The organism is Kurthia sp. Dielmo, from assembly GCF_000307285.2.
GTDB classification, from domain to species: Bacteria; Bacillota; Bacilli; order Bacillales_A; family Planococcaceae; genus Kurthia; species Kurthia populi.
In genome coordinates this window covers 798,730-853,153 of record NZ_HE578956.1, presented here as the reverse complement: position 1 = coordinate 853,153, position 54,424 = coordinate 798,730, and the positions used below count along the sequence as shown (strand labels likewise).

Sequence of the window (54,424 nt, the reverse complement as noted above, 5' to 3'; positions counted from 1 at the left end):
TTTAAAAACAATGTAGATAAGAAATGTTGCTCCTCCTCTAACACTTTATGAGAAGACATTTCTTTTGAAACGGCCAATACATATTGATCTTGCTCAATAAAAACTGGCCATACAGTTGTTTCATTCGTATGCTTTGTATCTGCAAATAAATAAAAATCCCGATAGATAATTTGGCGATTCTCTTTAATTGCTTTCTCATAATTTTCTACAATAACGTCACTTTTATTATGGTTCAACCCAGACATTTCTAGCTCACAACCGATTGGTGACTGTTTAAAAATTGCCACCCCTGCTGGATTCACATATCTATATTCATAGGTGAATGGTGCTGTTCGTTTCATAAAGAAAACAAGTTGTGTACAATGCTCATAAAGTGCCGCCATTTGCTGTTCAATCGACAGAACACCCATTTTCAATGTCTCCCTTTTTCTTTTGCCATTTTTAAGCGAGTGCTGACAACTTACTTGCCGTAAAATCTATTAATGCTTGATAAGCATGTTGCTCATTCGTTTCACGGTCTTTATTTAATGTCCATTTATCATTTACGTGTTCAAACGAATAATGTGCTATAAAGGTTGCATTCCCTATTAAACGCAAGTGATATTCCCCGTTGTTATTTTTCACTTCACACTTAACAAACCCACCAGGATTAAAGACTGTAATTGTGCCTTCTTCAACAAGATGTAATAATGTAGCGACAAGTGCAGAGGCTGTCATTGCTGTTCCACAAGCATTTGTAAATCCAACACCACGTTCAAATGTACGAACATAAATTTCTTGTTGACCGATTGGATACATATAGCTAACATTCACGCCATCTGGTGTATAATCATTTTCGCCATTTAACATCGATGCAAGTTGTTGTTGGTGGGCAGCAGATAAAATTTCTTCTTTTGATACAAGTCCGATTAAATGCGGATTAGGCACCGATACGGCTGTAAAACGGATATCCATTGAAAACGGCGGAATGCATTCATCAATTAATGTGTGCTGCGCATTATAATTCATCGGTAATGTAGCCAACTCAAATGAAACTGGTGCAATCTGCACTGCATATGTAGGTATGTCATTCATTAATGAAGGTTCCTCTGTTACGAGTAAATTCGCTTTCATCGTTTCAATAATGCATGATTTTTTATTTTCACGTTCTAAGACGTAGCGTGCTACACAGCGTAATCCATTCCCACACATCGATGCTTCCGAACCATCTGCATTAATCACCCGCATCTTTGCTGTTCCAACATTTGAAGGGGCAACTAATAGTAAACCATCTGCACCGCCATCATTACTTTTTCGGCATAACCATTCACCGAATTTAAACCAATCCATTGCCGTTTCATCTGCTGTTTCATATAAATAAAATGTATTGCCTGAACCGTGTACTTTTAATAAATTTTCTACCATTGTTTACCCCCTACTTTCCTTATGTCTAATGATAATAGGAAATGTAGTTTCATACAACTAACTTCTTTTTCATTAATGCCAGAAAAATACAATTTTCATATAATTGAATAGGTGTATTTAGGCGAAAAAAGCACTATTACTATGTTTATAGCCCTATTTCATGTTTGTTTTAAGGGTTTTTAAATTTTTTTCGAGGAATTGGTATACTTTTTGCTTGGCACGGGTATATAACTATGTGAGTGTTTACTGTAATACCTCACAGTAAAATAGAAATTCCTAATGTATAACACACACTTTTTTGTCACAAAATAGCATTTTTTGCTAATTTAATCTATTTTCTTATATTCAAATCAATATTTTTTTATTATAATCTAAATAGAAACATCATATAGCCAAATAAGCTATACGTGTTCAAGATTATCACTATAATTAAATAGAATTTTAGAAGGCAAATGGTGCGCCACTAACATTCGTTAGTTTTAGCGGGTTCGATTCCCGTCCTGAAATTTTTTGTTTTAAAATTTTCTGATGACTAGATCATCTTAAAGGAGGCGTTCTTCATGTTAAAAAAACGTGAACTGCACGAGTCTGCAGAACTATTTGAGCTTATGACACATCCTGAGGTATTCCCGTATGTACGGCAAAAAGCACATTCTGCTGAGGAATTTGCTTTTATGACTCGACAATTAATGGTAGAAGAGCACTTTGGTAAAACAGTCTCTCGTACAATTACAGATGATTGGGGCAAACCAATTGGTGTAATTGCTTTATTCGATGTTGCAGATGGTGCAGGATTCCTAGGAACTTGGATTGGTAAGCCTTATCAAGGTAAAGGCTACAACCAAAAAGCAAAAGTAGAATTTTTCAAAGAGTTATTCTTCGAATTAGGATTCCAAACAGTGTTTATGAAAGTTCGAAAAGTGAACAAGCAGTCACAGCGTGCTGTTGAAAAACTGGGATACGCAATTGACGCAAAAGAGTTACACCCAGCGCTATATGCACAAGTAAATAGCGGTGACATCCCATTTGAATTATTCAAAGTAGACAAAGATAACTTCTATCTATATCTTGCTACACAAACAAACGAGGAGGAACAAGCAATCTAATGGATACCACAAGCGAAATCACCCCGACCTAAAGGCAGCTCCCTAGCAATTATGCGACGCGAGCTGCCTTTTATAATGCAAAAAAAGAGGTTAGGATTCCCCTAACCTCTCACGTCATGCTAGATTATTTCTTTTTAGCATATTGCAAAATTAATTGCATCATATCATCTGGTAATTTTGGTTTTTCCGCCTCTTGCATCGCTTTCATTAACGCAGGCTCTTTATCGCGTAGCTCATGCACGGCTGTTAAGAACGTTTCTTTGTTAACAGATTCTTCTTCTAAAACTAAAGCCAAGCCTTGTGATTTAAATAATCGTGCATTTAAAATTTGGTCTCCGCGTGATTGTGCAGCTGATAATGGAATTAATAACATTGGTTTTTCTAATGCTAAAAATTCAAAGATTGAGTTAGAACCAGCACGTGAAATAATATAATCTGATGCATACAATAAGTTTGGTAACTCTGTTGTGACATAATCAAATTGTTTATAGCCTGCTAAAATGTCTAATTTCGGCTCTACATTTCCTTTACCACATAAATGAATAATGTTATACGTTTTAAGTAATTCTTCTAAATTTGCGCGTACAGCATCGTTAATAAATTTAGAACCTAGTGAACCACCCATAATCATAATCGTTGGTTTATTATTTGAGAAACCACAATATTGTAACCCTGATTCACGATTCCCTGAAAATAGAGCTGGTCGAATAACCGAACCCGTACAGGTTGATTTTTCAGCTGGGACATATTTTAACGTTTCTTTAAACACCGTAAAAATATGTGATGCAAATGGTAATGCTAATTTATTTGCTAAGCCTGGCGTCACATCTGATTCATGCGCCACAACAGGAATACCTGCCATTTTCGCAGCCATTACGACCGGTACCGATACGAAACCACCTTTTGAAAAAATAATTTGTGGTTTCACCTTGCGTAAAATAGCAGATGCTTGTGCAATACCTGCTAATACGCGGAACGGATCTGAAAAGTTTTTCGTTGAAAAATAACGACGTAATTTACCACTTGAAATCGCATGATATGCAATTTGTGGAAATGCCTGTGGAATAATTTCTTTTTCTATGCCTTCTTTTGAACCGATATAATGTACTTCATATCCTGCTTCTAAAAAGGATGGAATAATCGCTTGGTTAAGCGATACGTGGCCCGCTGTTCCGCCACCTGTAAAAACGATGGTTTTCTTCATAATCTATATAAACGCTCCTATCACTGTTAACGAATCAATTTAATAACCTCGTCATTATACACCTCTGACAACAAAATGCACTTATTCTGACAAAATTATTATCACAGCTTTCATTGTAGCATAGTAAAAGCACGAAAAAAAAGAGTCGCATGGCTCGCGACTCTTTTTTATTACATTGTTCGGCCTAATAACGGAATCTGATCAACGCCATCCCCAATAATTACGAGATTCGGCTCCATCTTCATATATTCAGGAAGCCATTGTGTTAATCCATATGCATATTGGAAGAGCATCGGATGACTATTGCCTTCAATCGGCACATAGCCTTTCATACGATAAATCGTTTCTGGCAGTGAACGTACCCAGTCCTCTACTTCTTCCATTGTATAGCTTTCTCCTTCGCCAAAGTGAAGTAAGCGCGAGCTTAAATGTAAATGATGACCAAGATCCGCTTTTTGCACATCACCAGTTGCTGTTGCACGCATTCTTTCAATATACGTAAATGGAACATTAGCATTCACTGTTTGTAAAATCGGTGCATGACTATTTAAGTTTTGCATTTCAAATGTTACTTGCGCTAATTCTTCTGATGTTAATAAATCAGATTTATTGGCTAAAATTAAATGTGCATGGCGAATTTGTTCAAGGAATAATGAGCGCGTTTGAGGCGTCATGTCATTGCGATGTAACCAGCGCTTGCTATCGGCTACTGTAATAATCCCTTTAATATTTAAGTCATTGGCAAAAAGAGGTGAATAGACAGCATCTAGTGCTTCTACTGGATGAGCTGCACCTGTTGTTTCAATTAATAATACATCCCAGTCCGATTCTGCTAATAGCGATTGCACTTGCGCTTCTGTTTTTTCAGCACCCGAGCAACAAATACAGCCATTTAACATTTCTTTTAATGGAACTCCTTCTTCAACAGCTTGCGAATCAAAGTTCAGTTCCCCTAGTTCGTTCATAATTACAGCTGGTTTTAATCCGTGTGCTTTCAATTTACCAATAAAATTCGCTAATAGCGTTGTTTTACCGCTTCCTAAAAAGCCACTTAATAAATAAACATCTTTCATTTGAATATCCTCCAATTATAAAAAGAGCTGCCGAAGCAGCTCTTTTTACGATTATTTTGCTTCTTTCACAACGATACTATGTGCTTTTTTCAACTGTGGATCATCTTTTTTAATTTTCTTACGGAGTTGATTCATTAGTTCTGTTGTTGTTTCACCTGTTAATGTCCCCGTCACGTTTAAATCATGCTCTTGTTGGAAAGCTTGAACAGCTAATAATGTATTATAGTCATATAAACCATCTACTGTTCCAACCGTATAACCAAGTGCTTCAAACATTTTTTCTGCTACCTTCACTGTATCTGATACATCACCTTGTTTTAGTGTTTTTGTCGTATCAATATACGGTAAATTTGCGTAAGAAGGGTACTTCACTTTTACATTTGGCTTAATACCTTTTTCATGAATCCAATTACCGTCAGGTGTTAGCCATTTAGCTGTTGTATATTTCAATGTAGCACCATCTGATAAATCTTCTACCGTCTGAACAGTTCCTTTACCAAATGTTTTTTCACCAATGATTTTAACATTTGCAGACTCGTTTACTGCACCCGCTAAAATTTCAGATGCAGAGGCACTACCACCATCCACTAAAATTGTCATCGGCACCGTTACTTTACGACCATCTTGTGCTGAAGCAACATTTTTCTCTCCATCACGATCCTCTACTTGAACTACTGGTTTTCCAGTCGCTACAAATAGACTAGCAATATTAATCGCGACATCAAGACGACCACCTGGATTTTGACGTACGTCTAATACTAACCCTTTCATCCCTTTCGCTTCCATCTCATCTAATTTTTCTAATAATTCTTTGTACGTATCTTCAGAAAAACTTGTAATTTGGATATGTGCTACTTTATTTTTCATCATTGAAGCGTAAACTGTTTCCACTGGGATTTCATCGCGAACGAGTGTAATCTTATGTAGATTTTTCGAATCGCCCCGTTGGAACTCAATTTTCACTTTTGTTCCTTTTTCACCACGAATTAATTTAACTGCTTGATCCGCTGTTTTTCCAACAATGGATTTTCCATCTACTGTTTTAATAATATCATTGGGTTTAATGCCCGCTTTTTCAGCTGGAGAGTTTTTGATTGGTGACACGACAACAATTTGACCGTCCTTTTCTTGAATCTCTGCACCAATCCCTTCAAAACTAGAAGAAATCTGCTCATTAAATTGCTTTGCTTCTTCTTTAGGCATATAAGTAGAATATGGATCGCCTAATGCGTTAATCATACCTTCCATTGCACCCTCAGCCAATTTTTCTTCATCTACTTCTTTAAAGTATTTTTTATCGAGTTCATCATACACATCTAATACTTTTTGAAATTGTGGATGTGTACTTGAATTTGTTCGCACCTCAACCATTTTTCCTTCACCAAAAGTTAACGCCAAAATTGTAATTCCTGATGTACTAATAATCAGTACAATAATTAGCATAATAAGTGTAAATGGCTTCATGCGAACATATTTTTTTGCAGGTTTTACTTCGTTTTCATGCTGTTCTTCGTTTTGCGATTTTTTTTCGTCCAATTTCTTTCACCACTTTCACTATTCAAACGTTTGCACACTACGTCTATTTTAGCAGTATTCGACGTATCCGAAAAGAAAAGTTATATGAAAAGTTTATACTCTTTCTATTTAAGATCCGTTCTCTTTTTATTTTATGCTTTTTAGATAGCAAAAGGTCAGCGCCGCCTAATAGACGTTGCTGACCTTTTATAAAAATGATTTACTTTATTATTCAGCGATTGCTGCTTCTAATGCTACAACCATCATCTCTTTAAACGTTGATTGGCGTTCTTCTGAAGAAGTCGCTTCACCAGTAATTAAATGATCTGAAATAGTTAATACAGATAATGCTTGTGCATCATATTTCGCTGCTAATGTATAAAGAGCAGCTGTTTCCATTTCTACTGCTAATACACCATAATCAGCTAATAATTCATTAGGATTTTTCTCACCATAGAATAAATCTGCTGTATAAACGTTACCAACACGTAGGTTTAAGCCTGCTTCTTTACCTGCATTATATGCTTTTAATAATAAATCAAAATCAGCAATTGGTGCGTAATCTAATCCACCAAACTGGATTTCATTCATTTTTGAGTCTGTTGTTGCACCTTGCGCTAATACTACGTCACGTACTTTTACGTCACGTTTTAAAGCACCTGCTGTCCCAACACGAATTAATTTTTTACAACCATAATCTTTTAGTAATTCAGTTGCATAAATACTAATAGATGGTACACCCATACCTGTGCCTTGTACCGACACTCGGTGGCCTTTATATGTACCTGTGTAACCAAACATATTTCGAACGTCATTGTATTGAACAGGATTTTCTAAAAATGTTTCTGCGATAAATTTAGCGCGTAAAGGATCTCCTGGTAATAGAACAATATCAGCGATTTCGCCGTCTTTTGCGTTAATATGAATACTCATATAAATTCCCTCATTTCATTTAATTATCGAAAGCCTTTTCATAACTATTTTGATTGTACTAAAAAGTCTGACCTCTGACAAACAATAATCAGTATTCCACTATATATTTCTCTTCATACATTGCCCATAAGTGATCAAATGTCGCTGCATTTAAGTCATCGTCGGCTAATTCTTCGATATACAAAGAAATTTTTTCAAAGTCCATTTCTTGTTTTGGAAAAGCATGATCGTTAAATGCAGCTTCTGCAAAAACGCCGTATTCATCGCTCGCGCCACGAAAAGTTAACACATATAAATAAAAACTTGGTTGCATGATTTCTCCTTCTTTCTTCATTTATTTGAAAATACAGATTTTACACTAATTCGACAGTGCTATATAATTGTACCTAGCTAACAAGGGGGTACGATTATGATAATAGACACAAAAGAAAATAAATCATCAGTTAAAAAAGAACTATTTAATACTACTTTTAAAAAAATGTGGCCTTTATTTCTTCTTCGCTGGAGAATTGTGATGACATTCGCAGCTTTATCTTTATTACTCGTTGCGATGCTTGTATTGAGTTACAATAATTTAGAAAAACTTAAGGATGAATTAAAACTATTTAATGGCGACACATTAAAAACACAGCTCGAGGTTAATAGCCTGTCTGGCAAATTAGCGGCAATTACTGCACTCGAAAAAACATATATCATTACTGGCAATACTAATGAACGTGCATTATACGATGAGCAAGCCGCCTCGTTTACAACACAAGTCGAAAAGCTACAGGAAAAGTTTAGCCGTTCTAACAATGAATTAAAACATCTCGAAACGATTTTAGCATATTACACAACATATACGAACACTGCAAACAGCGCAATGTCTATACGTGAAACAGAAGGCCTTTCAGCTGCTAAGGAATATGTATCGCGTGGTGCTGGACAAAAGGCGATGACAAATGTTAATACACAAATTAATTATATGAAAAATGCATTAAATGAAAAAAGCTCAAAAAAATTAGTCACACTCGAAAACTCCACAACGTTGTCAGAATTAATTTTCTTTATCTTAACGCTACTCGCAATCATTGTCTTATCAATTACTGGCTTTTTATTATTCCGTTCGATTAAGAGAAATACCGCTCGTATTCAAGCAGCAATTGATGACATGGCAAATAATGGTGGTGATTTGACACAGCGTATCCACATTTCTACACGAGATGAATTTGCGCAGATTGGTCAGAGCACTAATTCATTAATTGAGTCCATCGCAGACCTTGTTGGAAATATTGATACACTGGCACATGATGTCGCAGCAAATGGTGCACAATTAAAAACATCCGCTGCTCAAAGCGCTGACATTATTCAATCTATCGCACAATCTTCAAACGTCATTTCAGAAAGTAGTGAAAATACCATTATAAATATGAATGCTGCTGCGCAAAAAATGGAAATGCTCCATAGCGCCGCAACACATTTATCGAATGATACGAATGATATGAAGATTTCTGCAGATGCGATGATTCAAGCCGCCAATGAAGGCTACGCTTCTGTACAAAATGCGGCAAATATGATGATGGAAATTGAAGAAACAATCGCGAATATAACTGGCACCGTTCAAAAGCTTGGGGACCGTTCTTCACAAATCACATCGATTATTCAAGCAATTACAGAAATCGCAGATCAAACGAATTTATTAGCGCTTAATGCTTCAATTGAAGCAGCACGTGCAGGCGAAGCTGGCAAAGGCTTTTCAGTAGTAGCAGATGAAGTGCGAAATCTCGCTGAATCTTCACAGCAAGCGGCAAACGAAGTGGCATCCATTATTCATGCTATTCAGCGCGAGATCCATACCATTATTGAACAAAATGAAACCGGTGTTACGAAAGTCATTCAAGGTGTTAATTTAACAAATACAACGACGTCCTCTCTTGATATTATCGTGGCACAAACAAATGAAACACTTATGATTATTGATGATATGGCTCAAAAAATTGAAACGTTTGAAAATCATAGTGAACATGTAACCCAATCGTTTATTGAGGTAAATATAATCGCTGAGGAAAATGAGATGCAAGCTGAGGAGAATGCACAATCTGCTGAAGAAGGTGCCCGCTCTGTAGATGCAATTTATGATGCTGTTGAAAATTTATCTACGCAATCTAGTGCACTTCAAAAAATGATTGCAGCATTTAAAATTTCTTAGTTTTTTGAAACCTTCTCTTTCGAATCTCGTCCTGTTACAAGATTGCTCCACTAATGACAGGAAAGTATACACTTTCGCATATTTTAGTGGTATTATTGCCTAACAGGAGATGATTTAACATGAAATTAACAAAATACGTATTATCTTTAGGAGTACTAACTGCTTCTACATTAACAGTTGCAACACCATCTTTTGCTGCAACGACTACTGCAACAACAATGACGGGTACAGTTTTAAATCCTGTCACTGTTCGTGAAGCTGCTGATTTAAAAAGCGATTCACTTGGCGCACTTAAAAAAGGTGACAAAGTAATCGTTTATTCAACTGACAAAAATGGTTGGGTTCAAATCAAATTTAATGCTAAAAAAGCATATATTTATAAAGACTACGTTAAAGTATCAACAACTACAGATGATAAAACACCAGCTACGACAACAAAATCATCAACGAAATATATTCAACAACCTGGTGCAAACGTTCGCCAAAAAGGCAATGTATCATCGAAAATTCTTGGTAAATTAACACCTGGAACAAAAGTAACTGCTTATGGTACAACAAAAGATGGTTGGGTAAAAATCAAATATAATAACAGCACAGCTTATGTGTATAAAGATTATATTGGTGCAAAAAAACCTGCTACGACAACAAAGCCATCAACACCTGCAAACACAACGAAAAAAGGCTACAACTTACAAACAGCTAAAACGTATAAATACGCTCATAATGGCTCTAATGTAACCCTTTCTAGCAAAGGTAAAAAAACATCTTCAGGCTATACGGTATGGACAATGCACGATAGCAAAACAAACAAAACATCAACAGTTTATTTAAAAGAAGTAGCTAATAAAGGTCTTTACTATAAAAAAGCTGGCGAAAAAGCAGTGAAATTATTAAACTATCCTTTCGCAGTTGGTGACACGTATAAGAACGGCTCCACGACTTATAAAGTAACAGGCGTGAACAAAACAGTGACAACAAAAGCTGGTAAATTCACTAACACAATTACAGTTAAAGTTGGCAATGAAACGTATTATATTGCGCCAACAACAGGCGTTGTGAAAATCACAAAAGGCACAAAAACAGTATTCCAATTAAAAAGCGTTAAGTAATCTGCGCTACGCTATTTAAAAGAATCGCTTTTGCGGTTCTTTTTTTATGTAATTTTTAAACTAATAATCATATAATCGTTTTCTTTTTCTGATTTTTGTAATTTTTCAGATTTTATATTGTCACAATTGTCAATTAGTGTTAGAATTCCATTAATTGATTATATCTTATTAACTTAATAGATTTTCTTATCGAGAGAGATTGAGGGACGTGGCCCATTGACATCTCAGCAACCCCCATTGGAAGGTGCTACATCCGCGAAGACATAGTCTTACAGATAAGAAAGGACGTATTTTCAAGTGCCCCTTTCTACTGTGTAGATCGGGGTGTTTTTATTTTATTCATAAAGGATGATGACATATGACAACAATCGAAACAAAATTAGCACAGCTTGGTAATAATTCAGATGAACGCACCGGTGCAATTAATACACCCATTTATTTATCAACGGCCTATCGTCACCCAGGCCTTGGTCAATCAACAGGTTATGACTATACACGTACGAAAAACCCTACACGCGATGTTTTAGAAAGTGGCATTGCTGATTTAGAAGGTGGGACAGCTGGATTTGCCTGTAGTAGCGGTATGGCTGCTGTAGGACTTGTCTTCTCTTTATTTAAAGCGGGAGATGAAATAATCTATCCCGATGACTTATATGGAGGTACATATCGTTTAGCTAAGCAATATGAACAACAATACGATATAAAAGCGCATTTTAATCCATTCAAAGATATCAATGAAGTCGCAGCACTAATCAATGATAAAACAAAAGCAATTTTTATTGAAACACCTACAAACCCATTAATGCAAGAAATTTCAATTGAAGATTATGCAGTGCTTGCACATGAACATAATCTATTGTTGATTGTCGATAATACATTTTTAACACCCTACTATCAACGTCCTATCGAGCTTGGTGCTGACATCGTTTTACATAGTGCCACGAAGTATATTGGCGGACACAATGATGTTCTAGCGGGCCTTGTTGTTGCAAAAGGTGAAGAATTAAGTGAACAACTATTTTTACTACATAATGCAAGTGGCGCAACACTTGGTGCCTTTGACTGTTGGTTATTAATTCGCGGTTTAAAAACACTTCATTTACGTATGAAACAGCATACGAAAAATGCCACTGCACTCGTAGAATTTTTAACTGCACAGCCAGAAGTGAAAGATGTCCTTTATGCTGGTCTTGGTGGCATGATTTCATTCCGCCTACAAAAAGCTGAGTGGGTACCAACATTTTTAGAAGGAATTGACCTCATTGCGTTCGCTGAGAGCCTTGGTGGCGTTGAAAGTTTTATCACCTACCCAACAACACAAACACACGCAGATATCCCTGAAGAAGAGCGTAATGCGCGAGGTGTAGATGCTTCACTCTTACGCTTCTCTGTTGGCTTAGAAGATGTCGACGATTTAACAGCAGACCTACAACGCGTTTTCGCAACATTAGAAGGAGTGACAACACATGACTAATCATAATGAAAACTTTGAAACAACATTAATTACCGCTTCTACACGTGGCGACTATGAGGCTAAAACAGGTGCAGTCAACGTACCAATCTACTTATCCTCTACATTCGACCAAGAGCATTTTGATAGCTTTGGGCCATTTGACTATAGCCGTTCAGGCAACCCTACTCGTCAAGCACTTGAAAATACAATTGCTGAATTAGAACATGGTACACGTGGCTTCGCGTTTTCATCAGGCATCGCCGCAATCGCTTCTGCCCTGTTAACACTAAATGCAGGCGATCATATTGTTATTACTTCAGAGGTATATGGTGGTACATATCGCTTCGTCACGAAAGTATTACCAAAATACAATATTACACATACATTTGCAGACTTCTCTAACTTAAATGAAGTGGAAGCAGCCATTCAAGACAACACAAAAGTATTATACGCAGAAACACCTGCTAATCCTTTATTAGGCATTACAGATTTATCAGGGGTTATCGCCCTTGCTAAAAAACATCAGTTAAAAACATTTGTTGATAATACATTTATGACGCCACTTTATCAAAAGCCGCTTGATTTAGGTGCAGATGTTATTCTTCATAGCGCCACAAAATTCCTTGGTGGACATAGTGATATCATCGCAGGTCTTGCTGTGACAAAAGATGAAGAAATCGGCAATGATATTTATTTCATGCAAAATTCAATGGGTGCCATTTTAGGTGCACAGGATTCCTTTTCACTTATTCAAGGCATCAAGACATTGAATGCTCGCCTAACGCTAGAAAGCGCCTCTGCTGAGAAAATCGCGCATTTCCTTGAGAAAAGTGACTATGTTACAGCGGTTCACTACCCTGGTCTTACGTCACATCCAGGGCATACTACACACTTCAAGCAAGCCACAAGTGCAGGTGCAGTTCTTTCTTTTGAATTACCCTCAAAAGAATTTACAAAAGTATTTGTTGAAAATGTACAAATCCCTATTTTCGCCGTAAGTTTAGGTGGCGTAGAATCCATTCTTTCTTATCCTGTCACAATGAGTCATGCAGCAATACCAAAAGAAGAGCGCGATAAGCGTGGTATTACAGAAGGCTTATTACGCCTCTCTGTCGGCTTAGAAAATGTGGATGATTTAATCCAAGACTTTGAACAAGCATTTGCAAAAGCAGTAGAAGCAACAGCCGTAAAATAAAAATTCATACAAAAAACAGGAACCGCCAAAGCGATTCCTGTTTTTTTATGGAGACAATAGTTATTCAAAATGAGACAAATATTCGCCATATCCTTGTTGTTCTAATTCTGCTTTCGGCACAAAACGTAGTGCTGCTGAATTAATACAATAACGTAAGCCGCCTGATTCTACAGGACCATCCGGAAACACATGTCCTAAATGTGAATCGGCTTCTTTACTACGTACTTCCGTGCGCAGCATACCAAAGCGTGTATCTGTATTTTCAGTTAATGCATCGATTGGTTTTGTAAATGCCGGCCAACCACAACCCGAGTTGAATTTCTCTTTTGATGTAAATAAAGGTTCTCCTGATACAATATCAACATACAAACCTTCCTCAAAATGCTCATCAAATTCATTGCTGTACGGTGGCTCTGTACCTTCTTCTTGTGTTACATGATATTGCATATCTGTTAACTCTTTTAAACGTTGTTCTTTATTTTTCATAAATATTCCCCCAATGTTGTTGTTGAAATGCGACGCGTCCTGAGCCATGTGAATAACGCTCGTAATGCATCGGATTTTTTTTATAATACTGTTGATGATACGCTTCTGCCACATAAAAAGGCTTTGCAGGTAAAATCTTTACAACAATTGGCTGCTGAAATTTTCCAGAAGCTTGTAATGCATCTCTTGAGGCTTCTGCAATTTCTTTTTGTTTATCATCGTGGTAAAAAATAGCCGTTTGATAACTGCCGCCGCGGTCATAAAACTGTCCTCCTGCATCCGTTGGGTCTATTAGCTTCCAATAAAGTTCTACTAATTTTTCATATGGATAAATAGCATCATCAAAAATTATTTGAACTGCTTCATAATGCCCTGTTGTCTCCGAACAAACTTGTTCATACGTTGGATTTTCAACTGTGCCACCTGTATACCCTGAAATAACAGCTTCAATTCCTGGTTGTTCATCAAATGGCTTCACCATACACCAAAAACAACCACCAGCAAATGTTGCAACTTGTTTTGTCATCGCTCTCTACTCCTTCGATGGAATAATTACTTTCAATTCAATCTCATCATTATTTAAATCAAATTTTGTGGCACGAACATAGGCATCCGTCCCTTTTGAAACAGGCACTTCAATAGCATTCAAATTAATATATGCTTGATTCTCGCTCGGTTGAATCGTAATAAAATCCGGTAGTTTCCCTGAGTCTTTTACTAGTTTCAATGCCGTCTGTGTAGGAATATCTAGACGTCCGATAGCAATACTTGTCTGCTTTAAAATTAAATTACCTTTGTCATCAATTGACGGGTCAAAATCCATTGTCACTGGTAAGGTTGCCCCAAGAACACTCACCTTGCTCGTCAATGTAATATCTTTGTCTACAAACATTTTCATCGGCATTTGTGTATCTGCCGTTGCATCACTAATAAAATGATTCGCTAAGGTTTCAAAATCATCTGCTGTCGCTTTGACTGTCACTTCACTACCATTAATTTGGTTTAAATTCGTTGGAATAGCTTGGTCTTCACTTGAAGATGTCACCATGACAAATAATACAACAAGCGCAATGATAATAAGTGCTAGTAGTGTAAAGAAAGCCAATTTCCATTTATTTTTTATCATCGCTATTTCCCCCCATGTCCAAGTTTCCACTTGATAAACTATATAAATCTTCCTGTTCGAGTGTCGTTAAAATACGATGTTCCATTAAACGATATCCTTTTGCATTCGGATGGAAGTAATCATTATGATAAACACTATCATCATCCGAGACAAATAAATCATTAATTGGTACAAAAATCGCATAATGATTTTCCTGTTCGATAATCGTACGCATGACATCGTTATATTCCTTCATAATGATATCTGTTTGCCCTACATCATTTGTGTAAACCGTAAATGGATTATACACACCTATTGCAATAATGGGCACTTTCTTATTTTGTTCACGAATTGCTTGGAATATTTTCTCATAGCGCTTTTCGTACGAAGGTAACTCACGGTCAAAGTCTCCTTTATCAAGACTGCTCATATGAGATTTTACAATTTTCATAATATCATTGCCGCCAATTGTAAATGTAATAATATCAGCATTCTTTAATGTATCATCTAATTCGCCACTCTCAAGTTGCGCTAATAATTGATCGCTACGACGCCCTTTCTTTGCAGCATTCGTTACAGTAACACTTTTTACTCCATCCCATGTTTGCATTTCTTTTGCAAGACGTCCTACATACCCACCTTGATTTTTCTCATCGCCAACACCCTCAGTCAAGGAATCTCCTAAGGACACATAATGAATTGGCTTATCTTTGATATTCTTTTTATCGCTAAACGGCACCCAGCCACTGTCTTCTAATTGTGATGTAATATCACATGCACTAAGCACGCTAATTGATAGCACCATCACACATACTGCCCAAACCTTTCTCATACCCATCTCCCACTAAAAAAAGTTGCCCCTATGGACAACTTTAATGTTACTACTAATTGCAGTGTTTTTAAACTAATGTGATGTGATTATTCTGCATAATAGCTTAAACCAATCGCACCGACACCTGTATGCGTACTAATGATTGGAGACGTCACATTAAATCGAACATCCTCAAACCCAATTTCATTTTTAAAGAACTCTAATAATGGCTCTGTTAACGCTGGACTATCTGCGTGTTCTAAACCAATTCCTTTAATTGTTTTACCCGCTGTATCTTCTAAAAATTGCTTTTTCAACAACTTTAATACTTGTTTATGGCTGCGCACTTTTGCGAAGTTTTTTAATGCACCATCTTCTACTATTGCAACCGGCTTAATGTTTAGCAACGCACCAACCATACCCATTCCCTTACCGATACGGCCACCTTTAATTAAATTTTCGAGCGTATCAACGACAAGGTAGAGTTTCGTATTGTCACGAACCGTTTCAACACGAGCAACAATTTCATCTAATGATTTACCTTGTTGAGCCATTTTAGCAGCTTCTAACACTTGGAAACCTAAACCCCAGGATGTAAATTGCGAATCGATTACTTTCACATTAGCGATAGACGATTCACTAGCTGATTCAGCTGAACGTACGGTACCGCTTAATGTATGTGTAAGCGTTAATACCAGAACATCATCTCCATCTTTTCCTAGTTCATTAAATAATTCTTCAAACACACCCATTGGCGGCTGTGAGCTTTTTGGCAATGCTTTTGATTGCGACATTTTATCTAAAAATTGTGTAGGTGTTAAGTTTTCACCGTCTTGAAATGATTCTCCATCGATAAAAACTGTTAAAGGTACGACATGAATATCGTATTTTGCAATGTCTTGTTGTGTGATTCCACTTGTGGAATCCGTTACGACATGTACACGTTTCATAATTATTGACACATCCATTTCTACTGCTTGTGAAGCATTTCTGCTCGTCTTCTTTCTGTTATATCGTATTTTACTCGTTTTTGTCATGTGATACATGTGACAAACGTCAATATTTGGATAACAAAATTAGCGTCATAATAGATTTATAAAGAAAAAACAAAAGTAAATTTAACTTTTATAGATAGGAGTGTCATTTAATGGAAACAATTACGACGTTAGATAACCGCAAGAACAATGAGGAAACATGGAATGTCATCACCCACGGTTTAGGATTCATTCTTGCAATACCTGCGCTTATCTTCTTAATTATGCGCTCCGCTTCTACCGGTTCTGCATTATATGTCACAAGCTTCACTATTTTTGGTATTTCAACAATGATCCTCTTTTTAGCTTCAACCGTTTATCATGCATCACCATTATCGAAAAGACGTCAATTCCGCATCATCGACCACTGCTCTATTTACATTCTAATCGCTGGCACGTACACACCGTTCGCATTAATTGCGATTGGCGGTGGACTAGGCTGGACAATTTTCGGTATTGAATGGGGCCTTGCACTATGTGGTATCGTCTTTAAATTTTTCTTTATCGAACGTTTTAAAGCCGTATCACTTATTTGTTACTTAGGAATGGGCTGGCTTATCATTATCGCCTTTAAAACCGTTGTTACACATATTACAATGACCGGATTTTCATACTTATTAGCAGGTGGTTTAATGTATACCATCGGTGCTTTCTTCTTCGCCAATCATAAAATCCCTTATAATCATGCGATCTGGCATGTATTCGTATTAGCAGGCAGTGCCTTTATGCTTGTGACGGTTTTATTTTATGTCTAATCATTAACCGAGCTTGAAATTTCAAGCTCGGTTTTTCTATTTAAGACAATTTTAGTAGCTAGTGCCTTCTATTTCCGTTATCATTAAACACAGAATTTCAGGAGGGATGTTGAGATGAAACAATATTTAGATCTTTGCCGTCATATTTTAGCGGAAGGTCATGATAAAGGTGACCGAACAGGCACAGGTACATACAGTGTTTTCGGTTATCAAATGCGCTTTAACTTACAGGAGGGCTTTCCTCTATTAACAACTAAAAAAACAGCATTTCGTCTGATCGCAACCGAGCTTTTATGGTTTTTAAAAGGCGATACAAATGTCCGTACCTTAATCGCGCAAAACAATCATATTTGGGATGAATGGGCTTTTGAAAAGTGGGTCACTTCTACCGAATATACGGGTCCTGATATGACAGATTTTGGCCATCGTTCTTTAACAGATAACGAATTTAAAGCAGCTTATGATGAACAAATGGCTTTGTTCCAACAACGTATCTTAAACGATGATGCCTTCGCAAAAGCCTATGGAGATTTAGGTCCCGTTTACGGAAAACAATGGCGCTCATGGCCTGATGCAACGGGTGGAACAATTGACCAATTGCATAATGTCATCGAATCGATTAAACATAATCCAAATTCACGCCGCCATATTGTTAGTGCTTGGAATCCTGCAGAAGTGGAAGATATGGCTCTACCACCTTGTCACACGCTATTCCAATTTTATGTAGCGGACGGCAAGTTATCTTGTCAGCTCTATCAGCGCTCAGCAGATGTGTTTTTAGGTGTCCCATTTAATATCGCAAGCTATGCCCTATTAACTCATTTAATCGCGAAAGAATGTGGCCTTGAAGTAGGCGATTTTGTACACACACTGGGCGATGCTCACTTATATAAAAACCATTTAAATCAAGTAAATGAACAGTTAATTCGTGAACCTCGTACATTACCACAGCTACGAATCATTACAGATAAACAATCGATTTTTGATTATGAGATGAGTGATTTAGTCATCGATGGCTATGATCCTTATCCACGAATAAAAGCACCTATTTCTGTTTAAAAAGGAGCCCTAAAAATGATTTCATTAATTGTTGCACACGATGAAAATCGCGTCATCGGATACAAAAACGACATGCCTTGGCATTTACCTGGTGATTTAGCTTATTTCAAACGCACAACTATGGGAAAACCAATTATCATGGGCCGTAAAACATTTGAATCAATCGGTCGTGCACTTCCTGGTCGTCTTAATATTGTTATTACTAGAAATGAGCACTATACTGCAGATGGTATTACGACCGTTAGTAGCTTACAACAAGCATTAGAACTTGCAGCAACGCAGCATGAGGAAGTAATGGTCATTGGTGGCGGTAAAATTTTTGCTGATGCCTTACCACTTGCAGATCGCCTCTATATTACAGAAATCCACCATCAGTTCCCAGGTGATACGTACTTCCCTGCTTATCCAGGTTGGAATGAAGTTTCTACTTCTGAACCTCAACAAGCAGATGGCTATACTTTTGAATATAAAGTATTTGAAAAATAAACTTTGTTAGCTGACACTAAAAAAGACCTGTTCAAGATATAATCTTTGAACAGGTCTTTTTTTTAGTTAATCGTTATTGTAGCTCACTATTAGATTCATTCGCTGAAGATTTAGACTGCATATATTCTTTTTGTGTCATCACATCATCCACATGCATATTAACTTCTACAACTTCTAGTCCCGTCATATGATAAATTTGTGATTTCACACTCTCTGCTGCTTGTTTGAAAATAACAGGTGCACTTTGACCATATTCTAAAATAACCTTCAAATCAACGGCTACTTGCTTTTCTCCTACTTCCACACTAACACCATTCGTAAGACCACCTTTTGCGCCTAGTCGGTTTGTTAAGCCAGCAGCAAAGCCACCTTTCATATCTAAAATGCCTTGCACTTCACGAGCTGAAATAGCTGCAATTTTTTCAACAACACTGTTATCAAATGTAAGTGAGTGGTGAAATGTACGTTCATTTTCTGTAGCTTGACGATTAATTTCTACTTGCTTATTATATGAATTTGTCATCCGATTGTCCCCCTAACGTAATTTATCAAAAAATGTTAAAAACTGTGCCGTACGGTCTTTCGCGTATCCTATACCAACACCAATTGCACATAACAAAATAATTAATAATGTTTTCCAGAAACCAAGTGTTAAAAATAAAATGCCTACTAGTAACATCGTGATAAATCCAATAATACGCCATTTATATTCTTTTAAAAATTGCGTATAAGAGTGCGCTTCATTCATGACACGACCTCCTTACTAAATAACTCGTTTATTTAATAGCTTTTGATCTAATACATTCACCTTTACATCTCGTACTGGCAATTCTGAAAAATGTTCAGTTGTATCTTTCACATCTTGACGCATTGTTTTTACAAGCGTTTGGATACTATTCGTTTGTGCGATAAAAACGTCTAATACAATGTCGATATAAGCTGCTTTTTTCTTTTCGTACAAATAAACAGCAATGCTTGGTTGACGAACATCTTGATATTTTCCAACTGTATGTTGAATGTTTTTCTCAATAGCTCGCTTATTAAACGACATATTCCCGTCTGCGTATTTTGATGTCAAATTACGTTTTTTATGCGAGGGTGACAAACCTAAAATAATCATTACAATCGCAACCACAAGTACAACTCCCACTAAAATATATAATGTGGTCTGAAACCAATTATACGAGCGTAATTCTTGTTGATACAACATCCAAGAAGGTATATCAACATATAAAAATAGTAAAATGGCTGTTGTAACAAGCAACACAAGTGCAAATAAAAAACTTAAAAGTCGCTTCATACACAATTCCTCCTAATAATTGTCAACATTAAACTTTTCCCGCCTAATGCGTGTTATAATCATTTTTTAATAAAAATCAACTATCCTATGCGTAAAATATAAAAAAGCTAGTGTTGTGTAAATACACAGCACTAGCTTTTCACTAAAAAATACTCGATTTTATTTTCTTTGAAACAAATAAATTGGAGCAGAAGTTACGTCTATATCTGCTACAAATAGGCTTCCTGCATTTGGCTGTTCTGTACGTTGTTGCTCACTTAACCCTTCAGAAGCTGTTGTAATATACAATCGAGTACTTCCTGGTTCAAAGGCACAGCTCGTAACATTTGCAGCTGGCACATCAATTGCATCGATAATTTGTTGTGTTTCAGGATCAATACAAACGACACGCGAACCGCCCCATAAAGCTACCCACAATTGATTGGTTGCATCAATCGTCATACCGTCTGGACTCCCTATTTCATTACTAAAATCATAAATAACACGACCATTTGAAAGTGTTGTTGTTTGTTCATCGAATGGATACGCCATAATTTTTTGCGTCGGTGTATCGATTGCATACATCGTATCCCCCGTATTATTCCAAGCAAGTCCATTTGAAATCGTCAAGCCTGTTAGCGCAACATTTATATCGCCGCTCTTATCAACAACATATAATTTTGCATTAGGTGTCTCCTCATCTTCATTCATTGTTCCAATCCATAGTCGCCCATAAGGATCAATACCACCATCATTAAAACGCATCGTTTCACTTAAATCCTCAAACTGAACAAATATTTCTTTTTCACCTGTTTTTGTATCAACAAACCAAATCGTATCTCGGGTTGCAACAAGTAGTGACGATGTATCCGTATTCGCGACAAAGGTCACATCCTCTTTAAATGGCAATTTCGAACTTTCCTGTGTTGCAGGTGTATAACGGTACAAATAATTATTTTTAATATCAACAAAACGTAAACACATCTCTGACGCATCCCAAACAGGGCCTTCTAATAATCGTCCTTTATATGGTTCAACAAGTCGTGCATTCATCATATACAGTCCCTCCAACATCCATTTTTTGTTATTATAGCGGATTTCATACAGTAAAAGAAATTGTTATGTGCCACAATATGTTACATATGGGTTTTGCATAGTAGGAGGTGTACGGAAATGTTGATGCGTTTCTTTGACTTCATAGGGATTTTGCAATGCCTCAACTAGCATTTCAACGGCATCCATATTGCCAGCTTCAGCGTCTTGAATGGCCGCTTCCACATAATAATTACGTGCAATAATCGCTGGATTAACACGTCGCATGCATTGCTGCGCCGCTTCTACTGTTGTTCCTTCTATTTCTAATCGTTTCTCCCATTGCTTTTGCCACTCTGCTAATCCTGTAATGGCTTTTCCTTCCGATAAAGCGCGGAATGTCTCTGTAAAATCCGCTTGGTTCGCTTCCATCCAACTTAATAATTGTTCTGCCAAATTACGATCCTCCATGCGAGCAGTAGCCAAGCCCAACTTGTCACGCATACCTGCTAGCCAGGCATCTCCAAATACTTGTGGGTACGTCCTTAATACTTCTTCTAACGCTGCAATTGCTACCTCTTCATTGTCATCAATCAACGGTAATAACGTCTCAGCAAAACGTGTTAAATTCCATCCACCAATTGCCGGTTGCTGACTGTAACGATAACGCCCCTGTTGATCAATTGAACTGAAAAATTGATCCGCATGAAACACATCTAAAAATGCACATGGTCCATAATCAATTGTCTCACCACTAATCGTCATATTATCTGTATTCATAACGCCATGTACAAATCCGACAAGTTGCCACTGCGCAATTAATTGTGCTTGTCGACGCATCACTGCACGAAAGAACCCAATATAGTCTCCTTTTTCAAGAGAAGCATAATGACGTGCCATCGCATAATCTGCTAACTCACGTACAGCATGCTCATCAACCATATGACGTGCATATTGAAAAGTCCCAACACGTAAATGGCTCGCAGCGATACGCGTTAACACCGCACCTTGCTGTACTTCTTCACGATAAACCGGTAGTCCCGTCGTCGTCACGGCTAAACTACGCGTTGTAGGAATGCGCAATCCATTCATGGCTTCTGAAATAATATATTCTCGTACCATAGGACCAATCCCCGCACGGCCGTCACCGCCACGAGAATAGGGCGTACGACCGCTTCCTTTTAATTGCACATCAACACGTTTATTTTGATGAACATGCTCCCCTATTAACATAGCACGCCCATCACCAAGCATTGTAAAATTACCAAACTGATGCCCTGCATATGCTTGAGTAATATAATCACGTGGCTGTGCACCTGCAAATAGCGCTGTATTCGCATATTCATCTTCTACATCCAATTCCTCTGCTAAGCGTTTATTCCATAATATAATCTGTGACTCTTTTACTCGATTTTCACTTACCTCACGAAAAAAAGTCGGCGGTAATGCCGTATATGTTGTTTCAAAGTTGAATGACATCTTATCATTCCTTTCTACCTGATTACTCCTACCATAGCATAAAAAAGCAATATAACCTCTTAGAAGGCATTACAAAGATATTCACTATCTATTGAATTGATTGAATACACGCTACATTTGAATGTTAAATTATATTTATTGATAAAAATCCAATAAAGCATCAAATTTCTAGTTAGTATATTTTCTAGTTAGTATATAATTAAATAAATAATAAAAAGAGGTGATGAAATGTTCTATTTTTTCATTGGTATTGTCATTTTTATTATGCTACTTAGTATAATCGTCCATTCATCAAAAACGGCATCGCAAAAACGGAAAAATGAGCGTTTTGAAAAAATTATCACAACGACACACTATACATCTGACCTCGATTTACTTACACATGCTACGGCTCAAAATACATTTTTCATCGAAAGAATGATGCAAGTCCAACACGCTTACGCTCAACAACTTCATCAGCCCTCCAAAGCTCGATTTATAAGCGAAGATAGCGCGCGTTTACCTAGCCAGAAACTTCTTAAATCAAATGATAAAAATCAAGAATTCTCACTATTAGAAGCTGAATTTCAGCGTTTCCTCTTTTTAAGTACTTTATTTAAAAATGTGCCTATGTTCAGTCAACACGTAGACGAACTATGGCATACAACAATTATGTTCACCAATCAATACCAAACATTTAGCGAAACATTATTAGGGCCACATCAATTAATTCATCACGCACCTAATATAGAGCCAACAAATAATCCAAAAGAACGCGCTTTTTTTGACCTCATTTACAGTTCTTTTTTTGCCATTAATGATTACAGTCATCTAACATGGGGCAGTTTCTTCAGCTATACAATTGACAAACAAGTATTAATCGACTTCGGACAGCAGCGCGCATTTTCTACTGAAGAATTACTTCGTCTACAACAACAGTATTTACGTGATGAATTATCATTAGAACAAGTACGTTATGTAGCAGAACGTTTACAACAAATTATTTATCCTGCTTGGAATGAAGCTTCTTCTGACATAAAAAATCATCAAAAAATCGTTGATACGGCTTTTTCATATAATCCTCTAACTGCTAAAAATAGTAATAGTTATAATATGAATGGTGTGTTATTTTTCGTATTACTCGCATCATTGCTAACAGAAGAAGAGCTTGTGCAAACTGCCTTGCAATCACTTGGCTTAATGAAAGTAACTGCAACAGCTAGCGGAACCGATAGTTCTTATATTGCACCTACTGATTATTACGATAATGATACTAATCACCATGATACAATTCACCATTCAAATCACGACAGTAATCATCATTCATGTGGTTCTAGTTGTGGTAGTGACGGTGGCTCTAGCTGTGGGTCGGGCTGTAGCTCTTCATAATGTTTACGAAAAAACGCCTCCAAATAAAACATCTTATTTGGAGGCGTTTTTCTATACTATTCTAGTATTAATAAATATTAAAATATCCATAACCTCTTTTTCTTTGCATGAAGCCGATATACACGCTTGTATGTACGCATAAGCTCATCTTTTCGTTCATCTACTTTATAATAGCTACCTTTAAAATCTGCAAGCTTTTTTACGATTGAGTCCATCGCTGGTGCAAGGTCTGGATTACTTATGCAAATTGCTCGCACACCAGCATCCCAATTTGTAACATTTCGACCAACCATATTTTCAATTAATGCTAAACGTTGATCTTCTTGAAGATCAGAAGGTAATTGCTCCATTACGGCAACAAGTCGCTCCGCATTTTCTTTTTGTGGTGCTGTACTTTCTAACATTTTCCGAATAATATCTCGATGGTTTTTCCAAATAAGCAAGTCATCATCAAAAAAATGATTAAATCGTTCTTCAATCAATTGTTGTCGCCATTCTTCAATAATTGTTGAACTAATTGCGAGACGTTGAAAAGCTGCGTAATCAAGAACTGCTTCTCGTCCCATTACTAATTCATCGCCACCATAAGCCATATAAAATTTTTTTGCTTCTTCTATTGTCATGAAAATACCTCCCCTTACAGTAACTATTTACAACAATTCCCCTTCTAAAACATTTCTACTCGTAAATAGTTAACAAGTTAGCGTGACAAACTGAACTTTATACCTAGAAATAGAAAAAAATGCAACGCAAGTCCAAAAAGAGAGCGCTAATCAAGTTGATTAGCGCCCTCTTTTTTATTATGATAACCATTTTGGCGGTGTATTTTTACTCCAATAAATTTCTCCTAACTCATAATGCGATACAAAATTATCCTCGTATGTATGGTAGTGAAAATTGTAGTAAAACCCTTCAAATGGTCTATTTTCTGTTCTTACATGGAATCGAATCATATCCTCACGTGTCTCACGATTGTAAATATTGAAAATTTTCTCAGAATAATTACCACTTGGGTTTTCAGTAATAGCTAAGTTTGATAGTTCTTGCTCACCAACGCGCGCGACTGTGAAATCAATTGCTTCTTGCATTTTCGGAAAAATTAATTCATCAAAATCCTGTTGAATTTTAGGACCAACCTTTGCACCAAATTTTGTATAGGCTTGCTCTTTTGCCTCTTTCATAAAATCAATTGGTTCATATATTTGTTCCACTATTGGCTGCTCATCTGCATAAGCAACGAGTGTCGTAGTCGTTTCATTTTGATGTTCTATTAATGTTTTGTGTTGCGAATTTCCATCAAATACATTTTCCCAGAATGCGTGCGATGGTGTAATTAAGCCCAGTGTAACGACTGCTACAGCCGAGACCATGGCTTTTTGAAACCATTTTTTCATACTTAATTCACCTGCTTTGAAAAGAGTCTTAATTATCTTACGTTTTATTTAACTAGAAAGTTTCACATAAAACAAAAAAAGTAATAGCTATTTTGAGCTACTACTTTTTTATTCACTAAAAATAATTTTTTAAAACGTTGTTCACTTAAAAATAAATTATTTTTCAAAGATACCATAATGAAATTTTGTATTAGGTCTCTTCAACTGCTTAAAATGATATTTTTCAAATAATGGTGAACGAAAATGCGCTTTTAATACAACGCGTTTCTTGGCTACACGTAGCGCCTCATACATCCATTCATCATCTAATGAAATATGAATACCCGCTTCACGCAGAGGTGTGAAATTTTTTGATTCTTCAATGGTTTTTTCAAACATAGGATCTAAATATACGACATCCATTGTGTTAGATGGCAATTGACGTAAATAATCTACAGCTATAGAAGATATGACTTCAATTTGCCGCATGCTTGCTAATTCTAATAGCTTTTCCTCTACATAATTATACTCCTGTAACCCTTGTTGCATCATAAATGCAATCACCGGATTTCCTTCACAGCCAATAATACGGCCTTGTTCCCCCACTTGGATACTCGCCAACATACTATCTGTTGCCATGCCTAATGTACAATCTAATAACGTATCGCCTTTTTCTAACTGTACCGCTTCTAAAAACGTATCTTTTTCTCCACGCGCGAGACGTTTTGCACGGAATGCAGCCGATGATGGATGAAAGAAAAAAGGCTCTTTTTGACCAAAAGCATAATATTCATAGCGCATTTTCCCTGCAACTAAAATATTCGCTTGTTCTTGCTCCATTATTTTTTGCATCGAGCGCTTACGACGATCTACAAATGGAATTGCCAATGTAGATGATGCAAAAAGAGCGCGCTGACGAGAAAGATCGTCAGGGCGCCCGCCAGTTGTTACAACTGTTTTCACTAATTATTCAACGATTTTCTCTAATACGTCCATTACATGGTCACGTACAGATTCCATCATTTGTCCTTCAATTTGTTCGCGTGGGATAAAGTATGCAAGATTCCCATCTTTCCAGAAAGCAATCGATGGTGATGAAGGGGGTACTTCTTCAAAGAATGAACGCATTTGTGCTGTTGCTTCTTTATCTTGTCCTGCAAAAACTGTCACTAAATGTTGTGGTTTCTTTTCTACAGTTTGTACCGCTTCAATAACTGCTGGACGAGCAAGACCTGCTGCACAGCCGCATACTGAATTAATCACAATGACAGAAGTCCCTTTTGATTCCTGCATATGTTCTGCTACATCGCCTGCATTCATTAATTGTGTAAATCCTGCATTCACTAGTTCTTCGCGCATTGGTTGTACAATACCGCGCATATATTCATCATAAGCATTCATAATTCTAGCCTCTTTCATATTGGGTCGTAACCCTTGTATTTATTGACTTTCTACTTTCTCATTGTAGCGTTCATTGCGTGAGATTTCATCCTTTTTTACTCCGAATGTTAGATTTATGTTAGATAGATGTTAGATTGCTACAATTAGAAACGTTGTTAAATCAACGTTTTATGGAGTCGTTTGAAATTTATACTTAAAAATGTGATATTTTTTGACTGAATATCGAGTTTTAATGAAATAAAACATGATGGATATTTTCTTTTTTCTAATTTTCTTACATATGAAATAATTCTTTATTATCATATATTCGATAAAAATAAAGGAACTTTGTTATATATTTACCTTTTGTTTTTTGATATATTTATACCATGAAATCAATTAAATATATGAAGGAGAAATATAATGAAAAAACTATTATTAGCTAGTACTATTATTTTCACTACTACTTTAACTCCGCTGTCTTTTAACGAAACTAAAATAGAGGCAAAAGCCAAATCGGAAATCTATCCACTTTCAAATTCATTTGTAACATCTTTAAAAAATGGGCAACTAAGAAATTCTAAAGTTGCAATTGGTATGTCTGCAAAAAAAATGAAAAAAGTTGCTGCATTAAAATCAGATTCAGATGGTTTAACGTATAGTTTGAAAAAACCAGTAGCATCAGGTGCAGCTGCTGATGTAATTTCGGTCACATCAAAAACAAAAAGAGTTGCTACCATAAGTAGAGTTTATAATTATACAATTGGTAAGAGTACTGTAGATAAAAAATTAGGGAAACCTTATAAAGTAAAAAAATAAAATTTGATGCTGAAAGTAAACCTACTTACTATTATTTTTACAAAGTAAACAGTAAATATAATGTTGTTTTTGGATACAATACTGATGATAACTATAAAACTGAAGTTATAATTGGTGGTAAAAAGTATCTAAAAAATGACATTCCTACTGGTATAACATTCTAATTCCATAAAATTTATTATATTAAAATAATAATTTAAAATCCTGTACTTCTTATTTTGATATAAAGTACAGGATTTTAATATTTATTAAACTTTTTCGAGATACACACGTTTAGCAGATACATATTCGCCATTTTTCAACTTAAACCGATATTTATTACCGAATTTAACGATGTCCGTCACTGTAAATGCTGTACCAACTTTAAGCGACTGTAGCTTATCAGCTTGCGTAAAGTCTACACCGCTGTAAGTGCTGCAGGGTTTAATTACACGATATAGTCCAAGTTGCGCACCTTTTTTATAAAACGTTTCAGTGTTGCCTGCCGTCGCTACAGTTGTGGAAGATTTCTTTTTGGTGTAGCCAAGATAATCAGCAACAAAATCTGCAATGCTATGACATAGCTTATCAAAATTACGTTTATATGCATCTGCATCTTTTTTTGATGACACGAAACATACCTCTAATAGAAGTGCTGGACGATTTGTGTTTTTAAGCACATATAAATCTTTGCGCACTTTTTGGCCACGATTCGTAATTCCAAGTGCTTTGGCCATCGCCTTAGATAATTTAGACGCAATACCTGTATGGCCACCATAGTGCAATACTTCCACGCCAGTAGCAGAAGATGACGCTGACGCATTAAAATGTACACTTAAATCTAAACGACGGTTTTTGCTATTGTGGAAGTTTGTAAGCGTACGTAAGTTTTGCGACTGGCTAGTTGACGTATTGTCATGAAATACATAGCCATCGCCGTTATATTCCGTTTTTAAAATCTTATCCACTTCATTTACTACGCGTCTTGCTTCATTTACTTCATCGATAAAACCGTGCGCCCCGCGTACTTTTAGTGCGTGACCACTTGATGCTACATATTTATTTACCATGTAAATCATCCTCTTTTCCATTCATTTTTTCATTCATAATTAACAAAATATTTTTGATTGGTTCCGGCATTGGCATATTCATCTTTGTACCATTTTCGGTAATTGAGATAAATTCCATTGCGATTAATGCGATAGCTAGTCCATCACCTGCAAATTTTAGTTCTGGCACTGCATAGCCCATGAGATATACAGATGATAAAGCTAGTAAGTAATAACACTTACGTAGTAAGCCATTGAAGCCAGTACGACTATGCAATTTACGATTGTATGCTGCGGCTATCAAACCTGTGATGTAATCCAGTGCCATCATGCCAAGTAGGACTGTTGTAGCCAGTCCGATACCGTCCACAAGATAGCTGATGAACGAGCCTAAAATACCTGTGTATAGAGCAATTTGTTTTTCCATATCTCACCTTCCTTTTTCGTATTTTTGATAAATAAAAAACCCTCCACAAATTGTGGAAGGTCCTCTTTAGCTAACTAATCATGAAAGCTTTTACAATGAGCCACGATTTCTTTAGAAGCCAAAAGTTGAGCAACAATGTTCGAATGAGCTTCATTGATACGTCGGTATTTTAAATTCTCAACACCTTCAGCGATGTTTTGAACGTATTTTTCAATCAAGTCTATTAGTTTATTGTTCTTTTCTTTTAAAGATACGGGTGGAACAACTTTTTTGAACTTTGCTAATTCTTCAAAAGCTTTTTTGATTTGTTCTTCATAAGCTTCGATAGTCATATTGATTTTTTCGTCACTATCAACAATAACCGCACCTATATTTTCAAAATTGACGCCATTTATTAAAATAGCATCTGCTAGTTGATTCACAGCGTCGTAATATTTTTTAGACATTTCTATTACCTCCCTTCCACAATAATTATCCTTGTGGAAGAGAATTATTACCATCATAGCTTTCTGCTATTTTTGACATAATAAAAAGCACGATCTATACGATGTGCTTTGATTATGCGTATACTGTTTCGATTTGAGCGATTAGTTCGCGGTATTCTGCATCTTCTAACTGACCTACTGCAAAGAAAGTATTCACACGTTTAGTGATTTCAGCTTGATTATAAGTTTTGGCATTTACGATTTTTTTTAGCATAGTGTATAACATATTTTTCACCTCCTTTCAATGTGCTGTTATTACAACCCTGTATTCATTTCTAGTAATACGGTTTGATATTTTGTTTCGGTTAAAATTTGTTCTTCGATTGAAGGTTCTGGCGCGACTTCTTCAATCATTGAATCATCCATAATCAATGTGCGCACAGTGTGCGATACCGTTTCTCCATCACGTGTGTATTCTTCGATTTGTTCGCCATTTTCTTCATATTTGCGTAATAACTCGACCATTTCTTATCAGCCCCCTTTATTAGAGTAAATCATAGAGAAAGAATATAGGACCGAAACCTGTATCTCTAGTTATATTTAATGATGAATTGAAAGGGAGATTAACGAAGCTTATATTTCCACCAAAGTTAAACTTAACTCCGTCAAGAGTAAGATAACCCGCACCACCCTCTATAGCGAGCGCCCTAAGCACACCTTTCCCTGTGACAGTCACTTGAGTGGAAGAGCCGCTATTAATTTTATATATACCTGCGTGCTTAGCTGCTGCAGATGCATTACTATTAATCGTACCCAACATACTATTAATATAGTTTAATTTCGCGTGGGCATTTGCGCCTGTAGAACTACTCGCACTACTTGTTGGTGTACCTAAATTTATATTAGTTGCACTCGTATTCGCATTTACCGTCACCAATGTTGATTTATTCTCATTTACATTCGTGTTCACGTTATTCACATTCGTATTTACAGCATTTACAGTTTCTTTCACATTCGCTACATTGGCAATAATCTCATCTTGTTTTGTCTCCGTTGCTAAATTAATAATGTTAGCCATTATACTACCTCCTCTGTCGCTAAGATTGGCTTCCCGTTTTCGATACCGAAACCAATTTTATACGTTTTGCCCGTTACACTATCAGTCCATTTATGTGGTAATTGCGCCTCTAAATGGTCATCAATTTGCAACTGTAAGTTACCTGCTGCATCAGTAGATAATTGTCCCTTCATACGATCAAACCATGACATAAATTCATTTTCTTCATTTGCTCGCCACGCCAAGAAACTATCTGTTTGCTCTAACATCCATGTTTCGAAATCTGTTTGCGTATTTTGAATCCAATCTGCTACATCATCTTTTGTCGCTTGTTGCCAATCTGCAAATTCTTGCGCTTTAACAATCGAATAAGTATTAAACCAATCTTGGTACTGGTTGAATACGCTTGATGTATCAATTTGTTCGACGACGCCTGCAACGATACCGCAATAGTTGCTATTGAGACGTAAATCGGTAATGTAAGATTGTGAAATGGTTGTAACACCTTTTCCTACGTATACATCTGCAATACCAAGTTCATGAATGACACCATCGCGTTGTAGTGTCGGTGCTACTGGTGACGATGCAAACGTGCCCTTTTTGTTTTCAATCGTGATTTGTCGTAATGATAAATCTAGTCTTACCACAATACGGTCAATACGATTTAAAACACCGTCTGCACGTTCGATGACTAAGTTATAATCACTGTCGTTAATAAAGTCATAACCGTTAATCCATGCTCTGCCTGCCTTAACCGTTACATTCATGTTTTCTGCTGCATATACTTGTAATCCATTTGAGGGGTTAGGGAAAACGCCATTACCGATAAAACTAGCGAAATAAGATGCAAAGTTTTGTGCCAGGTAACGACGATCACCATTAATACTGTTGAAAAATCCACTTGTTGTTGCCATTAATTATTCACCGCCTTTTTAATTTTTGAAATAAGTGTAGGAACACTACTACCAAACTCAATGCCTAGTTCATAGCCATCTTTATCCCATACTTCTGTTAATACAACGATACGAGTATGAACGGCTACGCCTAATTCATCGTTTCGAATCGTCACTTTATCGCCGTTATTGTAATCAACAAAAATTTTAAACTGGCTGTTAAAATCAATGTCAGTCTCAAAAGATTGAGTTCGGATAAATTCGGCCACTTTTTCATTACCGCGTTCAGTGAGCAATTGATTATATTCCGCATCACTCATCTCTACATCTACTGTTGTTTCAGTTTCATTTCCTTCTTCATCGATTTCTACGATTGTTTGCTTAGTTGTACTTTGTAAATCGCGCGCATCTACGAATAATTCTCGACGTTTTCGACCTTTATTAGCACCGCCGATTGTCAACATTTTGCGTGCTGTATCTTCCCCTTCACCAGCGACAATAACTGCATTTCTATAATCCGTTTTATCGTCCACATAGTTTTGAGTAAGTATGTTATCGAACTCTTTAGAGAAAATAACTGCATCACGCACAGACTGATTAGTAGTGCGGTCAACGCCTTGCCATACTTCGAATGAAAAGCGCTTATTAGGTATATCTGCAAAGATTTCGTAGGTAATGTCGTACTTTTTACAGATGGCCCATAAGGCTACGTCAAGTTGCTGAAAGTTATATGATTCGTTTGTTGTTGCGCTAATACCAGTAATTGGACCAAGTACGAGATTAGTAATTTTCCTATTGCTATCCGTTGGGTTAATCATGTTGCTATTTACATAGCTACGCATAACAAGTTCGACATTGCCACTGTAGACCGTTTCTTTTAAGATGTCGCGAAAAGACGCCAAATAGCTTAAAGAAAATAAGCTCACAATAATTTGTGTTTTAGATTCATCTTTATACTGCGCAATTTCCACCATATAGCCTCGTACTTTTCCTAATCCATCCGTCAGAAAAATATCGTCGCCATTGGTGATAAACCATTCAATATTTTGCGGTGTAGCGTCCACAATCAATTCTAACTTGCTATGATCGTGGTAATTTAAAGAGCGTTCAGCTTCTTGGTATGTGTCCAAGATGCCTAAACGCTCAAACGTATCAAAATGAAAAATATTAAATTCCATGTTACACCCCCAAGAATTTTTCGTTAAATTGCATCGAAATTTCCATATTGTCTAATCCTTGTGCTGCGTCATATCGGAAAAGGTTGTCGCCAGTACGCAACTGTAGAAACGTGCTTAAATAATCAATTTTGCCGAATACGCTAGTTGTAATGTTATTACGTGTGAGCTTCGCATATTTATTTCCACGATAGGTGCTCACTTCGATAACGTCACCTGGCAACATATCAATGTTTATCTTAAATTCTTCATAAGTGTTCACATTGATTAATGATGGATTTTTAAGTGCTGCAGTTGCTTTGAATTTAATCAACATACCAGTATCGTCTTGGCCATCGTTGACGACGTTAGCAATAAGTGATGGACTACGTTGCCCCATTTCAATCCCTTCACCTTCTGGAATTTCGAGTGCGAACTCAAACAACGGAATCCAAGTAGCAAGGTCTACATTCGTTTTATTACGCGCATAGATATATGGATCAGTAGCATCAAATTGTAATAATACTTTTTGCCATACATTATTGCTATGCTCGAAATCTGTCGGCATTGATGGAGATGATACCAGTTCAGCATTGACGTAGTATTCAGCATTCGACTTTGTTGTGAAATCGATGCGCATAGGGTTCTTTTTAGGATTGCATACGCGGTAAACATCACGACGTTTTTCTTCGTACCATTCTTTATCCGAGATAAGTCTGTGGATGAAAAATGGTATTTCGAAATCGCGTGTCTCTAACGTCGTATTTTGATAGCTTGCACCATCACCCGATTTTTCGGATGTGCTAACGTTTGCAGACAGCCCTGAAAGGTCAATTTCTTCGTAGAGCTTAAAGGTATCACCGAATGTTAGTGATTCACCGTTAGCATTTGTAATCGTTAAACCTTTAATAATCATGTGATACCTCCTTTAAAATTTGAATGCCATTCGATTTAATTCGCGTCGAATTGCTTTTTCTGGACTATCTGTTGTTTGGATCACTACAGATGGTTGGAACGTTTTTGAATAATCATTGCTTACGCTACTACTGCTATTGCTGATTGTGGACGACTGGCGTACTGTATCCGTATTACGCGCCAAACTACCATATACGTTTTGCATAGCTGATTGTACTTTAGCTGCTGATTGCCGTAGTCCAACAATAAACCCTTCATTTGTGTATTCACCTAAACGTCGCATGACACGTGACGGACTATGAATATCTAATTCGGTTTGAGTCGTTTCAGCGATTAACTGTGCGATTTCTTCCACAGTTTTTTTTAGCTCGTCTTTCTTGTACTGCATACCGTTGATTAAACCTTGCACCGCATCGGAGCCTATGGTTGTCATTTTCGATAACTCTTGTGAGCTTACATTTACTACAGCCCTCATAGCTGTTTTCCACTCTTTTTGATACTTTGTAAGTTGTGCATCTGTTTCATCGCGTAACAAACCCACTTGTTTTTCAGTATCTAAACGTAAACCTTCTAGCTCTTTTGTAGCCTGTTGTCGTGCTAGTTGACTCTTGGTCTTCCACAATTCTGTATACTCGGTCAATTGCTCGTTAGATAGCGTTGTGAGCGCCTTGATTTGCTGTGCAGATTTTGGCCCCATTTCTTCTAATTCTTTTAATAAACCGCTATCTAGCCCTCGCTCGGCTAACGATGCAATGTCGTTCATCCAATCTTCAAGTGCATTTGTTTGTGATTGTAAGTTGCCCATCAACTGTTCGCCTGTTACCGTATCTTCACTTGCTGTGATTTCATCAAATAAACCTGCAAAGCTCACCAAAGATTTTGTGCGATCATCAAGCGTTTTATTATAGTCATCCCATAATTTCGTTGAGTTCGTTACATAATCTTCTTCTGCCTTTTTAATATTGTCTAAATACGTTTCAGTAGCCGCGAGGGTTTCTTGTTCAGATTTGTAACGTAGCTCTTTCAGTTTGTCTTGGATGCTTAAATATTCGTCGCTACCTTTTCTGAAGTTATCTAAGCGATTTTCCCAATAGCGCACTTCCCACGCTAATGTTTTATCATCATATTTAACTTTGTCATTGTAAGTAGCTTCATACTTTTTCAGACGTTCAGCTTCTTTTTGGAATGTTAAATCGGTGATTTTGTCTTGTACTGCAAGATATTCTTCACTGTTTTCTTTAAATTTAGAAAGACGTTTTCGCCAGAATTTAATCTGTTTGTTCAGAGAAGCATTGTTGTACTTTTCTTCATTAGAAATTTGCTTTTCATAGCGTTTCAGATTATCTGCTGCGGCCGAATCGCGTAACTCTTTGATTTTGGCATTAAGTTCTGATTCCGAGCCTTTTACCTTACTGCCATAATCTTTTTTCATTTTTTGCAATGCGTTAATATACTGCTTATTGCTAATTAGATCCGCATTGTAATTATTTTTAAGCTCTTTCAAACGTGCGTTGTAGTCAGATTTGATATTAGCAGTTTGCTTTTTATTCGCTTTATTAATTTCAACGTCGATTTTTTTAATGCCATCAGCATAATTTTTGTACTCGGTTTTTAATTTATTCAGTTGATTGATGTATTCTTTTGTATCAATCTTGCCGGCATTATATTTCATCTGAACATTTTTTAAATCGTTAGTAAATTGGTCTTTAACTGCCTTCGCTTTTTTAGCTGCTGCTTGCTCGGATTTTTTATCTGCTGTAATACCTTTTGCAAGACCGGCATCAATATTTTTACCGATTTCATCGCGCATCCAACGTGACGGCGAGTGAATACCTAATGCGCCTTTGATTTTACTTTTGATGTTACCAGCAACTTCTTGAATAGCTGCGCCAACGGCACCTACTCCCGATTTGATACCATTGACCAAACCTTGAATGATATTTTTACCGATGCTCGACAAGTTAATGCTCGTTAAGAAAGATTTAGCAGCATTCCAACCGTTCTGAATCGCTGATTTAACACCATTCATTGCGCTTGATACAACTGATTTCAAGCTGTTAAATACACTCGTTACAATTGATTTGATGCCGTTGACTGCGCTTGTTACTACACTTTTTGCGCCATTCCATGCTGACGTGATAACCGACTTAATGCCATTCATTACGCTTGTTACGACTGATTTGATACCGTTAAATACTGACGTAACCACAGACTTAATACCGTTGACAGCGCTCGTCACTACAGACTTAATACCATTCCATACACTCGTTGCCACTGACTTGATAGCATTAAATACGCTTGTGACAGTTGATTTTAAAGCGTTAAAAGCTGTACTTGCTGCGGTTTTAATTGCATTGAATACAGTCGTTAAAGCACTTTTAATGCCATTCCAAACCGATGTGGCAGTACTTTTAATAGCGTTAAAAATAGTTGTAATCGTTGACTTCAATCCATTGAAAACGGATGTGGCAGTTGATTTCAAACCGTTCCAGACGCTTGTTAGTGTCGATTTGATGCCATTCCACACTGACGTAGCAGTTGATTTAATCGCATTGAATATTGTAGTGATCGTAGACTTTAACCCGTTGAATACAGATGATGCTGTACTTTTTAGGCCATTCCATATACTTGTTAATGTTGACTTGATTGCATTCCACACCGTCGAAACTACTGATTTAATGCCATTCCACAATGTACTAAAGAATGAAGTCAATCCAGCCCATATTGCTGATGCACTAGAAACAATTGCTGACCATATTGTAGTGAGTAAAGATTGTATTCCTGACCATGCAGCGCTGAATACGCTACTTACTGTCGTCCAAATTGTAGAAAAGAATGTAACAAGCGTCGTCCAAACCGTTGTAGCTGATGTAACAATAGCAGTCCAGATAGTCGTGAGTATTATTTGTAACCCTGTCCAAGCTGTACTAAATATGGTGCTTACGACTGTCCAAATGGTGGTGAAGAAAGTTACTAAGCCATTCCATATTGCAGTACCTGCAGTGACAATACCGGTCCAAATGGTTGTTAGTACCGTTGAAATTACTGTCCATACAGCAGTGAATACGGCTGTGATACCGTTCCACAGACCGCTAAAGAATGCAGTCAGTAATCCCCACGTGGTTTGTGCTATACCAACTATACTTGCCCAAACTGCTGTTAATGTTGCCACAATACTGGCCCATGCAGAAGATAGGAATGAGCCTATGGCGGTGACGACGGTCATGAAAATATTTGAAATACTCGTCCACAGATTTGAGAAGAACTCTTTTATCGCTCCCCAGTTGCTATAAATCAATACTCCTGCCGCGACAAGTGCGACAATGGCGGCTATCGCTATTGCAATAGGTGCCGCAATTGCTCCGAATGCTACGCCTACACCTGCCATGAGTGTGCTTATGACGGTGAAAATTGGCGCAAGTGCCATAAACGCCGCGACGATTAATCCGATGACTGCGACAACAGCCGCAATAGTGGCTGCTAATGTGCTATTTTGACTAATCCATTCAGCTACTTTTCCGATGAATTCGGCTACTTGAATAAGTAAAGGCATCATAGCTTCTTTAATATCAAGTAAAGCCTTTCTTAATTTAACGAAATCACTTTCATCCATAGTGCCTAAATCTTTTTGTAATTGTTTAGTTGCTTCACTTAAATCAAATGTGGATTTCGAAGCATCCCCTAATGTTTTGGTTATATTTGCGCCTTGATCCTCATACATTGTCAATTTTGTTATCGTAAAGGCTTTTTATCCTTTACTTCTTATGATTTCCCATAAGTTCGGCATACATTTTCAATGCAAAAAGACGAACAATTAAATGTTCGCCTAAGCATTGTCGGATACTCGTGGGTAGATTATATTTATTCACTACCTATGCTCTACGATGTTTCCTAGCCTTTCGCTATCTAGAAAGTTATCTCGGTATTAGCATTATAGTTTAAAAATTCTTCAAGTTGGTTTGTAGTGTTTTTCCCGAATCCATATTTAGAATGAAATTTTTTGTGACAAGTTTTGCATAATGTAATGCCGTTAGAAATACTCAACCTAAGTTCTTTAGCTGTATCCCAAGATTCGATGTGATGAGCCTGTAGATTTCCTCCTGTGCTATCATTGCATTTTTTACATGTATAATGATCGCGAGAAAATATACTATTCCTCCAAATACCATAACCTTCTACTAATCTAGCTTGTTCTCTTTCTTGGTCAGTTTTATTAGGGTTATAGTTGGGATTTTCTTTTCCGAACCTTTGAATACCGAACATAGGATTTTTTTCTCCAGCAAAATCCCTTTCTTTATACTTATACACTACTTTATTTTGTCGCATAAATTCCCTATGGCATTCTAAGCAAACTTTATTATCTTTTCTTCCGGATTTATATTTTTTCCCACAATTTTTACACTCGTGACTATATCTCTCTGAATCTTTTTTTCTTTCGCAAATTTTGCAATATGAAAAAGCGACATATTTGCCATCATAACTTCGCTTTCTTTTATTGAAATCTTCGAGAGATTTTTCTGTTTTACAAGAAGCACATATTTTATTGCCTTCTTGTGCTTGTGGTTTATCGCCATTTCTACGCTTACGATCGCATTCTAGGCAATAACTTCTAGTTCCGTCAGGCTTTCTTTTGTCTTTCACAAATAAAGATAATGCTTTATTTTCATTACATATTCTACAAATTTTCAAGACAATCAACTCCTTTTAAGTGAGTTAATTATACCATTGTACCAAAGAATTTTATACCTAAACCATTTTAGCCTTCACCGATATTACCCGATTTTACTTCGGCACAATTTAACATCTACCGAAGATTGCTGTTCCAAGAGCTAGACGTGTAGTATCATCTTCAATAGTCGATAACCATTTAGATACTTCATTCATTGCTTTGGAGCCTTTTTTGCCACCAGACGCTACATCTTTTCCCCATTGTTGGAATTTTTCTTTTGATACATCCGTTTTGGATAATAGTTCAGTCATTGATTTCGGAATTTCTTGCCCAAATTCAGCCATACGAATACGACCCTCTTTGATGCCATCCAAAAGGTTATCAATATTCCAACTTCCCGTATCAACTCCAGCAGCTATAATTGCTTGAATTTCTTCCGCATTATATCCAGCCATTTTTAATTGAGTTCCATATTCACTGATAATATCGAGTTGTTCAGCTGGAAAACCCACATCCAATAAAGATTTTGTCATACCTAATGCTTCTTCTTGCGTAATCCCCATGCTCTTACCCATCTCATATGATTCTTGGATAAGCTCATTAAAATCAATTGCCGAATACGCACTCGCTATCATACCGGCCCCTTTGACAATTGCCGTGTTACTAGAATCAGATGCATCTTTATTTAATGCCCATTGTCGCTGTACGCCTTGTAGCGCTTCTTCTGCGTCTACGCCATATGCCGCAACGCCGTTTATTGCGTCACGAACACTTGCCCTTGAGCTTTCTGGCACATCAAACATAATTTCAATTTTTGTATCTAAAGTTGATACATCTAATGCTTGTTGCACAGTAGCCGCTAAACCACCTGCGCCGGCCAATCCTGCAAGACCTGCCTTGATACCGTCGCCAATTCCTTCGACTGCATCAGTAGTCTGCTCGGCTTGTCGCTCAATATCTTGTAACTCTCGTTGTAATCTTTGTAAATCTGATGTGCCCGAACCTGCTTGTTGTAACGCTGAACGAAATCTATCTAAATCAGCGCCGGCACCTAATGCTTCACGCCCGATTTGTGTCAATGCTTGCTGTAATTGCTGACTACTTGCACGTCCTTGTGCGATAGATGCAGTAAGCTGTGGACCTAAAACATGAGCAAATTCTTGAACGCTCGTTCCCGACGCTTCAAAATATCTACTCAACTGTTGTGTCGCTTGTGCTACGCCTTGTTGCTCACTACGCGAACGTTGTAATGCAGAATTAAAACTACTTAACTGTGCTTCTGTTTGACCGATTTCACGTTGAAATGCTCGGTATTCTGCTACACCTAAATCACCACTCGCAAATGCGGCTTCAACTTGTTGTTGAGCTTGTTTTAATCCGTTTAATTTTTGTTCAGTCTGTTGAATGCTTTGGCCAAGTAAATCTTGTTGCTGTCGCACTAATGTGATGTTATTCGGATCTAATCGTAATGCAGCTTGCACTTGCTTTAATTCGGCGGTTAATCCACTTGAAGCCGCTTCGACACTTTGCAGCGATGCACGTACATTATCTACAACCGATGGCACAGGCGTAAGCTCATTGCGCATCTGTTGAATGTCATCCGCTACTTGTGCAATCGAGCCACCTTCTCCTACTTGCTGTAGTGCAGTACGAAAACGTTCGACATCAACATCGGCTCCTATAGCAGCTTGGCCAATTTTCGTAATCGCTTGGTCAATTTGTGCGGCAGAGGCCGTTCCATTTTGTATAGCTGTCGTTAATTTATTCCCTAATACATCCGCAAAGTCTGCTACAGTAGTGCCCGTTGCATTGAAATAAGTTTCTAAATCTTGTGTGTTCCGAGCCAAATCTTGCATGGTTTGTTGAGATTGCTGCAGCTGTGTTCGTAGCCCATTTAATTGACCTTCTGTAGTTTCTAACTCCCTTTGGAATGCTCGATACTGTTCGACACCTAATTGGCCAGATTGAAACTGCTGCTCTACTTGTGACTGTACACTTTTTAATTGCTGTAGCTTTTGCGATGTTGCAGCAATACGTTCACTTAAAATTTCTTGTTGCTGTGCGATAAGCGTTGTATTACCTGGATCAAACTTTAAAGCGCGCTGTACTTCCTTTAATTCATTTTGCAGACTTTTTGATTGTTTATTTACATCGCTTAAAGCTGTTTCAAGCCCCGTTGTATCGCCGCCAATCTCTACCGTAATCCCTTTGATTCTGCCAGCCATTCTTCCACCATCCTTTCGACAAATAAAAAAAGAGCGCTATTAACGCCCTTTGAGTTTTTCAATATCAGCCTGTGTCGCCTTGCGTGACTGATTTTCTTTGTCTGATGGATGATGAAGATCTTGATATGCATCAATGTAATCGAGTGCCATTCCAACGGTCATCATCTCCATATCAGCATATTGCAGCTTAGCAGTTCGACACAAAGCTAAATAAACTTCGGTATTAAATTCAGTTATTTTTTGTTCTTCTTGCCCTGCTTCACCGGTTTGTTTTTTTTAGCGCCTGCATTTAATGAATCAACTAATAAATTAACGACTTGTGGCATCACTTCAAACACATCAAATTCATCAAATTGTAGCAACCATTCATCGCGCTCTAGAATTGTACGGTCCGCAAACCAAGCGAGCACATACACAATGTCATATAAAATATCGATATTTAAATCCTCAAATGACTTAGCATGTTGCATATTTTCAACTACTTTTAAATCTTTAAAAATGTCGCGCTTTGTTAACTGTTTATATTTAACAGGAAAAAGAGCATTCGCTTCAAAGCGAACACTCTCCTTCCCAATTTTAATTTTTGTCATGTCAATAGCCCCCTAATGCTAGATTTCTGGAATTTCCACTGGCTCTGTTACTTTAGTATAGAATGCGTCATATACAGCTTGTGGTGTTTCTGGACCCGTTACCCACTTAATCGCACCGTCAGCTCGCGGTGTCGCTTTAAACGGCAATTCAACCGTATTTACTTCTGTAGAATCTTCTTTTGTTTTAGAAGATGTACCAGGACGGTTTGCGCTCACATTGTAGTAAACAAAACGGTCTGCCTGTTGGTCGCCATCAATTTCGAATAAAAGTGCAAATGGTTTAATTTTTGCATTCGCATTTTCGTATAAACCACCGTTTACAAGCGTGTAACCTAAAATATCTGTGTAAAATGAAATTGGTAATTTCGCAAAGTTAAAGTTACCTTCATAACCTTGGTTGGCAATTGCTTCATAAAAATTAATATCATCTGCAAAGAAGCTTGATGATTCACCTGCTGGATCTGTAGACATTTCTGTAGCACCCGGAATGCGTACCGGTGTGCCATAAGTAACTTTGCCATCCACTGTTTCGGTGATTGGCGCATAGTGTACGTTTTTCAAGCCAAACGTGACTTTGTTTTCTTTTTTCATTATTGTTCCTCCTAAATTGTTAAATAGTACGTGCGTTTAAACACGCCTTCTTCCTCAATAAAAATTTCATCTGGGTCCTCATAAAAGATTTCATGATTATCCAGTAATGTTTCTAGCTGGATTTCTAATGCTTCATCTTTTTCAGCCATATAAAGCTCAACATCTACATGCTTTTCTTTATAGAATACTTTGTTGTCAGCACCTACTGTACTGTCGGAATCATTCAAGTAAACAATGAAAGGCAATGGTTGCCGACTTTCAAAATGATGATAAGCCACCAGTAAATTTAGCGTTTGAAGAATGTTATAAAGCTGTTGTAAAGTCATCCTCCTAGCACCTCATTTAAACCATTTAAAAACTGCTCAATAGCTTCTTGTTCAACAGGTTGAATATGTGGTCTTGCCGCAACCCGTCCACCATTGACTTTTGCATGACCTTTTTCAAGTAAATGCGTAAGCTGATAGTGTCTGGAATTATGAATAACAAAGCTGGTGCCTACTTTTTTCACACGCCAACTTTTTGCATATTTTCCTTTTCGCTTAGGGCTTGTGCTTTTCAATGTGGCAGCACCTTCATTAGCCGTTCGTTCCGCCAATTCTTCTACTTCTTCTTTGGCCACATGAGCATAGCGATTAAGTTCTTCCATGATGGCATTATTCAGTTGATTGATTTGCACCGCTTCTCACCTCACAATAAAGTTCGATAAAATCACCATTTTCAAATGTGCGATAAATACTGTAAATCTTTTCTTCATGGCGAATATAAAGTTCTTGATCATAATCTAGTAAATGCACTTTAAACATAGCGGATGGACGCAAACCCGATTGACCAGCAGTAAAATATTCTGTTCGCGTAACACTTTTCTTTTTACAAAATACTTCGCTAGGAACAAAACTTTTTCTTTCTTGTCCTAATGAAGTTTTTATAATTTGTTCTTGCATCAATTCTGCTACATCATTGAGCATATCCATTGTAATCACCTGCCAACGCCAAACTAATTTTCAGCATGTCGTATGAGGCTTGGTATTTATCACTAGCCTCTCCTGCCATACCATATGAAGCCTTACAATATAACTGGATAGCTCGATAAATTAAAGCATCGTCTACATCCAACTTATGAATACCACCTAGCTTCAAATCGATTAGCGCCGCTTCAATCGTTGCCAATAATTCATCATCCAATTTGTCATGCTTAATGCGTAGGCTTGTTTTAATCTTCTGAAGTAATTGGTCCATGTTGCTGCACCGCTTCTAACAAAGCTTCTTTCTTCATTTTGTTATAGCCTTCGATGCCTAAATTTTTAGCAATTTGCTTCAACTCAACGTAATCAAGTTCTTCTACAAACTCTGTTTCGCCAGCGATATAGCCTTTCTCAATTAAAAAAGCAACACGTTCTGAATCAGTTGATTCATACGCATTGCCTTCGTTATAACCGATTAGCGTTTGCTTATCGATAAATGCCTTTAACACACGATGTTTCATACAGTTCCCCTCCTAAATAGCAGCTGCCTTATTTAATACAACTAATGAGCCATTATCAACCGATTTACCATCTGCAATCATAATAGCTTTCGTTACCAAATCGTCCGTTTCATTATCTTCATACTTTTTAACACCCATTTGGTAGTTTGTATTTAAGATATAGTCTTTGAAATTGTACAAGAATGCGAACGGATTACCTGTTGCAGCTGAATCAAATGAATCAAGGTAATTGCACAGTACAACACTACGGCCAAGTAGCGAGCGCTCGATAGCCCCTGCAATACCATAGTTTACGCGTCCAATTGGTTGACCATTTTCATCTTTAATACTGGCCATCTTCATGAACGTTTTCTTTGTCATTACATAGACTGCATTTGTTTCGTACTCTAGCGGTAATGCTGCTTCTACATCGACTAACGTTTGATATTCAATTTTGGCCACGTCTAATAGCTGCCCTTCATTTGGAGTTTCAGCTAAAATCCCTTTCGGTTTGCCAATACCATCACCCGAAATAATCGCCTGTTCAAGCGCAATTGTCATTGCTTCAACGATATTGTTTACGAGCACTTGCTCAAAAACAGCTAGTGCCATCGTTTCAACTTCTAATGTCACCGCTACAGCACAGCGTAATTTATGGTAGTTGAACGTAATAGAACCTGTTGTTTTCTTTTGATTTGCAGAGCCACTACCTTCTGCCACCCATGTCGCTTTTGGCTTAACTGTAGATAATGGAATTGTAAGGCCGCCCTTAAACGATGTATTCGTAATAAGAGGCAAAATCATCCCTGATGCATCTAGCTTTTCAATAATGCGATTTAGCACCGTTTGCGGAATGACCGAGCCGATGTCACCCGTATTCGTTGTTTCACGTAATTCGGTTGGAATAGGTGCATCACGTAATACAAAATCCATGAATGCATTTCGATATGCTAATTCAGATTCTTCTGGCGAACGTGTTTCAGGTTGGCCTGTCATATTGAACGTGCTGATTGTACGAGATTCTAATTCGCCGTTATTAATTTGCTCCGCTTGCTGCATTAATTTCTCGCGTTTTTCCACCGCTTCGTACTCTTCATCTAATTCACGTAATTCTTTTTCAAAAGCATCTAAATCAACTTGCTCATTGCCTTCTAACGCCGAACGAATTTCCGCTTTGCGTTGTAAAATTTCTTTTAATCGTTTATTCATTATGTCACCTCTATAGGAAAGTTTTTAATAGTAATCGTTGACGGCGTTCTTGTCGCCCTTTTAATTCCATATGCTCTTGATATGGGTCATGAGATCGTGCAGCTACTTGTGAATCTGGATAAGCCGGGAATGCTACTGGTGAAATTTCAAGTAACTTCGCTTTTGTAACGGTTCGAACAACATTGTCAGGATCTGCTTCATCCCATTCTTGCTTTAACATACTAAACCCGAATGAAACGCCGTCCACATCGCCACGCTTAATTGATTTATAAGCATCGTCACCTAATGTTGTATCCGGTAAATCAAGCTCAAAACGTAATCCTAAATCATCTTCAAACAAACGTAGCGTTCCGTTTTTAGTACGGCCTAACACTTTAGATGTATCATGTGACCACAACGCCTTTTGGTCATCATTCGTTAATGATTCCGTAAAAGCTCCACGTTTAAACTGCTCTTTAAATCGTTGAAAATATCCCATTGGTACGGACTTCATTTCCCATTTGACCGCATAGCCGGTTAATACACGTTGACCGCCTTCATCCTCACGAATCTCCACTTGATTTGTCGTCAGGTTGCGCTTTTCCGTTGCTTCCATCTTTTTCACCTCCCTTCTTGGCATTGATTTCAGCCGTATCTAGACGGCGAATTGCTTTATCTCCACCTTCGATTGGTCCTAATGATAAAATCGAACGCCATTCATTTGGTGTGAGCGCCCCTCTATCGACCATTTGTACAAGGTTCATTTTTGTACTCATCGATGCATATTGCAGACTGGCTGCTTCAAAAATAATTTTGTTTCCAAAGCTACGTTCTTTACGCGTGAATAACCTACGTGTGAACTCATTTGCCAATTGCAGTGCATCTGGCTCAATTTGTGCCTCATAATAGGCATTCCATTCATCTTCGGTATAATTCGACTGCACGATTTTTTCGTTTGTGTTAAAGAACGAATAAATGCGTTTTGTTGTATTATCTACTTGCTTTTCATTTGGCACATACGCATCATTTTTAACTTGTTGTAAATCATAGCGCGTATCTGCCGCTGCCGCACCGCCACTATTTTTATCAATCGATAAATAGTTTTCGGTAAACCGCTTCACTTCATTCTCCATATCTGTTGGCTGTAAAATCGTTTTAAATTTCATTAGCCATTTAATAGAGGCGCTATTTTTGATTGCCTTAACGATGCCTTGGTCAGCTGTTGCAACAATTTGTAAAGAATCGCTTAATGCTTCTCCAGGATGTGTACCAAAAAAGTCATCATCATTAAAATCGTTTCTTAAATGGATAATGTCCTCATAAGGTACAGTCATTCTTTGGCCATTCAAAAATAAAAAGCGGAGAAAAATTTCTCCACTTGGTCCCTCTTTCAATTCGATGCTCGCAGCCGGTACTGGGTAAATTTCAACCGGTAGACCACGTTCATCTCGCTTAATATAGGCAAATGCATTATTGTTAAGTGCTAATTGCGTGGCCATCTTTTCTTGAAATACTTGGCCCGTCATAATTGGATTCGGTTCTTCTAACAAAAATCGAATATTTACGTTTGGATTCACTTTAAATTCTTTTTCGTTTTGTCGGATATGCTTTGCTGCAAGCTTTCCAATCGCTTTTACTTTTGGCCGAATAGCTGACCGAATAATATCGGACTTATACAGCTTTCCATCCCATTGAAAAAAGCCATTACCAGTGTCTTGAATCAATTCAAATCGACTCCCTACACTTGGCTCTGACTTCTTTCCAAATATTTTTTCGAATAGCCCCATGATTCACCTCCTAAATCATCTGCAAATACTCGGCGCTCTTATCTTGCAAAATCGTATAAGCATTTAAGAGTGCTGCGGTGCCATCAATACGGCGGCGCTGATTCTTTGTCTTAGTTGGCTGGATATTTAAGTTTTTATCCATTTCAATGGCCGTATTTGACAGGCACCATTTATCGATAGGATTGTTATTATAATTAATCGTATTTGCTACCAAATCGGCTTTTAAATTGTACATTGGACCTGACAACGTCTTTTTCCCTTGATGAACAGGTATCATTGCCTCCGAACCAAAATGACCTTTCATATCCTCAACCCAATATTCAGCTGACCAGGCATCATAACCAATCCAAGGTAAATAAATACCATACTCATTACGCTGCTCCAAATACCACTCTGTAACAAACTTCGGATGCACCTTATTACCAGGTGTAACACGCAATAAACCACGCTCATACCATAAATCGTATGGTATGCGGTCCTCTTTCGCGCGCGCTTCTAGTAATTCCTCTGGCAGCCAATACATTTGGTTCACATAAATTTGTGGATCGCCCTTCACCATAAAAATAACTTTGGCTGCAGTTAAATCCGTTGTCTTTGATAAATCGGTGCCGCCAATGCCATATTTAGGTTTCAACTGCTGTAAATCAAAACTAGCTGGATTATTGAGTTCTTCGAATGTCAGCCATGCTTCACTTATCGTTTCTGGAATATTAAAATCCTTTGTGACAAGGTTTTTCACTAGCATTGGATTGGACTTTGCTTTATTTACTTTCGTGCGCAGCGTATCGCGGCGCTTAATTGTATCAAGCCCCGGATTCGCTTTCTGCCACGCATTTTCGTCCATCCATTCTTCACGCTTGTCTAACTCATAAATAATTGGCAAAAAGCGTTCGTCTTTATAGCCATCAGGGTCTGCCAATCCATTGAGCAGCATCACCGCTTCATCGTATTTCATATCATAGACAGATTCTCGAATAGTGCCAGCCGTTGTAATCATAAAAATAAGTGGCTGCTCCCTCGCCGACGTACCATCGACAATAACGTCATACAAGTTTTTGTCCTTCCAAGCGTGAATTTCGTCCATTAGTGCGCCATGCACATTCAAACCGTCCAATGTCTCACTATCAGAGCCAAGTGGTTTAAAAGTCGAATCATTAAAATCTGCTCGCAGTTCCGAAACTAATGGCTTAATGCGTTTTCTTAGTGCCGGTGATTTAGTTACCATTCGCTTGGCATCGGCCCAAACTAATTTTGCTTGGTCCTTTTTCGTGGCCACAGCATAAACTTCAGCACCAGGTTCGCCATCAGCCGTTTGTAAATATAGCCCTAGCCCCGATGCAATAGTTGATTTGCCATTTTTACGTGCAACAACTAATAACACCTCTCGATATTGCCTTGTACCATCAATTTTATGAACAAAACCAAAAGAGGCAGCAATAAATGCCTGTTGCCAAAGCTCCAACTCAATCGGTTGGCCGCCCCATTTCCCTTTACTATGCTTACAAAAGTTTTCAATAAACTCAATCACATGGTTGGCGCGCTCTGGCCGATACTCAAATTCACCAACCTGCTCATAAATCCGCTGTACTAAATGCTTATAAATTTGCTTCACCTTCGTACCAGCAACAATATCGCCCGCTTCAATTTTGTTGTAGTAATCAATAATAGGGTTATAAGCAACTGGATAACATTTAAGCACGTCGATTCACAAAATCATCAAAGCCATCACTTTCAGCCTTCTTCACAATTTCCTTTGGAAGCAAATCTGTTAGCTGCTTAATGATAGATTGATAGTTTTTATTCATTTGTTGGTACTGCCGAGCAACGGGACGCTCTCTTTCATATGGCTCTTGTTCGCCTTGACTAAACAATTCCACAAATCCATGTTCGTCGAGATCTACTTCCATAACTTCAAGTGTCACTCGCATAAAAGCAGCACGCCGAATGAGTCCATCGGCTACCGCTAATTTATCTTTTTGAATTTCCTTATAGTTCCGTTTCAATCGACGTTCTTCTTTGATAATTCGCTCTGCTTTCGTCAATTCTTTCTTTACTGGCATAAAAATCACCTTCTTTCCTGGGGAGGGGGGTCACGCGCGAAACCTGTGCATTACATGAGGGTACCCTCTCGGTCCCATGTTTACGGGCTTTTTAATTATTTATAGGGGGGCTTCCTCGTTAGAAAAATCCTCAATAAATTTAGTAAATACTTTTTTAGATAAAGAAATTGTCGCTTCACGCATTTGTTTCGGTGAAAATTCATCTTGGATATTGTCAAAACAATTATGCAGATAGCACACTTGCTCTTGCGTTAAATCATATTGCTGTTCGAGTTCCGGGAATGATGCCATTAATACGCTAGCCATTACTGCATTTTGTAGACTATCGAGTTCCATCTAGTACTGCACCTAAACCTTCTAACTGATGCACCTTGTTCATGCCACTAACAATGACTACAACTTCATCTGTGCTAATTGAACGGCATACATCATGTAGTTTGATGATATTACCTTTTGAACATCTAACATTGTCTCCTACAGTTTTCATGATTCTCTTCAGTCCTTTATAGATATTAGATTGCCTTCACTATCAAACTTCACGCCCTGACGCACCGGACTATATTTCTCATGGTGCTCTTGGTTGTGACACGTTTGGCATAAATACTCTAAGTTCATATGGTTCAACGTAATCTCTGGATCATGTATGTTGCTGCTGTTGATGTGTACCTTGTGATGCACAATCTTTCCAGGCTCTTTGCATCGTTCGCATAAGCCATGCACCTGTACGATGTACGCAGCACGACACTTACGCCATGCCGCACTCTTGTATAGCTTCTTAGCTTCATGTGTATGCTCTAGCATACGCACCATCCTTTATATGTTTGTTCATTATTCATCAATACAAAACAGCTACTAAGCCTTGCTAACATACTTAATAGCCGTTTAATTAGGGAGAAAATTCTAGTCGAAAGGATTGCTCCTTTCACTATATACGTGTTCTTGCATACCTATACCGCGTGAATGTAACATATCTAGCAGAGTGTTGTATTCACTAACATGGCTACAAACCTTGATGTATCAACATTCTTAAAAAAAGTTTTATTTGAATGTAACAAGCACCCTCGTTATGTTGTATTAGAATAAGCACAAAAGATAACGGTTGCTGTTATATCAACAACGAACCGCACTCAATACTTTTATTTATGTAGATGCATAATGATATTATCTACTTGCTCCTGTTCAATCCCTATATATCGTAATGTAATCGTCTGGTCATCATGGTTAAAGATACGCATCAGTGCACCCACATCTTGATTAGACTTTTGATAAAAGCGATAGCCGAATGTCTTACGTAATGAATGCGTTCCAATGTCGCCTGTATAACCAATTGCTTTCGCCGCTTGCTTCAATATACGATATGCTTGCACACGATCTATTGGCTGCTGCTTACCAGTCTTAGTACGCTTCCGACTCTTTATCAAATGCTCATTGTCTTTCATCCCTTTGATATAATGCTCCAATGCTTTTTTTAATTCATAATTAATGACTACTTGATTAAACTTACCGGTCTTTTCCTCAAACACTTTCACGCTATCTTTATTACGCACATCTCTTACTCTCAATGGCAGAATATCTGAAACACGCAATCCGAGGTTCACACCAAGCATAAACATAATATAGTCGCGCTCATTCTTAGCGTATAAATAATCCGCGAACTCTTGTAGCTGCTCTTTGTCTTTAATTGGTTGTACAAATCTCATAGTATTACCCAACCTTCTGCTTGTATTTTTTCCTTACAGCGCGCCAAAACTTTCTGTACAGTTGAACGATTCATATTTAATGTTTGCGCAATTTCTCGATGCGTATATTGATTGGCTGCCAATACAAATACAGCACGTTCCTTTTTGTTGAGCACTTTCAATATCATTTTCACAATGCGTTCCTTATGCTGCTCTCGTTCCACTTCTTGCTCTGTTGATTCATGCTCAAATACTAAAGTGCCACCTTCAATTACTTGCTGTAGAATTGACGGATCCACACTAACTTCTCGTTCATATCCTGCGCGATTTTCAACACCACGCGTTGTACCCGGTTGTCGGCACGTTGTCATCCATTCAATCGCATACTTCAAATTACTAATCCAACTACGAATTGTGACCATTTCACCTTTTAAAAGATTTTGTTGCTCTTCATTTTCCGTATTTCCTAACTTAATCTGCGTTTTTTGCAGTAACTGCTGTGTTTCTTTTAACGTCATTTTGTATTCGATTAACAAATTCATTCTGTCATCTCCTTTTGGACAAATAAAAAAGAGGACAACAAATGAAAGCAGCGTTTTGCTACTAACATTCGTTGTCCTCCAGAGGGCTGGTGGGACTGAAATCTATTTATTCTATTACTGTAATACTATAAAAAGATAGAAGTTCCGATTCCCGTTTTCCATCAATAATGTCAAATACATCTTTACCATCTATAGAATTTGAATTAGTTACTTTATAAAGTTCTATTGTATAAGTTCCTTCTTGTCTCAATAATTTTTTATTCGGTATATTGATTATATTAATAATATTTTTAGGTTCATTTTCAGAACCGCTAACGTCTCTTTCGTGTATAATTCTTGCCATAAGAATCTTATCTTTTTCAATTTTAGGATTAAATCTAAGAACTGTTACTAATTTATAAATTCCTTCTCCAGCTACTGACCCTATATTAACTATAGCAAAGCTTTTAGATTCCTCTTTTTTATCCATCTTAATTTCGGTAAATATCCCCTTAATTTCTGGTAATCCTTCTTCATTTTCTTCTACACTATTACATACTAAACTATTAAATGAAAATAACATATTTTATTTCCTTTCTTGATCTCGTCTTTCAAATCCATTATCCATACCTACTATATTATCATAAGCAACTTCTGTTCCTGTACTTAGTGATTTTTTTCCAACTACTTTTTCAATTTCAATAATTTTTTGTAAAGTGGCCTCTACATTTTTTTGTAATTCTTTCATACTGTCTAAACTATCTTCATTAATTTCATTAGTTCTTTCTAAATTATAAAAACTTAAAAACATAGAAATTATACTTAATAATGTAGCTACTATTCCTAAAATAAGGCTTACCCACGAATTAACTAAATCCAAAGTCACTTCTTTATCTTTACTATAAATAAAACTTAAAATAAACATTCCAGCTAACGTAAAAATAATCAAAAGAACAACAACTATTAACCACCAATCCTTAATTAATGTCATAATTCTGTCTAATTTAATTAAATCTTTTCGTTTACTTAGATTCCCCAAATTAATCTTCCTTACATCTTTAAATTTTTCTTTCTCCAATTAAAACGGACAAAATAGATATCGATAGAGCTATTAATGTAAGCCTTGTAGTATTTTCTACTATTTCTTTTTCAGTGAAATTATCATACAATACAAAGCTAAAAGCTATTGACAATGGTACAGAAATGAATATATAAATGTTACCCAAATTACTCAACCATTTTATTTCTTGTCCACTTGCTATTACACCAATAGTAAATAAACATGTGAATATTGCCAAACATAATAAAACAACCGAATCTATTATCGAACTTAGATCTGGTATAGTTGCTAGAAAAAAAAACCTGTGATTATCGAAGCTATAAATAATCGATCCATATTCCCGCTAAATCCTCCTTAAATTATATCGTTAAAATTCTTCTCCCTCATTCCATCTGATTCTCTTCACCTTTCCTCCATGTGTCACAATATTTGTCTCCGCAAAAGCTGGTAATTCGCTTAACTTGGCCTTACCGTCACTTATAACAATCACGCATGTTGGTGGTAGCTTCATTATATCCAATTTTAGGTTATTTGCACTATCTAATTGTACTTCTTGTAGTCTCATATTCTCTTCCCCTATGCTATAATAGTTGTGGGTATATAGCATAGTAACGCACAAAAGAAGTGGCGGCTACCACTTCTTCGGCCTGGCATCAGACTTTATTGTTTGATGCCTTTATATATATATTCTGGTCCATTTTCGAAATAATTTTTGATATACATTAACGCTGCTGCTCCCGTTTTAAATGTTTCCTCAAATTCGTTGGCGCGAACTGTCAGCATTTTTTCGCTTCGTTCAATATCACAAGTGACCGTAATAATTGAATCCCCAATTTGTAATTTTTCGATGTTACGCGTGATCAGCTCAATATCTGTAATTTGTTGTAGCACCGAAAATATGGATAGCTGCTGCATTAACCCTCACGCTCCTCAACATCTAGGTAAACACGATGATAGAAGCTTTTTCCTCTGTCTTTGTATGGTACCGACTGCTGCAAAACACGTAACTCTTTTTGCTTATTTAATTTTTGAATAAACGATTCAATGTCTTTTAACTCGCCATGTAAGCGGATTTTAAGCATATATTTCACTCTCCTATGACTCTTCAATGTCACATACTAAGCACTCTAAGCAAAGCCATGTAGCTTGGTCTGTGAAACTTATATTGGCCATTACTTCACCTTCAATTGCATATGCTTGCGGTTTAATCACTAGACGACTACTTTCTTCACCACAATAGCTACATTCTTTAGGTGCTTCGCTAGCAACTCGTATACCAGCTTCCAAAATTATTGGTGCGCACATTCCCTATCCCTCCAATCGAACCGCCACTTGATAATTTTTCTTCCGAATCTTCGGCGGCTCTCCGTAAAATAAGTTTTTTAGCTTCTCAACATCGATTCCTGTCTGCTGTACGAGCTGTTTGAGGTTTCCCTCACCAATTAGACTATTATCGTCAAAAACCTTATATACGCCCCGTTTTACACGTTTAGCATGCAATTTATGCGATACTAGCGCTTTCTGTTCCTCCATGCGCGCAATATGCCCTGGCATAGAATAGTTGTAAATGGTGCGCGGCTTTACACCTCTTTCAGCAGCGATTTCCTCTAGCGTACCGATGGCCAATAATGCCTCGCCCTTATACAATGCGTATTCAACTGTCTCCACAAAAATCACCTGCCCCGTTGAAATTCCATTAACACCGCAAAGGCTCCCTCATAAAAACCTTCGCATTTCATTTCACCTAATTGTCGCCAACCTCTTAGCTCTTTATCTTGTACTTTGAGCTGTAGGTCATAACGTGTACTGGCTCGCACAATCTTTCGTAGCGGCTTATGCATGATAGACTTTGCGCAAGCGATGGTTTAAGTACGGATCATCAGCCACTGTCACCAAGTAACTGCTGCACATTTCGAATAAACGTGAGCCAATGGCATCGTTGATTTGTAGCAGCGTTTCAAAATCCAACTCACACGACAATAAAATAGGCTTTTTGTTTAAGTAGCGATAGTTAATGATTTCGTACATACGCTCTTGTGCCCATTCACTCGCTCTTGGTACTTTTTTTGATTGGCCATTCACCATTTTGGTTACAGGCTTGAATAAATCATCCAAGAACCAAACATCGACTTGCTGTGCTTGGTGTACGAGCTTATCTTTCAGCGCAAATTCATTCTCACGCATCTTTTCCATGATTTCTGCAAAAGGAAAATACATAACCGAAATATTTTGCTGTAATAAACCATTCGCAATCGCTGATAGTAAATGTGTTTTGCCAGAGCCGACTTGTCCAACAAGTGCAATGCTGTTCTCCATTTCATGACGGATGTCAGCAAAGTTGCTGTAGTACTTCAATGACTCTCGGCGCATTTTGCAAACAATCGGTGCGTGATCGTCTACTTCAAAATTTTTAAAGCCTTTCTTTTGGAACTCAGCCGTAATCTGTGAATTCTTTACAAGGCGTTCAATTTGCTTTTGCTGTTGGCAACTACATGAAACCCAATTTTCATTTTTCATTGGCTGACGCTTATAAACCGGCTTGTTAAATTCATCTAGGATAACTTTGCCATCTGCATCTTTTTCGATTGTTGAATAAAACGTAACCGGCTCACATTCTTCAATCCAGCCACCTTCGTCTTTGCAAACGTTGCACTTATACTCAATTTGAGCAGAATCCTCGGAGACTTGGTGCGCTTTCTCCTGTAGCGCTGCCATTACTTCCTCGAACGTTTTCATTGCCTTTCACCCTTTCGTTTAAATAGCCTTCAAATTTTGTACCGAATAAAGTTTGTGGTCGTAAATATTTAGCAAACTCATTGTTTAACCACGTAGACACTTTGTTATCGATGACTTTATAAAAGTCCTGTTCTGTAAAGCCTTCGTTGAAACGAGCTTTGATTAATTGCTGTGTAGCTTTTGAAGTGGCTCGATAAGATGTTTGAGCCTGTTGATTTAAATACGCGAGAATCGATTGATAAGGTATCGTGTCGGACTTGTCCGGCACAATATCTTTCTTTTCTTTATCTCTTTCTTTTTCTTTATCTATA

68 protein-coding genes, 1 pseudogene and 1 riboswitch are annotated in these 54,424 nt (G+C 37.4%); of the genes and pseudogenes, 10 read left to right on the top strand and 59 right to left on the bottom strand.

Translation table 11 applies throughout. The features are described from left to right. Together KTHG_RS21070 and dapF are read right to left on the bottom strand one after the other, a co-directional pair. Positions 1–410: pseudogene (locus KTHG_RS21070) on the bottom strand (PAS domain S-box protein); the annotation flags it as partial. A 31-nt stretch (positions 411–441) separates the two neighbouring features. Next, a complete protein-coding gene (gene dapF, locus KTHG_RS04580) occupies positions 442–1,404 on the bottom strand; it encodes a diaminopimelate epimerase (RefSeq protein WP_020189756.1) in 963 nt (320 codons plus the stop codon). Between the two features lie 560 nt (positions 1,405–1,964). Here dapF and KTHG_RS04575 point away from each other — a divergent pair. Further along, on the top strand, positions 1,965–2,510 hold the full coding sequence (locus KTHG_RS04575; protein ID WP_020189755.1) for a GNAT family N-acetyltransferase: 546 nt from the start codon (positions 1,965–1,967) through the stop codon (positions 2,508–2,510). 124 nt (positions 2,511–2,634) lie between these two features. Here the strand turns inward: KTHG_RS04575 and KTHG_RS04570 are convergent, their stop codons facing one another. From KTHG_RS04570 to KTHG_RS04550, 5 genes are all read right to left on the bottom strand, one after another. After that, positions 2,635–3,717 (bottom strand): undecaprenyldiphospho-muramoylpentapeptide beta-N-acetylglucosaminyltransferase, encoded by a 1,083-nt coding sequence (locus tag KTHG_RS04570; RefSeq protein ID WP_044527218.1) that lies wholly within the window; start codon positions 3,715–3,717, stop codon positions 2,635–2,637. Positions 3,718–3,884: 167 nt separating this feature from the next. Beyond that, positions 3,885–4,787 carry a CobW family GTP-binding protein gene (locus KTHG_RS04565; protein WP_020189753.1) on the bottom strand — a complete coding sequence of 301 codons (903 nt, stop codon included), beginning with the start codon at positions 4,785–4,787 and terminating at the stop codon, positions 3,885–3,887. 51 nt (positions 4,788–4,838) lie between these two features. Continuing rightward, positions 4,839–6,323 carry a lmo1851 family serine protease gene (locus KTHG_RS04560; RefSeq protein WP_020189752.1) on the bottom strand — a complete coding sequence of 495 codons (1,485 nt, stop codon included), beginning with the start codon at positions 6,321–6,323 and terminating at the stop codon, positions 4,839–4,841. Positions 6,324–6,530: 207 nt separating this feature from the next. Beyond that, positions 6,531–7,235 (bottom strand): purine-nucleoside phosphorylase, encoded by a 705-nt coding sequence (gene deoD, locus KTHG_RS04555; RefSeq protein WP_020189751.1) that lies wholly within the window; start codon positions 7,233–7,235, stop codon positions 6,531–6,533. 88 nt (positions 7,236–7,323) lie between these two features. Then, on the bottom strand, positions 7,324–7,548 hold the full coding sequence (locus KTHG_RS04550) for a YozE family protein (RefSeq protein WP_020189750.1): 225 nt from the start codon (positions 7,546–7,548) through the stop codon (positions 7,324–7,326). 96 nt (positions 7,549–7,644) lie between these two features. Between KTHG_RS04550 and KTHG_RS04545 the strand changes: the two genes are divergently transcribed. The 4 genes from KTHG_RS04545 (at position 7,645) to KTHG_RS04530 (ending at position 13,180) form a co-directional block, all read left to right on the top strand. Further along, positions 7,645–9,423 carry a methyl-accepting chemotaxis protein gene (locus KTHG_RS04545; protein WP_020189749.1) on the top strand — a complete coding sequence of 593 codons (1,779 nt, stop codon included), beginning with the start codon at positions 7,645–7,647 and terminating at the stop codon, positions 9,421–9,423. 119 nt (positions 9,424–9,542) lie between these two features. Further along, the gene (locus tag KTHG_RS04540) at positions 9,543–10,532 is read left to right on the top strand and encodes an SH3 domain-containing protein (protein ID WP_020189748.1); all 990 of its coding nucleotides are present in this window, start codon (positions 9,543–9,545) and stop codon (positions 10,530–10,532) included. A gap of 183 nt (positions 10,533–10,715) precedes the next feature. Beyond that, a riboswitch (SAM riboswitch) is annotated at positions 10,716–10,814 on the top strand. 76 nt (positions 10,815–10,890) lie between these two features. Then, the gene (locus KTHG_RS04535) at positions 10,891–12,006 is read left to right on the top strand and encodes a methionine biosynthesis PLP-dependent protein (protein WP_020189747.1); all 1,116 of its coding nucleotides are present in this window, start codon (positions 10,891–10,893) and stop codon (positions 12,004–12,006) included. Beyond that, the gene (locus tag KTHG_RS04530; RefSeq protein ID WP_020189746.1) at positions 11,999–13,180 is read left to right on the top strand and encodes a PLP-dependent transferase; all 1,182 of its coding nucleotides are present in this window, start codon (positions 11,999–12,001) and stop codon (positions 13,178–13,180) included. The genes KTHG_RS04535 and KTHG_RS04530 overlap by 8 nt, the downstream gene beginning before the upstream one ends. A gap of 60 nt (positions 13,181–13,240) precedes the next feature. Here KTHG_RS04530 and msrB read toward each other — a convergent pair whose 3' ends face one another. The 5 genes from msrB to KTHG_RS04505 all read right to left on the bottom strand — a co-directional run bounded on the left by msrB (position 13,241) and on the right by KTHG_RS04505 (position 16,532). Further along, positions 13,241–13,666, bottom strand: a complete 426-nt coding sequence (gene msrB, locus KTHG_RS04525; RefSeq protein ID WP_020189745.1) for a peptide-methionine (R)-S-oxide reductase MsrB — start codon at positions 13,664–13,666, stop codon at positions 13,241–13,243. Further along, entirely contained in the window at positions 13,656–14,192 is a 537-nt protein-coding gene (msrA, locus tag KTHG_RS04520) for a peptide-methionine (S)-S-oxide reductase MsrA (RefSeq protein ID WP_020189744.1), read from the bottom strand. Before msrA ends, msrB begins: the two co-directional genes overlap by 11 nt. 6 nt (positions 14,193–14,198) lie before the next feature. Beyond that, positions 14,199–14,792 carry a YpmS family protein gene (locus KTHG_RS04515; RefSeq protein ID WP_020189743.1) on the bottom strand — a complete coding sequence of 198 codons (594 nt, stop codon included), beginning with the start codon at positions 14,790–14,792 and terminating at the stop codon, positions 14,199–14,201. Beyond that, entirely contained in the window at positions 14,779–15,603 is an 825-nt protein-coding gene (locus KTHG_RS04510) for an SGNH/GDSL hydrolase family protein (protein ID WP_044527217.1), read from the bottom strand. The genes KTHG_RS04515 and KTHG_RS04510 overlap by 14 nt, the downstream gene beginning before the upstream one ends. 86 nt (positions 15,604–15,689) lie before the next feature. Next, the gene (locus tag KTHG_RS04505) at positions 15,690–16,532 is read right to left on the bottom strand and encodes a DegV family protein (protein WP_020189741.1); all 843 of its coding nucleotides are present in this window, start codon (positions 16,530–16,532) and stop codon (positions 15,690–15,692) included. Between the two features lie 197 nt (positions 16,533–16,729). On the opposite strand from KTHG_RS04505, the gene trhA reads away from it, so the two are divergent. From trhA to KTHG_RS04490, 3 genes are all read left to right on the top strand, one after another. Continuing rightward, positions 16,730–17,371: a PAQR family membrane homeostasis protein TrhA gene (gene trhA / locus KTHG_RS04500; protein ID WP_020189740.1), complete on the top strand. Its 642-nt coding sequence runs from the start codon at positions 16,730–16,732 to the stop codon at positions 17,369–17,371. A gap of 114 nt (positions 17,372–17,485) precedes the next feature. Continuing rightward, entirely contained in the window at positions 17,486–18,430 is a 945-nt protein-coding gene (locus tag KTHG_RS04495) for a thymidylate synthase (protein ID WP_020189739.1), read from the top strand. Positions 18,431–18,445: 15 nt separating this feature from the next. Next, positions 18,446–18,916: a dihydrofolate reductase gene (locus tag KTHG_RS04490; RefSeq protein WP_020189738.1), complete on the top strand. Its 471-nt coding sequence runs from the start codon at positions 18,446–18,448 to the stop codon at positions 18,914–18,916. 73 nt (positions 18,917–18,989) lie between these two features. On the opposite strand, the gene KTHG_RS04485 is transcribed toward KTHG_RS04490, so the two are convergent. The 5 genes from KTHG_RS04485 to KTHG_RS04465 all read right to left on the bottom strand — a co-directional run bounded on the left by KTHG_RS04485 (position 18,990) and on the right by KTHG_RS04465 (position 22,706). Continuing rightward, entirely contained in the window at positions 18,990–19,439 is a 450-nt protein-coding gene (locus KTHG_RS04485) for an Asp23/Gls24 family envelope stress response protein (protein WP_020189737.1), read from the bottom strand. 12 nt (positions 19,440–19,451) lie between these two features. Next, positions 19,452–19,664, bottom strand: coding sequence for a DUF2273 domain-containing protein (locus KTHG_RS04480; RefSeq protein ID WP_020189736.1), 213 nt, complete (start codon positions 19,662–19,664; stop codon positions 19,452–19,454). Positions 19,665–19,679: 15 nt separating this feature from the next. Continuing rightward, positions 19,680–20,216, bottom strand: a complete 537-nt coding sequence (gene amaP, locus KTHG_RS04475; protein WP_020189735.1) for an alkaline shock response membrane anchor protein AmaP — start codon at positions 20,214–20,216, stop codon at positions 19,680–19,682. Between the two features lie 159 nt (positions 20,217–20,375). Then, a complete protein-coding gene (locus KTHG_RS04470) occupies positions 20,376–21,251 on the bottom strand; it encodes an SMP-30/gluconolactonase/LRE family protein (RefSeq protein ID WP_020189734.1) in 876 nt (291 codons plus the stop codon). Between the two features lie 63 nt (positions 21,252–21,314). After that, complete coding sequence (locus KTHG_RS04465; protein ID WP_020189733.1) at positions 21,315–22,706, bottom strand: protein adenylyltransferase SelO; 1,392 nt, start codon at positions 22,704–22,706, stop codon at positions 21,315–21,317. Between the two features lie 228 nt (positions 22,707–22,934). Here KTHG_RS04465 and KTHG_RS04460 point away from each other — a divergent pair, with 228 nt between their 5' ends. Beyond that, positions 22,935–24,074, top strand: a complete 1,140-nt coding sequence (locus KTHG_RS04460; RefSeq protein WP_020189732.1) for a hypothetical protein — start codon at positions 22,935–22,937, stop codon at positions 24,072–24,074. A gap of 77 nt (positions 24,075–24,151) precedes the next feature. Here the strand turns inward: KTHG_RS04460 and KTHG_RS04455 are convergent, their stop codons facing one another. The 4 genes from KTHG_RS04455 to KTHG_RS04440 all read right to left on the bottom strand — a co-directional run bounded on the left by KTHG_RS04455 (position 24,152) and on the right by KTHG_RS04440 (position 26,848). Then, positions 24,152–24,697: a hypothetical protein gene (locus KTHG_RS04455; protein WP_020189731.1), complete on the bottom strand. Its 546-nt coding sequence runs from the start codon at positions 24,695–24,697 to the stop codon at positions 24,152–24,154. 177 nt (positions 24,698–24,874) lie between these two features. After that, positions 24,875–25,468, bottom strand: a complete 594-nt coding sequence (locus KTHG_RS04450) for a YpjP family protein (protein ID WP_020189730.1) — start codon at positions 25,466–25,468, stop codon at positions 24,875–24,877. A 156-nt stretch (positions 25,469–25,624) separates the two neighbouring features. Further along, complete coding sequence (locus tag KTHG_RS04445; RefSeq protein ID WP_020189729.1) at positions 25,625–26,410, bottom strand: class I SAM-dependent methyltransferase; 786 nt, start codon at positions 26,408–26,410, stop codon at positions 25,625–25,627. Between the two features lie 3 nt (positions 26,411–26,413). Continuing rightward, the gene (locus KTHG_RS04440; protein ID WP_020189728.1) at positions 26,414–26,848 is read right to left on the bottom strand and encodes a BrxA/BrxB family bacilliredoxin; all 435 of its coding nucleotides are present in this window, start codon (positions 26,846–26,848) and stop codon (positions 26,414–26,416) included. A 402-nt stretch (positions 26,849–27,250) separates the two neighbouring features. On the opposite strand from KTHG_RS04440, the gene KTHG_RS04435 reads away from it, so the two are divergent. Next, entirely contained in the window at positions 27,251–27,646 is a 396-nt protein-coding gene (locus KTHG_RS04435; protein WP_020189727.1) for a hypothetical protein, read from the top strand. Between the two features lie 248 nt (positions 27,647–27,894). Here the strand turns inward: KTHG_RS04435 and KTHG_RS04430 are convergent, their stop codons facing one another. The 38 genes from KTHG_RS04430 to KTHG_RS04260 all read right to left on the bottom strand — a co-directional run. Next, positions 27,895–28,695 (bottom strand): N-acetylmuramoyl-L-alanine amidase, encoded by an 801-nt coding sequence (locus KTHG_RS04430; protein ID WP_020189726.1) that lies wholly within the window; start codon positions 28,693–28,695, stop codon positions 27,895–27,897. Further along, positions 28,685–29,101 (bottom strand): phage holin family protein, encoded by a 417-nt coding sequence (locus tag KTHG_RS04425; RefSeq protein ID WP_020189725.1) that lies wholly within the window; start codon positions 29,099–29,101, stop codon positions 28,685–28,687. Before KTHG_RS04425 ends, KTHG_RS04430 begins: the two co-directional genes overlap by 11 nt. 74 nt (positions 29,102–29,175) lie before the next feature. Continuing rightward, positions 29,176–29,547 carry a hypothetical protein gene (locus tag KTHG_RS04420; protein WP_020189724.1) on the bottom strand — a complete coding sequence of 124 codons (372 nt, stop codon included), beginning with the start codon at positions 29,545–29,547 and terminating at the stop codon, positions 29,176–29,178. Positions 29,548–29,659: 112 nt separating this feature from the next. Further along, a complete protein-coding gene (locus KTHG_RS21065) occupies positions 29,660–29,812 on the bottom strand; it encodes a hypothetical protein (RefSeq protein ID WP_020189723.1) in 153 nt (50 codons plus the stop codon). A gap of 29 nt (positions 29,813–29,841) precedes the next feature. Further along, entirely contained in the window at positions 29,842–30,051 is a 210-nt protein-coding gene (locus tag KTHG_RS04415; protein ID WP_020189722.1) for a hypothetical protein, read from the bottom strand. A 19-nt stretch (positions 30,052–30,070) separates the two neighbouring features. Continuing rightward, entirely contained in the window at positions 30,071–30,604 is a 534-nt protein-coding gene (locus KTHG_RS04410) for a hypothetical protein (RefSeq protein ID WP_020189721.1), read from the bottom strand. Continuing rightward, on the bottom strand, positions 30,604–31,497 hold the full coding sequence (locus tag KTHG_RS04405) for a hypothetical protein (protein WP_020189720.1): 894 nt from the start codon (positions 31,495–31,497) through the stop codon (positions 30,604–30,606). The genes KTHG_RS04410 and KTHG_RS04405 overlap by 1 nt, the downstream gene beginning before the upstream one ends. Next, positions 31,497–32,654 (bottom strand): siphovirus ReqiPepy6 Gp37-like family protein, encoded by a 1,158-nt coding sequence (locus KTHG_RS04400; RefSeq protein WP_020189719.1) that lies wholly within the window; start codon positions 32,652–32,654, stop codon positions 31,497–31,499. Before KTHG_RS04400 ends, KTHG_RS04405 begins: the two co-directional genes overlap by 1 nt. Position 32,655: 1 nt before the next feature. Further along, positions 32,656–33,546, bottom strand: coding sequence for a phage tail family protein (locus KTHG_RS04395; RefSeq protein ID WP_020189718.1), 891 nt, complete (start codon positions 33,544–33,546; stop codon positions 32,656–32,658). A gap of 12 nt (positions 33,547–33,558) precedes the next feature. Next, complete coding sequence (locus KTHG_RS04390) at positions 33,559–37,266, bottom strand: phage tail family protein (protein WP_020189717.1); 3,708 nt, start codon at positions 37,264–37,266, stop codon at positions 33,559–33,561. A 185-nt stretch (positions 37,267–37,451) separates the two neighbouring features. Next, positions 37,452–38,234 carry an HNH endonuclease gene (locus KTHG_RS04385; RefSeq protein ID WP_020189716.1) on the bottom strand — a complete coding sequence of 261 codons (783 nt, stop codon included), beginning with the start codon at positions 38,232–38,234 and terminating at the stop codon, positions 37,452–37,454. Positions 38,235–38,342: 108 nt separating this feature from the next. Beyond that, on the bottom strand, positions 38,343–40,439 hold the full coding sequence (locus KTHG_RS04380) for a coiled-coil domain-containing protein (protein ID WP_020189715.1): 2,097 nt from the start codon (positions 40,437–40,439) through the stop codon (positions 38,343–38,345). A gap of 233 nt (positions 40,440–40,672) precedes the next feature. Then, the gene (locus KTHG_RS04375; RefSeq protein WP_020189713.1) at positions 40,673–41,029 is read right to left on the bottom strand and encodes a hypothetical protein; all 357 of its coding nucleotides are present in this window, start codon (positions 41,027–41,029) and stop codon (positions 40,673–40,675) included. Positions 41,030–41,047: 18 nt separating this feature from the next. Continuing rightward, a complete protein-coding gene (locus tag KTHG_RS04370; RefSeq protein WP_020189712.1) occupies positions 41,048–41,620 on the bottom strand; it encodes a major tail protein in 573 nt (190 codons plus the stop codon). Positions 41,621–41,631: 11 nt separating this feature from the next. Then, the gene (locus KTHG_RS04365) at positions 41,632–41,946 is read right to left on the bottom strand and encodes a hypothetical protein (RefSeq protein ID WP_020189711.1); all 315 of its coding nucleotides are present in this window, start codon (positions 41,944–41,946) and stop codon (positions 41,632–41,634) included. After that, positions 41,943–42,296 carry an HK97 gp10 family phage protein gene (locus tag KTHG_RS04360; protein WP_020189710.1) on the bottom strand — a complete coding sequence of 118 codons (354 nt, stop codon included), beginning with the start codon at positions 42,294–42,296 and terminating at the stop codon, positions 41,943–41,945. Before KTHG_RS04360 ends, KTHG_RS04365 begins: the two co-directional genes overlap by 4 nt. Beyond that, complete coding sequence (locus KTHG_RS04355; RefSeq protein ID WP_020189709.1) at positions 42,274–42,591, bottom strand: phage head closure protein; 318 nt, start codon at positions 42,589–42,591, stop codon at positions 42,274–42,276. Before KTHG_RS04355 ends, KTHG_RS04360 begins: the two co-directional genes overlap by 23 nt. Beyond that, the gene (locus KTHG_RS04350; protein WP_020189708.1) at positions 42,575–42,856 is read right to left on the bottom strand and encodes a head-tail connector protein; all 282 of its coding nucleotides are present in this window, start codon (positions 42,854–42,856) and stop codon (positions 42,575–42,577) included. The genes KTHG_RS04355 and KTHG_RS04350 overlap by 17 nt, the downstream gene beginning before the upstream one ends. Beyond that, positions 42,831–43,103: a Rho termination factor N-terminal domain-containing protein gene (locus tag KTHG_RS04345; protein WP_020189707.1), complete on the bottom strand. Its 273-nt coding sequence runs from the start codon at positions 43,101–43,103 to the stop codon at positions 42,831–42,833. Before KTHG_RS04345 ends, KTHG_RS04350 begins: the two co-directional genes overlap by 26 nt. A 12-nt stretch (positions 43,104–43,115) precedes the next feature. After that, a complete protein-coding gene (locus KTHG_RS04340; RefSeq protein WP_020189706.1) occupies positions 43,116–44,291 on the bottom strand; it encodes a phage major capsid protein in 1,176 nt (391 codons plus the stop codon). 10 nt (positions 44,292–44,301) lie between these two features. Further along, the gene (locus tag KTHG_RS04335; RefSeq protein ID WP_044527214.1) at positions 44,302–44,886 is read right to left on the bottom strand and encodes an HK97 family phage prohead protease; all 585 of its coding nucleotides are present in this window, start codon (positions 44,884–44,886) and stop codon (positions 44,302–44,304) included. Next, positions 44,834–46,057: a phage portal protein gene (locus tag KTHG_RS04330; RefSeq protein WP_020189704.1), complete on the bottom strand. Its 1,224-nt coding sequence runs from the start codon at positions 46,055–46,057 to the stop codon at positions 44,834–44,836. The genes KTHG_RS04335 and KTHG_RS04330 overlap by 53 nt, the downstream gene beginning before the upstream one ends. 10 nt (positions 46,058–46,067) lie before the next feature. Further along, positions 46,068–47,756 (bottom strand): terminase large subunit, encoded by a 1,689-nt coding sequence (locus KTHG_RS04325; RefSeq protein ID WP_020189703.1) that lies wholly within the window; start codon positions 47,754–47,756, stop codon positions 46,068–46,070. Continuing rightward, positions 47,749–48,117 (bottom strand): hypothetical protein, encoded by a 369-nt coding sequence (locus tag KTHG_RS04320; RefSeq protein WP_020189702.1) that lies wholly within the window; start codon positions 48,115–48,117, stop codon positions 47,749–47,751. The genes KTHG_RS04325 and KTHG_RS04320 overlap by 8 nt, the downstream gene beginning before the upstream one ends. Positions 48,118–48,216: 99 nt before the next feature. Further along, entirely contained in the window at positions 48,217–48,453 is a 237-nt protein-coding gene (locus tag KTHG_RS04315) for a hypothetical protein (RefSeq protein ID WP_020189701.1), read from the bottom strand. After that, positions 48,440–48,604, bottom strand: a complete 165-nt coding sequence (locus tag KTHG_RS21060; RefSeq protein ID WP_020189700.1) for a hypothetical protein — start codon at positions 48,602–48,604, stop codon at positions 48,440–48,442. Before KTHG_RS21060 ends, KTHG_RS04315 begins: the two co-directional genes overlap by 14 nt. 8 nt (positions 48,605–48,612) lie before the next feature. After that, complete coding sequence (locus KTHG_RS04310; protein ID WP_020189699.1) at positions 48,613–48,918, bottom strand: HNH endonuclease; 306 nt, start codon at positions 48,916–48,918, stop codon at positions 48,613–48,615. Positions 48,919–49,253: 335 nt separating this feature from the next. Continuing rightward, positions 49,254–49,817 carry a site-specific integrase gene (locus KTHG_RS04305; RefSeq protein WP_020189698.1) on the bottom strand — a complete coding sequence of 188 codons (564 nt, stop codon included), beginning with the start codon at positions 49,815–49,817 and terminating at the stop codon, positions 49,254–49,256. Further along, the gene (locus KTHG_RS04300) at positions 49,814–50,338 is read right to left on the bottom strand and encodes a sigma-70 family RNA polymerase sigma factor (RefSeq protein ID WP_020189697.1); all 525 of its coding nucleotides are present in this window, start codon (positions 50,336–50,338) and stop codon (positions 49,814–49,816) included. The genes KTHG_RS04305 and KTHG_RS04300 overlap by 4 nt, the downstream gene beginning before the upstream one ends. A gap of 106 nt (positions 50,339–50,444) precedes the next feature. Beyond that, complete coding sequence (locus KTHG_RS04295; protein ID WP_020189696.1) at positions 50,445–50,900, bottom strand: hypothetical protein; 456 nt, start codon at positions 50,898–50,900, stop codon at positions 50,445–50,447. A 3-nt stretch (positions 50,901–50,903) separates the two neighbouring features. Beyond that, a complete protein-coding gene (locus KTHG_RS04290) occupies positions 50,904–51,356 on the bottom strand; it encodes a hypothetical protein (protein WP_020189695.1) in 453 nt (150 codons plus the stop codon). 388 nt (positions 51,357–51,744) lie between these two features. Next, positions 51,745–51,942, bottom strand: coding sequence for an XtrA/YqaO family protein (locus tag KTHG_RS04285; RefSeq protein ID WP_020189694.1), 198 nt, complete (start codon positions 51,940–51,942; stop codon positions 51,745–51,747). Positions 51,943–52,037: 95 nt separating this feature from the next. Further along, positions 52,038–52,292, bottom strand: coding sequence for a hypothetical protein (locus KTHG_RS04280; RefSeq protein WP_020189693.1), 255 nt, complete (start codon positions 52,290–52,292; stop codon positions 52,038–52,040). Then, positions 52,292–52,459, bottom strand: a complete 168-nt coding sequence (locus KTHG_RS21055; protein ID WP_020189692.1) for a hypothetical protein — start codon at positions 52,457–52,459, stop codon at positions 52,292–52,294. The genes KTHG_RS04280 and KTHG_RS21055 overlap by 1 nt, the downstream gene beginning before the upstream one ends. A 13-nt stretch (positions 52,460–52,472) precedes the next feature. Then, complete coding sequence (locus tag KTHG_RS04275; RefSeq protein WP_020189691.1) at positions 52,473–52,682, bottom strand: hypothetical protein; 210 nt, start codon at positions 52,680–52,682, stop codon at positions 52,473–52,475. Between the two features lie 3 nt (positions 52,683–52,685). After that, entirely contained in the window at positions 52,686–53,045 is a 360-nt protein-coding gene (locus KTHG_RS04270; RefSeq protein ID WP_020189690.1) for a hypothetical protein, read from the bottom strand. A 165-nt stretch (positions 53,046–53,210) separates the two neighbouring features. Then, positions 53,211–54,113 carry a DnaA ATPase domain-containing protein gene (locus KTHG_RS04265; RefSeq protein WP_020189689.1) on the bottom strand — a complete coding sequence of 301 codons (903 nt, stop codon included), beginning with the start codon at positions 54,111–54,113 and terminating at the stop codon, positions 53,211–53,213. Next, a partial coding sequence (locus KTHG_RS04260) for a conserved phage C-terminal domain-containing protein (protein ID WP_186439489.1) occupies positions 54,037–54,424 on the bottom strand: 388 nt, incomplete at its 5' end. The genes KTHG_RS04260 and KTHG_RS04265, both read right to left, overlap by 77 nt.

Excerpts from the sequence above, each read along its gene's own strand:
- KTHG_RS04495 (WP_020189739.1), top strand. The coding sequence starts at position 17,486 with ATGAAACAATATTTAGATCTTTGCCGTCATATTTTAGCGGAAGGTCAT.
- KTHG_RS04425 (WP_020189725.1), bottom strand. The coding sequence starts at position 29,101 with ATGGAAAAACAAATTGCTCTATACACAGGTATTTTAGGCTCGTTCATC.
- KTHG_RS04485 (WP_020189737.1), bottom strand. The coding sequence starts at position 19,439 with ATGACAAATTCATATAATAAGCAAGTAGAAATTAATCGTCAAGCTACA.
- KTHG_RS04490 (WP_020189738.1), top strand. The coding sequence starts at position 18,446 with ATGATTTCATTAATTGTTGCACACGATGAAAATCGCGTCATCGGATAC.
- KTHG_RS04515 (WP_020189743.1), bottom strand. The coding sequence starts at position 14,792 with ATGATAAAAAATAAATGGAAATTGGCTTTCTTTACACTACTAGCACTT.
- KTHG_RS04375 (WP_020189713.1), bottom strand. The coding sequence starts at position 41,029 with ATGACAAAAATTAAAATTGGGAAGGAGAGTGTTCGCTTTGAAGCGAAT.
- KTHG_RS04300 (WP_020189697.1), bottom strand. The coding sequence starts at position 50,338 with ATGAATTTGTTAATCGAATACAAAATGACGTTAAAAGAAACACAGCAG.
- KTHG_RS04280 (WP_020189693.1), bottom strand. The coding sequence starts at position 52,292 with ATGCAGCAGCTATCCATATTTTCGGTGCTACAACAAATTACAGATATT.
- KTHG_RS04295 (WP_020189696.1), bottom strand. The coding sequence starts at position 50,900 with ATGTTATTTTCATTTAATAGTTTAGTATGTAATAGTGTAGAAGAAAAT.
- KTHG_RS04420 (WP_020189724.1), bottom strand. The coding sequence starts at position 29,547 with ATGTCTAAAAAATATTACGACGCTGTGAATCAACTAGCAGATGCTATT.
- KTHG_RS21065 (WP_020189723.1), bottom strand. The coding sequence starts at position 29,812 with ATGTTATACACTATGCTAAAAAAAATCGTAAATGCCAAAACTTATAAT.
- KTHG_RS04510 (WP_044527217.1), bottom strand. The coding sequence starts at position 15,603 with ATGAGAAAGGTTTGGGCAGTATGTGTGATGGTGCTATCAATTAGCGTG.
- KTHG_RS04410 (WP_020189721.1), bottom strand. The coding sequence starts at position 30,604 with ATGGCTAACATTATTAATTTAGCAACGGAGACAAAACAAGATGAGATT.
- KTHG_RS04395 (WP_020189718.1), bottom strand. The coding sequence starts at position 33,546 with ATGATTATTAAAGGTTTAACGATTACAAATGCTAACGGTGAATCACTA.
- KTHG_RS04480 (WP_020189736.1), bottom strand. The coding sequence starts at position 19,664 with ATGAATGAAGCGCACTCTTATACGCAATTTTTAAAAGAATATAAATGG.
- KTHG_RS04330 (WP_020189704.1), bottom strand. The coding sequence starts at position 46,057 with ATGGGGCTATTCGAAAAAATATTTGGAAAGAAGTCAGAGCCAAGTGTA.
- KTHG_RS04430 (WP_020189726.1), bottom strand. The coding sequence starts at position 28,695 with ATGGTAAATAAATATGTAGCATCAAGTGGTCACGCACTAAAAGTACGC.
- KTHG_RS04370 (WP_020189712.1), bottom strand. The coding sequence starts at position 41,620 with ATGAAAAAAGAAAACAAAGTCACGTTTGGCTTGAAAAACGTACACTAT.
- KTHG_RS04400 (WP_020189719.1), bottom strand. The coding sequence starts at position 32,654 with ATGGAATTTAATATTTTTCATTTTGATACGTTTGAGCGTTTAGGCATC.
- KTHG_RS04465 (WP_020189733.1), bottom strand. The coding sequence starts at position 22,706 with ATGTCATTCAACTTTGAAACAACATATACGGCATTACCGCCGACTTTT.
- KTHG_RS04455 (WP_020189731.1), bottom strand. The coding sequence starts at position 24,697 with ATGACAATAGAAGAAGCAAAAAAATTTTATATGGCTTATGGTGGCGAT.
- KTHG_RS04405 (WP_020189720.1), bottom strand. The coding sequence starts at position 31,497 with ATGGCAACAACAAGTGGATTTTTCAACAGTATTAATGGTGATCGTCGT.
- KTHG_RS04470 (WP_020189734.1), bottom strand. The coding sequence starts at position 21,251 with ATGATGAATGCACGACTTGTTGAACCATATAAAGGACGATTATTAGAA.
- KTHG_RS04415 (WP_020189722.1), bottom strand. The coding sequence starts at position 30,051 with ATGGTCGAGTTATTACGCAAATATGAAGAAAATGGCGAACAAATCGAA.
- KTHG_RS04275 (WP_020189691.1), bottom strand. The coding sequence starts at position 52,682 with ATGTGCGCACCAATAATTTTGGAAGCTGGTATACGAGTTGCTAGCGAA.
- deoD (WP_020189751.1), bottom strand. The coding sequence starts at position 7,235 with ATGAGTATTCATATTAACGCAAAAGACGGCGAAATCGCTGATATTGTT.
- KTHG_RS04505 (WP_020189741.1), bottom strand. The coding sequence starts at position 16,532 with ATGAAACGTGTACATGTCGTAACGGATTCCACAAGTGGAATCACACAA.
- KTHG_RS04390 (WP_020189717.1), bottom strand. The coding sequence starts at position 37,266 with ATGTATGAGGATCAAGGCGCAAATATAACCAAAACATTAGGGGATGCT.
- KTHG_RS04460 (WP_020189732.1), top strand. The coding sequence starts at position 22,935 with ATGTTCTATTTTTTCATTGGTATTGTCATTTTTATTATGCTACTTAGT.
- msrB (WP_020189745.1), bottom strand. The coding sequence starts at position 13,666 with ATGAAAAATAAAGAACAACGTTTAAAAGAGTTAACAGATATGCAATAT.
- KTHG_RS04565 (WP_020189753.1), bottom strand. The coding sequence starts at position 4,787 with ATGAAAGATGTTTATTTATTAAGTGGCTTTTTAGGAAGCGGTAAAACA.
- KTHG_RS21060 (WP_020189700.1), bottom strand. The coding sequence starts at position 48,604 with ATGAAAACTGTAGGAGACAATGTTAGATGTTCAAAAGGTAATATCATC.
- KTHG_RS04315 (WP_020189701.1), bottom strand. The coding sequence starts at position 48,453 with ATGGAACTCGATAGTCTACAAAATGCAGTAATGGCTAGCGTATTAATG.
- KTHG_RS04305 (WP_020189698.1), bottom strand. The coding sequence starts at position 49,817 with ATGAGATTTGTACAACCAATTAAAGACAAAGAGCAGCTACAAGAGTTC.
- KTHG_RS04345 (WP_020189707.1), bottom strand. The coding sequence starts at position 43,103 with ATGAAACATCGTGTGTTAAAGGCATTTATCGATAAGCAAACGCTAATC.
- dapF (WP_020189756.1), bottom strand. The coding sequence starts at position 1,404 with ATGGTAGAAAATTTATTAAAAGTACACGGTTCAGGCAATACATTTTAT.
- KTHG_RS04265 (WP_020189689.1), bottom strand. The coding sequence starts at position 54,113 with ATGAAAACGTTCGAGGAAGTAATGGCAGCGCTACAGGAGAAAGCGCAC.
- KTHG_RS04530 (WP_020189746.1), top strand. The coding sequence starts at position 11,999 with ATGACTAATCATAATGAAAACTTTGAAACAACATTAATTACCGCTTCT.
- KTHG_RS04350 (WP_020189708.1), bottom strand. The coding sequence starts at position 42,856 with ATGGACCAATTACTTCAGAAGATTAAAACAAGCCTACGCATTAAGCAT.
- KTHG_RS04340 (WP_020189706.1), bottom strand. The coding sequence starts at position 44,291 with ATGAATAAACGATTAAAAGAAATTTTACAACGCAAAGCGGAAATTCGT.
- KTHG_RS04450 (WP_020189730.1), bottom strand. The coding sequence starts at position 25,468 with ATGAAAAAATGGTTTCAAAAAGCCATGGTCTCGGCTGTAGCAGTCGTT.
- amaP (WP_020189735.1), bottom strand. The coding sequence starts at position 20,216 with ATGAAGCGACTTTTAAGTTTTTTATTTGCACTTGTGTTGCTTGTTACA.
- KTHG_RS04320 (WP_020189702.1), bottom strand. The coding sequence starts at position 48,117 with ATGCCAGTAAAGAAAGAATTGACGAAAGCAGAGCGAATTATCAAAGAA.
- KTHG_RS04545 (WP_020189749.1), top strand. The coding sequence starts at position 7,645 with ATGATAATAGACACAAAAGAAAATAAATCATCAGTTAAAAAAGAACTA.
- KTHG_RS04435 (WP_020189727.1), top strand. The coding sequence starts at position 27,251 with ATGAAAAAACTATTATTAGCTAGTACTATTATTTTCACTACTACTTTA.
- KTHG_RS04535 (WP_020189747.1), top strand. The coding sequence starts at position 10,891 with ATGACAACAATCGAAACAAAATTAGCACAGCTTGGTAATAATTCAGAT.
- KTHG_RS04310 (WP_020189699.1), bottom strand. The coding sequence starts at position 48,918 with ATGCTAGAGCATACACATGAAGCTAAGAAGCTATACAAGAGTGCGGCA.
- KTHG_RS04540 (WP_020189748.1), top strand. The coding sequence starts at position 9,543 with ATGAAATTAACAAAATACGTATTATCTTTAGGAGTACTAACTGCTTCT.
- KTHG_RS04440 (WP_020189728.1), bottom strand. The coding sequence starts at position 26,848 with ATGAATGCTTATGATGAATATATGCGCGGTATTGTACAACCAATGCGC.
- msrA (WP_020189744.1), bottom strand. The coding sequence starts at position 14,192 with ATGACAAAACAAGTTGCAACATTTGCTGGTGGTTGTTTTTGGTGTATG.
- KTHG_RS04575 (WP_020189755.1), top strand. The coding sequence starts at position 1,965 with ATGTTAAAAAAACGTGAACTGCACGAGTCTGCAGAACTATTTGAGCTT.
- trhA (WP_020189740.1), top strand. The coding sequence starts at position 16,730 with ATGGAAACAATTACGACGTTAGATAACCGCAAGAACAATGAGGAAACA.
- KTHG_RS04355 (WP_020189709.1), bottom strand. The coding sequence starts at position 42,591 with ATGGATATGCTCAATGATGTAGCAGAATTGATGCAAGAACAAATTATA.
- KTHG_RS04365 (WP_020189711.1), bottom strand. The coding sequence starts at position 41,946 with ATGACTTTACAACAGCTTTATAACATTCTTCAAACGCTAAATTTACTG.
- KTHG_RS04550 (WP_020189750.1), bottom strand. The coding sequence starts at position 7,548 with ATGCAACCAAGTTTTTATTTATATGTGTTAACTTTTCGTGGCGCGAGC.
- KTHG_RS04285 (WP_020189694.1), bottom strand. The coding sequence starts at position 51,942 with ATGAGACTACAAGAAGTACAATTAGATAGTGCAAATAACCTAAAATTG.
- KTHG_RS21055 (WP_020189692.1), bottom strand. The coding sequence starts at position 52,459 with ATGCTTAAAATCCGCTTACATGGCGAGTTAAAAGACATTGAATCGTTT.
- KTHG_RS04380 (WP_020189715.1), bottom strand. The coding sequence starts at position 40,439 with ATGGCTGGCAGAATCAAAGGGATTACGGTAGAGATTGGCGGCGATACA.
- KTHG_RS04335 (WP_044527214.1), bottom strand. The coding sequence starts at position 44,886 with ATGGAAGCAACGGAAAAGCGCAACCTGACGACAAATCAAGTGGAGATT.